The organism is Zoogloea sp. (assembly GCF_023150065.1).
Lineage (GTDB): Bacteria > Pseudomonadota > Gammaproteobacteria > Burkholderiales > Rhodocyclaceae > Zoogloea.
Genome location: NZ_JAKLLN010000007.1, coordinates 1 through 56,187, shown reverse-complemented (window position 1 = coordinate 56,187; position 56,187 = coordinate 1). Strand labels below are relative to the sequence as shown.

General features: G+C 66.2%; 50 protein-coding genes (1 of these 50 only partly in view). 29 read left to right on the top strand and 21 right to left on the bottom strand.

Annotated elements, in window-relative coordinates; translation table 11 throughout:
• Window positions 1-1,839, top strand: the 3' portion of a protein-coding gene (locus L6Q67_RS10435) for an ABC transporter substrate-binding protein (RefSeq protein ID WP_296568858.1). The gene continues 315 nt to the left of window position 1, outside the view; 1,839 of the gene's 2,154 nt are visible here — the last part of the coding sequence; its start codon lies off the left edge, out of view; its stop codon occupies window positions 1,837-1,839.
• 43 nt (window positions 1,840-1,882) lie between these two features.
• Here the strand turns inward: L6Q67_RS10435 and L6Q67_RS10430 are convergent, their stop codons facing one another.
• From L6Q67_RS10430 to L6Q67_RS10415, 4 genes are all read right to left on the bottom strand, one after another.
• A complete protein-coding gene (locus L6Q67_RS10430; RefSeq protein ID WP_296568855.1) occupies window positions 1,883-2,509 on the bottom strand; it encodes a hypothetical protein in 627 nt (208 codons plus the stop codon).
• Window positions 2,510-2,568: 59 nt separating this feature from the next.
• A complete protein-coding gene (locus tag L6Q67_RS10425) occupies window positions 2,569-5,709 on the bottom strand; it encodes an error-prone DNA polymerase (RefSeq protein ID WP_296568848.1) in 3,141 nt (1,046 codons plus the stop codon).
• A 48-nt stretch (window positions 5,710-5,757) separates the two neighbouring features.
• The gene (locus L6Q67_RS10420; RefSeq protein ID WP_296568840.1) at window positions 5,758-7,644 is read right to left on the bottom strand and encodes a S8 family serine peptidase; all 1,887 of its coding nucleotides are present in this window, start codon (window positions 7,642-7,644) and stop codon (window positions 5,758-5,760) included.
• Window positions 7,645-7,735: 91 nt separating this feature from the next.
• Window positions 7,736-7,987, bottom strand: coding sequence for a hypothetical protein (locus L6Q67_RS10415; protein WP_296568838.1), 252 nt, complete (start codon window positions 7,985-7,987; stop codon window positions 7,736-7,738).
• Between the two features lie 122 nt (window positions 7,988-8,109).
• On the opposite strand from L6Q67_RS10415, the gene L6Q67_RS10410 reads away from it, so the two are divergent.
• The 6 genes from L6Q67_RS10410 (at window position 8,110) to L6Q67_RS10385 (ending at window position 14,355) form a co-directional block, all read left to right on the top strand.
• Complete coding sequence (locus L6Q67_RS10410; RefSeq protein WP_296568835.1) at window positions 8,110-8,910, top strand: MOSC domain-containing protein; 801 nt, start codon at window positions 8,110-8,112, stop codon at window positions 8,908-8,910.
• Between the two features lie 275 nt (window positions 8,911-9,185).
• A complete protein-coding gene (locus L6Q67_RS10405; protein ID WP_296568831.1) occupies window positions 9,186-10,133 on the top strand; it encodes a cytochrome c3 family protein in 948 nt (315 codons plus the stop codon).
• Window positions 10,126-10,740 carry a cytochrome b/b6 domain-containing protein gene (locus tag L6Q67_RS10400; RefSeq protein WP_296568829.1) on the top strand — a complete coding sequence of 205 codons (615 nt, stop codon included), beginning with the start codon at window positions 10,126-10,128 and terminating at the stop codon, window positions 10,738-10,740. The genes L6Q67_RS10405 and L6Q67_RS10400 overlap by 8 nt, the downstream gene beginning before the upstream one ends.
• A 52-nt stretch (window positions 10,741-10,792) precedes the next feature.
• The gene (locus tag L6Q67_RS10395; protein ID WP_296568826.1) at window positions 10,793-11,149 is read left to right on the top strand and encodes a c-type cytochrome; all 357 of its coding nucleotides are present in this window, start codon (window positions 10,793-10,795) and stop codon (window positions 11,147-11,149) included.
• Window positions 11,150-11,217: 68 nt separating this feature from the next.
• Window positions 11,218-12,204 (top strand): DmsE family decaheme c-type cytochrome, encoded by a 987-nt coding sequence (locus L6Q67_RS10390; protein ID WP_296568824.1) that lies wholly within the window; start codon window positions 11,218-11,220, stop codon window positions 12,202-12,204.
• A gap of 15 nt (window positions 12,205-12,219) precedes the next feature.
• Window positions 12,220-14,355 carry an MtrB/PioB family decaheme-associated outer membrane protein gene (locus L6Q67_RS10385; protein WP_296568821.1) on the top strand — a complete coding sequence of 712 codons (2,136 nt, stop codon included), beginning with the start codon at window positions 12,220-12,222 and terminating at the stop codon, window positions 14,353-14,355.
• Window positions 14,356-14,471: 116 nt separating this feature from the next.
• On the opposite strand, the gene ettA is transcribed toward L6Q67_RS10385, so the two are convergent.
• From ettA to L6Q67_RS10370, 3 genes are all read right to left on the bottom strand, one after another.
• Window positions 14,472-16,136, bottom strand: coding sequence for an energy-dependent translational throttle protein EttA (gene ettA, locus L6Q67_RS10380; protein WP_296568817.1), 1,665 nt, complete (start codon window positions 16,134-16,136; stop codon window positions 14,472-14,474).
• A 118-nt stretch (window positions 16,137-16,254) separates the two neighbouring features.
• Window positions 16,255-16,998, bottom strand: a complete 744-nt coding sequence (locus L6Q67_RS10375; protein ID WP_296568815.1) for a long-chain N-acyl amino acid synthase — start codon at window positions 16,996-16,998, stop codon at window positions 16,255-16,257.
• A 131-nt stretch (window positions 16,999-17,129) separates the two neighbouring features.
• On the bottom strand, window positions 17,130-18,866 hold the full coding sequence (locus L6Q67_RS10370; protein ID WP_296568812.1) for an ABC transporter transmembrane domain-containing protein: 1,737 nt from the start codon (window positions 18,864-18,866) through the stop codon (window positions 17,130-17,132).
• Between the two features lie 77 nt (window positions 18,867-18,943).
• Here L6Q67_RS10370 and L6Q67_RS10365 point away from each other — a divergent pair, with 77 nt between their 5' ends.
• On the top strand, window positions 18,944-19,369 hold the full coding sequence (locus L6Q67_RS10365) for an MAPEG family protein (RefSeq protein WP_296568810.1): 426 nt from the start codon (window positions 18,944-18,946) through the stop codon (window positions 19,367-19,369).
• Window positions 19,366-20,418, top strand: coding sequence for a poly(3-hydroxybutyrate) depolymerase (locus L6Q67_RS10360; protein ID WP_296568804.1), 1,053 nt, complete (start codon window positions 19,366-19,368; stop codon window positions 20,416-20,418). The genes L6Q67_RS10365 and L6Q67_RS10360 overlap by 4 nt, the downstream gene beginning before the upstream one ends.
• A gap of 3 nt (window positions 20,419-20,421) precedes the next feature.
• Here L6Q67_RS10360 and L6Q67_RS10355 read toward each other — a convergent pair whose 3' ends face one another.
• Complete coding sequence (locus L6Q67_RS10355) at window positions 20,422-21,198, bottom strand: ferredoxin--NADP reductase (RefSeq protein WP_296568802.1); 777 nt, start codon at window positions 21,196-21,198, stop codon at window positions 20,422-20,424.
• 97 nt (window positions 21,199-21,295) lie between these two features.
• On the opposite strand from L6Q67_RS10355, the gene L6Q67_RS10350 reads away from it, so the two are divergent.
• Both L6Q67_RS10350 and L6Q67_RS10345 read left to right on the top strand, forming a co-directional pair.
• A complete protein-coding gene (locus L6Q67_RS10350) occupies window positions 21,296-22,222 on the top strand; it encodes a LysR family transcriptional regulator (protein WP_296568797.1) in 927 nt (308 codons plus the stop codon).
• Between the two features lie 479 nt (window positions 22,223-22,701).
• A complete protein-coding gene (locus tag L6Q67_RS10345; protein WP_296568794.1) occupies window positions 22,702-24,483 on the top strand; it encodes a M61 family metallopeptidase in 1,782 nt (593 codons plus the stop codon).
• Between the two features lie 6 nt (window positions 24,484-24,489).
• Here L6Q67_RS10345 and L6Q67_RS10340 read toward each other — a convergent pair whose 3' ends face one another.
• The 5 genes from L6Q67_RS10340 to lexA all read right to left on the bottom strand — a co-directional run bounded on the left by L6Q67_RS10340 (window position 24,490) and on the right by lexA (window position 29,515).
• On the bottom strand, window positions 24,490-25,185 hold the full coding sequence (locus L6Q67_RS10340) for a hypothetical protein (protein ID WP_296568792.1): 696 nt from the start codon (window positions 25,183-25,185) through the stop codon (window positions 24,490-24,492).
• A 24-nt stretch (window positions 25,186-25,209) separates the two neighbouring features.
• On the bottom strand, window positions 25,210-26,589 hold the full coding sequence (locus tag L6Q67_RS10335) for an MATE family efflux transporter (protein ID WP_296568790.1): 1,380 nt from the start codon (window positions 26,587-26,589) through the stop codon (window positions 25,210-25,212).
• A gap of 101 nt (window positions 26,590-26,690) precedes the next feature.
• The gene (locus L6Q67_RS10330; RefSeq protein WP_296568787.1) at window positions 26,691-28,163 is read right to left on the bottom strand and encodes a DNA polymerase Y family protein; all 1,473 of its coding nucleotides are present in this window, start codon (window positions 28,161-28,163) and stop codon (window positions 26,691-26,693) included.
• Entirely contained in the window at window positions 28,099-28,890 is a 792-nt protein-coding gene (imuA, locus tag L6Q67_RS10325; RefSeq protein ID WP_296568784.1) for a translesion DNA synthesis-associated protein ImuA, read from the bottom strand. The genes L6Q67_RS10330 and imuA overlap by 65 nt, the downstream gene beginning before the upstream one ends.
• Before the next feature lie 22 nt (window positions 28,891-28,912).
• Window positions 28,913-29,515 (bottom strand): transcriptional repressor LexA, encoded by a 603-nt coding sequence (gene lexA, locus L6Q67_RS10320; protein ID WP_296568779.1) that lies wholly within the window; start codon window positions 29,513-29,515, stop codon window positions 28,913-28,915.
• 352 nt (window positions 29,516-29,867) lie between these two features.
• Between lexA and L6Q67_RS10315 the strand changes: the two genes are divergently transcribed.
• The 3 genes from L6Q67_RS10315 (at window position 29,868) to L6Q67_RS10305 (ending at window position 33,017) form a co-directional block, all read left to right on the top strand.
• Entirely contained in the window at window positions 29,868-30,389 is a 522-nt protein-coding gene (locus L6Q67_RS10315) for a peroxiredoxin (protein ID WP_296569238.1), read from the top strand.
• Entirely contained in the window at window positions 30,355-30,834 is a 480-nt protein-coding gene (locus L6Q67_RS10310; protein WP_296414037.1) for a peptidylprolyl isomerase, read from the top strand. Before L6Q67_RS10315 ends, L6Q67_RS10310 begins: the two co-directional genes overlap by 35 nt.
• Before the next feature lie 158 nt (window positions 30,835-30,992).
• Window positions 30,993-33,017 (top strand): ABC transporter ATP-binding protein, encoded by a 2,025-nt coding sequence (locus L6Q67_RS10305; protein WP_296568776.1) that lies wholly within the window; start codon window positions 30,993-30,995, stop codon window positions 33,015-33,017.
• Between the two features lie 97 nt (window positions 33,018-33,114).
• On the opposite strand, the gene L6Q67_RS24555 is transcribed toward L6Q67_RS10305, so the two are convergent.
• From L6Q67_RS24555 to L6Q67_RS10275, 5 genes are all read right to left on the bottom strand, one after another.
• Window positions 33,115-34,425: an ATP-binding cassette domain-containing protein gene (locus L6Q67_RS24555; protein WP_367171636.1), complete on the bottom strand. Its 1,311-nt coding sequence runs from the start codon at window positions 34,423-34,425 to the stop codon at window positions 33,115-33,117.
• A gap of 18 nt (window positions 34,426-34,443) precedes the next feature.
• A complete protein-coding gene (locus L6Q67_RS10290; RefSeq protein WP_296568773.1) occupies window positions 34,444-35,205 on the bottom strand; it encodes an ABC transporter ATP-binding protein in 762 nt (253 codons plus the stop codon).
• Window positions 35,206-35,209: 4 nt separating this feature from the next.
• Window positions 35,210-36,142, bottom strand: a complete 933-nt coding sequence (locus L6Q67_RS10285; protein ID WP_296568771.1) for a branched-chain amino acid ABC transporter permease — start codon at window positions 36,140-36,142, stop codon at window positions 35,210-35,212.
• Between the two features lie 2 nt (window positions 36,143-36,144).
• A complete protein-coding gene (locus tag L6Q67_RS10280) occupies window positions 36,145-37,026 on the bottom strand; it encodes a branched-chain amino acid ABC transporter permease (protein WP_296568768.1) in 882 nt (293 codons plus the stop codon).
• Between the two features lie 263 nt (window positions 37,027-37,289).
• Window positions 37,290-38,099 carry an IclR family transcriptional regulator gene (locus L6Q67_RS10275; protein WP_296568765.1) on the bottom strand — a complete coding sequence of 270 codons (810 nt, stop codon included), beginning with the start codon at window positions 38,097-38,099 and terminating at the stop codon, window positions 37,290-37,292.
• A 95-nt stretch (window positions 38,100-38,194) separates the two neighbouring features.
• Between L6Q67_RS10275 and paaY the strand changes: the two genes are divergently transcribed.
• On the top strand, window positions 38,195-38,815 hold the full coding sequence (paaY, locus tag L6Q67_RS10270; RefSeq protein ID WP_296568763.1) for a phenylacetic acid degradation protein PaaY: 621 nt from the start codon (window positions 38,195-38,197) through the stop codon (window positions 38,813-38,815).
• A 9-nt stretch (window positions 38,816-38,824) separates the two neighbouring features.
• On the opposite strand, the gene paaX is transcribed toward paaY, so the two are convergent.
• The 3 genes from paaX to L6Q67_RS10255 form a co-directional block, all read right to left on the bottom strand.
• Window positions 38,825-39,769, bottom strand: coding sequence for a phenylacetic acid degradation operon negative regulatory protein PaaX (gene paaX / locus L6Q67_RS10265; protein ID WP_296568760.1), 945 nt, complete (start codon window positions 39,767-39,769; stop codon window positions 38,825-38,827).
• Between the two features lie 82 nt (window positions 39,770-39,851).
• The gene (locus L6Q67_RS10260) at window positions 39,852-40,901 is read right to left on the bottom strand and encodes a 2Fe-2S iron-sulfur cluster-binding protein (RefSeq protein WP_296568757.1); all 1,050 of its coding nucleotides are present in this window, start codon (window positions 40,899-40,901) and stop codon (window positions 39,852-39,854) included.
• A gap of 66 nt (window positions 40,902-40,967) precedes the next feature.
• Window positions 40,968-41,996, bottom strand: a complete 1,029-nt coding sequence (locus L6Q67_RS10255) for a hypothetical protein (protein ID WP_296568755.1) — start codon at window positions 41,994-41,996, stop codon at window positions 40,968-40,970.
• Between the two features lie 346 nt (window positions 41,997-42,342).
• Between L6Q67_RS10255 and paaN the strand changes: the two genes are divergently transcribed.
• The 14 genes from paaN (at window position 42,343) to paaE (ending at window position 56,066) form a co-directional block, all read left to right on the top strand.
• Entirely contained in the window at window positions 42,343-44,010 is a 1,668-nt protein-coding gene (paaN, locus tag L6Q67_RS10250; RefSeq protein ID WP_296568752.1) for a phenylacetic acid degradation protein PaaN, read from the top strand.
• A 130-nt stretch (window positions 44,011-44,140) separates the two neighbouring features.
• Window positions 44,141-44,938 carry a 2-(1,2-epoxy-1,2-dihydrophenyl)acetyl-CoA isomerase PaaG gene (gene paaG / locus L6Q67_RS10245; RefSeq protein WP_296568749.1) on the top strand — a complete coding sequence of 266 codons (798 nt, stop codon included), beginning with the start codon at window positions 44,141-44,143 and terminating at the stop codon, window positions 44,936-44,938.
• A 56-nt stretch (window positions 44,939-44,994) separates the two neighbouring features.
• The gene (locus L6Q67_RS10240) at window positions 44,995-46,467 is read left to right on the top strand and encodes a 3-hydroxyacyl-CoA dehydrogenase (protein ID WP_296569233.1); all 1,473 of its coding nucleotides are present in this window, start codon (window positions 44,995-44,997) and stop codon (window positions 46,465-46,467) included.
• Window positions 46,460-46,924, top strand: a complete 465-nt coding sequence (gene paaI, locus L6Q67_RS10235; RefSeq protein ID WP_296568745.1) for a hydroxyphenylacetyl-CoA thioesterase PaaI — start codon at window positions 46,460-46,462, stop codon at window positions 46,922-46,924. The genes L6Q67_RS10240 and paaI overlap by 8 nt, the downstream gene beginning before the upstream one ends.
• Window positions 46,925-46,961: 37 nt before the next feature.
• Window positions 46,962-48,287 (top strand): phenylacetate--CoA ligase PaaK, encoded by a 1,326-nt coding sequence (gene paaK / locus L6Q67_RS10230; protein ID WP_296568742.1) that lies wholly within the window; start codon window positions 46,962-46,964, stop codon window positions 48,285-48,287.
• A 22-nt stretch (window positions 48,288-48,309) separates the two neighbouring features.
• Window positions 48,310-49,515, top strand: coding sequence for a 3-oxoadipyl-CoA thiolase (gene pcaF / locus L6Q67_RS10225; protein ID WP_296568739.1), 1,206 nt, complete (start codon window positions 48,310-48,312; stop codon window positions 49,513-49,515).
• A 28-nt stretch (window positions 49,516-49,543) separates the two neighbouring features.
• A complete protein-coding gene (locus L6Q67_RS10220) occupies window positions 49,544-50,689 on the top strand; it encodes an ABC transporter substrate-binding protein (RefSeq protein ID WP_296568737.1) in 1,146 nt (381 codons plus the stop codon).
• A gap of 52 nt (window positions 50,690-50,741) precedes the next feature.
• Entirely contained in the window at window positions 50,742-51,515 is a 774-nt protein-coding gene (locus L6Q67_RS10215; RefSeq protein WP_296568734.1) for an enoyl-CoA hydratase, read from the top strand.
• Between the two features lie 7 nt (window positions 51,516-51,522).
• Window positions 51,523-52,314 (top strand): enoyl-CoA hydratase/isomerase family protein, encoded by a 792-nt coding sequence (locus L6Q67_RS10210; RefSeq protein WP_296568731.1) that lies wholly within the window; start codon window positions 51,523-51,525, stop codon window positions 52,312-52,314.
• Between the two features lie 42 nt (window positions 52,315-52,356).
• Window positions 52,357-53,367 (top strand): 1,2-phenylacetyl-CoA epoxidase subunit PaaA, encoded by a 1,011-nt coding sequence (gene paaA / locus L6Q67_RS10205; RefSeq protein ID WP_296568728.1) that lies wholly within the window; start codon window positions 52,357-52,359, stop codon window positions 53,365-53,367.
• Window positions 53,364-53,660 carry a 1,2-phenylacetyl-CoA epoxidase subunit PaaB gene (paaB, locus tag L6Q67_RS10200; RefSeq protein WP_296568727.1) on the top strand — a complete coding sequence of 99 codons (297 nt, stop codon included), beginning with the start codon at window positions 53,364-53,366 and terminating at the stop codon, window positions 53,658-53,660. Before paaA ends, paaB begins: the two co-directional genes overlap by 4 nt.
• The gene (paaC, locus tag L6Q67_RS10195) at window positions 53,660-54,442 is read left to right on the top strand and encodes a 1,2-phenylacetyl-CoA epoxidase subunit PaaC (RefSeq protein ID WP_296568724.1); all 783 of its coding nucleotides are present in this window, start codon (window positions 53,660-53,662) and stop codon (window positions 54,440-54,442) included. Before paaB ends, paaC begins: the two co-directional genes overlap by 1 nt.
• Before the next feature lie 7 nt (window positions 54,443-54,449).
• Window positions 54,450-54,950: a 1,2-phenylacetyl-CoA epoxidase subunit PaaD gene (gene paaD / locus L6Q67_RS10190; RefSeq protein WP_296568714.1), complete on the top strand. Its 501-nt coding sequence runs from the start codon at window positions 54,450-54,452 to the stop codon at window positions 54,948-54,950.
• 18 nt (window positions 54,951-54,968) lie between these two features.
• Window positions 54,969-56,066 (top strand): 1,2-phenylacetyl-CoA epoxidase subunit PaaE, encoded by a 1,098-nt coding sequence (paaE, locus tag L6Q67_RS10185; protein ID WP_296568711.1) that lies wholly within the window; start codon window positions 54,969-54,971, stop codon window positions 56,064-56,066.
• Window positions 56,067-56,187: the final 121 nt, after the last annotated feature.

Below are 56,187 nucleotides of genomic sequence, written 5' to 3'. Positions count from 1 at the left end.
CCGGCCAGGGTGGCACGCAGCGAGTACGAGATCCAGATTCAGCCGGGAATCCGCTATCAGCCACATCCGGCGTTTGCCACAGACGGTGCGGGCAAGCCGGTTTATCTGGACATGAGCGCCGCTGTGCTGGCCGACAAGCGCAGCCTGGGTGATTTTCCGCTTACCGGCACGCGGGAGCTGACCGCAGAGGACTATGTCTACCAGATCAAGCGTCTGGCTCATCCGCGTCTGCACTCCCCTGTGCTCGAATTGATGGGGGACTACATCATCGGTTTGAAGGATCTGCACGCGCTCCTGGTGGCTGGAGAGAAGGCCAGCAAGGACAGGCAGGCGTGGATCGATCTGCGCAACTACCCCATGAGCGGCGTCGAGGTGGTGGATCGCTATACCTACAGGGTGCGGATCAAAGGGGCGTATCCCCAGTTTCCCTACTGGCTGGCCATGCCCTTCTTTGCGCCAGTGCCCTACGAGGTGGACCGCTTTTTTTCCCAGCCCGGCATGGCCGAACGCAACCTGACCCTCGACTGGTGGCCCATCGGCACCGGGCCCTACATGCTCCAGGAGAACAACCCGAACGCCCGGATGGTGCTGGTGAAAAACCCCAACTATCACGGCGAGAGCTACCCCTGCGAAGGGGAGGACGAGGACAAGGCGGTAGCGTTGCTGGCGGACTGTGGCAAGCCGCTGCCTTTCATCGACAAGGTGGTGTTCACCCGGGAAAAGGAGAGCATTCCCTACTGGAACAAGTTTCTGCAGGGTTACTACGACGCCTCGGGGGTGTCGTCGGACAACTTCGACCAGGCCGTCCAGATGGGCGGGCAGGGGGATGTGACCCTCAGTGACGAGATGGTCGCCAAAGGAATCAGGCTCAACACTTCGGTTGCGCCGAGCGTGATGTACATGGGCTTCAATATGCTCGACCCGGTGGTGGGGGGCAGCAGCGAACGGGCACGCAAGCTGCGTCTGGCCATTTCCATTGCCATCGACCAGGAAGAGTTCATTGCGGTTTTTCAGAATGGCCGGGGTGTTCCGGCCATGCATCCGATTCCTCCGGGTATTTTCGGCTATCGGGCAGACAAGGCCGGGATCAACCCCCAAGTGTATGACTGGGTGGACGGCTTACCCCGGCGCAAATCGGTTGAGGAAGCCCGGCGTCTGCTGGCCGAGGCAGGCTACCCTGGCGGCCGGGACACGAAGACCGGCGAGCCGCTGGTGGTCAATCTGGATACCACGGCGGGTGGCATGGGTGACAAGTCCACCGTCGACTGGCTGTCGAAGCAGTTTCGCAAACTGGATGTGCAGCTCGTGGTCCGGGCGACGGATTACAACCGTTTTCAGGACAAGATCCGTAAAGGCAACGCGCAGCTATTCTACTGGGGCTGGAATGCCGACTACCCGGATCCGGAGAACTTCCTGTTCCTCCTTTACGGGGCCCAGGGCAAGGTCAAGGGCCAGGGTGAGAATGCGGCCAACTATGAAAACGCCGAATACGATCGTCTCTTCGAACGCATGAAGGCCATGCCCGACAGCCCGGAGCGTCAGGCCATCATCGAGCGCATGCTGTCCATCCTGCAGCACGACGCGCCCTGGGTGTGGGGGTTCTACGAGAAGGCCTACTCCCTGCAGCATGGCTGGTTGCTCAATCGCAAGCCGGGCAAGATCATCCGCAATGGTCTCAAGTATCAGCGCATCGATGTGGAGGCGCGGCAGCGTCTGCGTGCCGAATGGAACAGCCCGATGGTGTGGCCCCTGGCGCTGGTTGTTCTGGTCGGGGCGCTGGCGGTGGCACCGGCCGTCATTCACTACCGGCGCCGGGAGCGGGCGGGCGCCGGGGCCTGAGCGGCCCGGCTGGCTGAAAGGCAGGAGTGCGGCGCTCCGGCCCTCAGCGGGTGGGCAGCAGGCCTTCCGACTGGAGCTTGCTCCCTAACAGCTTGATGAGTTCTTCGACGACCTGGGCGGATGACCTGGGGTTGAGGGTTTCGCTCACGGCGGTCCACACGGGTTTGCCTTCCGGAAGGCGATACAGCAGGGTCTCCACCACAACGGTGGTGTTTTCCACGGTGTATCCCGGCGTGGTGTAAACATAGGGGTAGAAGGTGTAGAAGGAGCCGTAACGGGGCCCGAAGCGGCGGAACAATGGGTCGTTGGCAAACTGGGTCTGGGGGGGCACCACGACCTGGGATTTGTCCACCGACACCAGCCGGGACAGCAGTGCTGCATCGAAGCCCTCGCGGGCCAGTCGGGCGCGGACTTCGGCAGTTTCGAGGGTGGGGTCGAGTTCGAGTGTGTGGCCGGCGGTGGCGCTGGTGCCAGGGGGAATCGACTGGAGGGCCCGGTTTTCCGCCATCCGGCGCAGGTTCTCATCCTTCACGGCGACAAAAACCACCAGTTTGCGGGGCACGACTCCCGAATCGGTATCGTCGCGCCAAGTGGATTTGAGGGTGGAGCTGGCGCAGCCCGTGAGCAGGATGCCTGCGGCAACCAGGGCGATGATGTGCTTGAGTGACATGGATGCTCCGGTGCGGAAGTGTCGGTTGAATGCATGAGACCGCAAGATTAGCGCCGGATTCAATGAAAATCCCGGCTTCGTGGGGCCAGGTGGCCCAATTGGGCAGAGCGGTCAACGACCCGCTTGGCATGCAGGTGCACCACGCAGCCCTGGCGGGTGATCTGTCCATATACTCCGAGCAGGCGTGCGCCCAGCAAAATGCGGCGTTCGGCCTCAAGAAGTTCTGGCCGGATGATCACGTTCACCCAGCCGGTTTCGTCCTCCAGGGTGACGAACAGGGTGCCCTTGGCGGTGCCCGGGCGCTGGCGGCAGGTGACGATGCCTGCTGCCCGCGCCAGCTTGCGGTCGGGGCAGGCAGCGATTTCTGCGGCGCTCAGGAAGCGCTCCTCACGCAGCAGACCACGCAGGAAACTCAGGGGGTGACGCCCCAGGCTGAAACCCAGACGCGCGTAGTCGGCGATCACTTCCTGGCTTTCACCGGGAGGGGGCAGAGATGGCATGGGGTCGGGGATGGGGGCATCCCGCAGCAAGCCGGGTGCGACTTCACTCCCTGCAGCAGCCCAGCAGGCCTGGCGGCGGTGGCCGGCGAGGCTCCCCAGCGCGCCTGCCGTGGCGAGCACCTGCAGTTCGGTCGCGCTAAGGCCTGCGCGCCGGGCCAGATCCGCCACCGATTCAAAGCGGCGTTGCTGGCGTGCCATCTGCATGCGTGTTGCCGCCTCCGGGGTGAAGCCCCTGATCAGACGCAATCCCAGCCGGGCTGCCGGGCGGCCAGGGAGGGAGGAGGGGGCCAGGGTGCACTCCCAATCGCTGTCCGCTGCATCGGCCGGCAGGACTTCGACATGATGGCGACGGGCGTCCTGGATCAGCTGGGCGGGGCCGTAAAAGCCCATCGGCTGGCTGTTGAGCAGGCCGCACAGGAAGGCGGCGGGCTCGAAGCGCTTGATCCACGCGGATACATACACCAGCAGGGCGAAGCTGGCCGCATGGGATTCCGGAAAGCCGTAGCTCCCGAAGCCCTGAATCTGGCGGCCCAGGGCCTCGGCAAAGCTGGCCTCGTAGCCCCGGGCCAGCATGCCGGCGGCGAGCTTGTCCTGGTAGCGGGTGAGTTCCCCCTTGCGCCCCCAGGCGCCCATGGCCCGGCGCAGCTGGTCGGCCTCGCCGGCGGTGAAGCCGGCGGCCACCATGGCCAGCTGCATCACTTGCTCCTGGAAGATCGGTACGCCGTGGGTCCGGCGCAGCACCGGTTCGATTTCCGGCCGGGGATAGGTGATTTCTTCATTCCGGGCAAGCTTCTCCCGGGCGGAAAGGTAGGGATGCACCATGCCACCCTGGATCGGCCCGGGCCGCACGATGGCGACCTCCACCACCAGATCGTAATAACGGCGGGGGCGCAGACGCGGCAGCATGCTCATCTGGGCCCGGGATTCGACCTGGAAGACACCCATCGCATCGGCTTCGCAGAGCATGTCGTAGACTTCCGGCTGCTCCCGGGGGATGTCGCCCATGGCAAAAGGTGCGCCCCGCCACTGGCTGATCAGCGCCAGGCTGCGGCGAATGGCCGACAGCATGCCCAGGGCCAGCACATCCACTTTGAGCAGGCCGAGGGCTTCCAGGTCGTCCTTGTCCCACTGGATGACGGTGCGGTCTGCCATGGCGGCGTTTTCCACGGGGACCAGTTCGGCCAGGGGGCCCCGGGAGATGACGAACCCCCCCACGTGCTGGGACAGGTGGCGGGGAAAGCCGACGAGTTCGTTGGCCAGTTCGAGCAGCAGACTGATGCGGGGGTTTGCCGGGTCGAGGCCAGCTTCGCGGATCCGCTCCGGTGACACCGTCAGGCCATCCCACCAGGCCAGGCGGCGGGTGAGCTGATCCAGCTGGCCGCCATCGAAACCCAGGGCGCGGCCCACGTCGCGCAGGGCGCTCCTGGGGCGGTAGCGGATCACGGTGGCGGCCAGGGCCGCCCGGTCACGGCCGTACTTGCGGTAAATGTACTGGATGACCTCCTCGCGGCGGTCGTGCTCGAAATCCACGTCGATGTCGGGGGGCTCGTTGCGCTCCCGGGAGATGAAGCGCTCGAACAGCAGGCTGGCTTCGGCCGGGGCGACCTCGGTGACGCCCAGGGCATAGCAGACCACCGAGTTGGCCGCCGAACCACGTCCCTGGCACAGGATCTTCTGACTGCGGGCAAAGCGCACGATGTCCTCGACGGTCAGGAAGAAGGCCTCGTAACGCAGCTCGGCAATCAGGGCGAGCTCCTTGTCCACCTGTGCCTGGATGCCTTCAGGCAGGGGAGTCCTGCCGGCCGCCCAGTCGGGGTAGCGACGACGCAGCCCCTGTTCCACCAGCGTCCGCAGATGGCGCGTCGCCGTGGCCCCGGCGGGCACGATCTCCTCAGGGTATTCGTAGCGCAGGGTGTCCAGGGTGAAATCACAGCGGGCGGCCACCTGCAGGGTTTCGGCCAGCCATTCTGCCGGGTGGTGTTCGCCCAGCCGGGCCCGGGGCTGCAGGTGGGCTTCGCGGTTGGGCGCCAGCAGATAGCCGGCTTCGTCCAGGCTGCAGCGGTGGCGCAGGGCGCCCAGCACATCGGCCACGGCCTTGCGCTCCGGGGTGTGCATCAGGGGGGCACAGGAGCTGACCACCGCAATGCCGGCGCGCCGGGCTGCATCGGCGATCCAGCGGCGGCGCCAGGCATCGTCGGGCCCTAGCTGCAGGGGGGCCGCCAGCCAGCTCGCGCCCGGAAAGAGGCCGGCCAGCCAGCAGGCATCGGTAGCGAGCTCGTCGGGGCGGTCTCCCGTCGTATCAGGAGGGATCAGCAGGGCCAGGCAGCTGGGCAGCCCATCTTCCAGATCGCCGCGCCGCAGGTGGTAAGCCCCCTTGTCCGCAGCACGCCGGCCTTTGCTGATGAGGCTGGAGAGGTGTCCGTAGGCGGAGCGGTCAGTGGCGATCAGCACCAGCCGGGGGCCGTCGGCGAGCTGTAGCGAGGTGCCGATCAGCAGTTTCAGCGTGTCTGGCTGCTGGCGCCACTGGGCGTGGGCCCGGACTACGCCGGCGAGGGAGCATTCGTCGGTGATGGCCAGGGCCGCGTAGCCCAGGGCCTGGGCCTGGGCGACCAGCTCTTCCGGGTGGGATGCGCCGGTAAGGAAGCTGAAGTTGCTGCGGCAGTAGAGTTCGGCAAACGCAGGGGTGAGGAGGCTTGTCATGGGTTGACTGTATAAATAAACAGTCCTTCGGGCAAGCCTCCCCGGGGGTCAGCGTCTGAGGAGGCGTCGCCTTGCCGTCAGGATCGCCAGGCACAGAAGGACGCCCAGGCTGCCGAGGTCCATCGCGCCGCCACCTCCGCCGCCGGAGGATTTTGTCGCTGCGGCCTGGACTTCGACCGTCACCTGGCTCGTTCCCTGGCGCCCCGTGTCATCGGTGACGGTCAGGCTCAGTACATAGGTGCCGGCCACGGGGGCCGTGAAGGAAGGGCTGGCGACGTTGTCGGCGCTGAAGCTGCCGGTGCCCGGGCCGCTGAGCTGGGTCCACTTCCAGCCGACCAGGGTGGCTCCGCCGGGGGCCGTGCTGCCGGCCGAGCCCAGGGTGATGGCCGCACCTGCCGTGGGAGAGGCCGGCACGCTGATCTTTGCCACCGGATCGGTGACAGCCGCCGCCGCTGCGGCGGAAACGGCACCCGCGGTATTCAGCATGCCCGCGCCGCAGGTGGTGGTGGTGCAGTTGCACTGGCCATCTGCGGAGGTGATGGGGCAGGTGGGCAGCGTGTTTTCCAGGGGAAAGGGGGTGGCGCTGCTCTTGATGAAGCGGCTCACGTCCGTCTCGGTCAGGGCCGGGTTGGCGGCCAGCATGAGCGCGGCAGTGCCCGCCACCAGCGGTGCGGCAAAGCTGGTGCCCACGGTGCTGTCGCCCGTTCCGGTGTAGGTATTGCCCGCCGGGCTGGTGCTGCCCTGGTTGGTCAGGGTGACCAGGGGAAACAGGCAGGGCTGGCCCTCCAGGATATTGACGCAGTTGCCGGCCGGGGCGCTGATGCCCACCTCGATACCGTGGCTCGAATAGCCGACCTTGGTGCCCGCATGACGGATGCCGGCCACGGCCAGCACGCCCGGGCAGTTGGCGGGCTCATCGACGGCACCGGATTCATTGCCGGCTGCGGCGACGATCAGGGTGCCGGCGGCGCGGATTTCGGCAATCGCCGAGCGGTAGGCGGCGCTGCAGGTGCCTGCACCAGCCAAGCTGAGGTTGATCACCCGCGCCGGTGTCGGATTGCTGGGGACGCCAGGGACGGCCAGCCCGGCCGCCCAGCGCATGCCGGCGATGATGTCCGAGTCGAAGCCGCCGCATTTGCCGAGCACGCGGATGGGCTGGATGCGGGTGGAACCGCCCATGCCGGCGATACCCCGGGAATTGTTGGTTTCTGCAGACAGAATGCCGGCCACCTGGGTGCCATGCCAGCTGCTGGCCTGGGTCCTCAGGGTGCCGCACAGGGCGACCAGGGCCGGATTGCTGCGGTCGGCCAGGGACACGTAATCGCCAGGGTCCGAGGGGTCGGCGTCGCGGCCGCTCTGGCCGTCGTTGGCATTGAGGTTGTCTGTGATGAAGTCGTAACCGGCCACCAGGCGCGGGGCCAGATCCTCGTGATCGAGGCGTACGCCGGAGTCCACCACCGCCACGATGACCGCGCTGCTGCCGCGGGTCAGATCCCAGGCGGCCTGGGCGTTGGTGGCGGCGAGGCGGGTGGTGTCGGGAGCCTGCAGATACCACTGGAACCCGTACAGGGGGTCGTTGGGCAGGGCGCTGATCTTCTTGATGCGGTCGGGGACGGCGTATTCCACGTCGGCGTCCCGGGCCAGCCGGGCGGCCAGCGCTTCGGATGTCAGGCCGCTGGCGCGCATCACATGGAGATCCCGGCCGGGCTGGCTGACCATCTGGGCGGTCAGCCCGAGCCGGGTGCCCAGGGTTTCGACACGTCCCGCCGCCTGGATCTGCTTGAGGGTGGAGCTGGCCTTGAGCTTGACGATGACCCGGGCTTCACTGGGCTCGTCCGCATGGGCGCACAAGGGGAGGGCTGCCAGGGCAGTCAAGGCCAGACTGATTCGGGTGAGCACTTTCATCGGGCGTGCAGGGATATTTCGGGTGAACATGGGATTTCCGCTTGGAAAGGGCTTGCCACTTTATGCCATTAGGATTGATTGCGCATGAAAAAAACAGCCCGGCTCTTTGGCGGACTCCCGTTCAGCGGCGCTGACGCCCCTTGGTCGGGCCGCCGGACGGTGCGGCGGGCGCCGGCTTGCCGTATTCCTTGAACACCCGCTTGGCATCCTGCTCGGCCCGCAGCTGGGTGCACAGGCTCGGGTCGTCGTCGTGTTCGCTGAAATAGCCGGCCGCCTGGGCTTTCATGACAAGCTGGATGGCGGCGTGTTCGCTGAGGCCGAAACGCTCAAAGATGAGGGTGGTGACTTCGTCCAGGTGTTCTTCGTAGGTCATGGCGTGAATGATCGCAGGGCGGGAGACAAGCCTCGCATTGTACCGGCAGGCGGGCGGGCGCATTGCCCGCCTGTCCGGGCTGCGCGGATAATCGGGGCCACCATCCGCTCTTAGCCGCCACCATGTCCGACACCTCGCCCGTTCTCTCCGCCCTTTACCGTTATCCCGTCAAGTCCATGCGCGGGCAACGCCTGGATGCCAGCCCGGTCAGCCCCCTGGGCCTGCCATTCGATCGCATGTGGATGGTGGCTGATCCGTCCGGCCGCTTTGTCACGGGGCGTGACTACCCGGAGCTGGTCCTGATTGATGCCCATCCCACGGCGCTCGGGCTGACCCTCTCGGCGCCGGGCAGGGAAGCCCTCTTCGTGCCCAACAGTGCCTTCACCGAAGCCTGTGAGACCACCGTGTGGGGCGACCGCTTTGCCGCCTGGGAGGGGAGCCCGGAGGCGGCGGACTGGATCTCAGCCTACGTGGGCACGCGCCTTCGGCTCCTGTGGACCGGCACCGAGACGGCCAGGCGCGTCAGGACGGATGAATGCGTCCCCTTGTCCTTTGCCGACGGCTACCCGCTGCTCATCATTGGTCAGGCTTCCCTCGACGACCTGTCCGCGCGGGTAGGGCGCCCGCTGGCCATGGCGCGCTTCCGCCCCAACCTGGTGGTGTCCGGGGCGGAAGCCTTTGCCGAAGATGGCTGGAAGCGCATCCGCATCGGCACGGCCACCTTCCGCATTGCCAAGCCCTGCGAGCGCTGTGTATTTACGACCGTCGATCCGGAGACCGGACGCAAGGCGCTGGATCAGGAGCCCCTGCGAACCCTTGCCAAGTATCGCAAGACCCCTGATGGGGTGATCTTCGGGCAGAACGTGATTGCCGAGGGGCGCACGGAATTGCAGTGTGGGATGCCCGTGGAGGTTCTGGAGTGATGCTGCCTTGTCCCGGGGCAGGGGGAGAGCAAAGGGCAGGTAAAGGCCCAACGGAGGGTAAGTGAATCAACATTTGCTTAATTAGCTATTCCTGATGTGTCTTTTTTTCCCAAATTGGGTTCCCCGAAATCAGCTGGAAATGGGTCTCCAGCCTTGATCTCCGTCAAATCCAGGGCAATTAACTGCATCGATTTATCCTATGTAAAAAACAGAAGCCGATAATTTCCCGATCTGCCAACAGGGGAATTCAAGTGTTCGGGAATCTTGGAAAAAAAATGCGTGGAGCCGCGGCACTACTGGCTCTGCTGGCCGCGCCGCTGGCCTTTGGCGATGATCCACCCCCCACCCCCGAAGAGCTCGTGAAGATCCGGGCCGCCAATGCCGAGTGCCTCAGCTGTCACTCGGAAGCGGGGCTCAAGAAGCCTCCCAAGGAGGGGATGGATCTCAAGAAACTGCGCAGTCACCTGGTCCACCTGGATACCTTCACGGCATCGGATCACGGGCAGATGGCCTGTACCAAGTGCCACGGCGACGGCTATGCCGAACATCCCCACGCCGCCGATGCCAAGGATGAGATAGCCGAATGTCAGGATTGCCATGCCCGCAAGGCCATGCGCATCGAACGCCAGTTCGACAAGTCGGTGCACGCCGAGAACCTGAGTGACACCTTCACCTGCAAGACCTGCCACAACGCCCATACCATGGCCCTGGCCAGCAAGCTGCGCGATCCCCACAAGATCGTGGCCCAGGACAACAAGATCTGCCTCGACTGTCACGACTCCGATCTGGCCTTCGCCAAGATGGCGCCGGACAACAAGAAGCGTCCGCCCATCGACGAAATCCACGACTGGCTGCCCAACACCCGCCTGCACTGGAAGGCCGTGCGCTGCGTCGAGTGCCATACCCCCACCGAAGACAAGCTCTCCCTGTCCCACGAGATCCAGAACAAGGACAAGGCGGAGAAGAAGTGCGCCACCTGCCACAGCGCCAACTCCTCCCTCAACGCCCGTCTCTACCGTCACCTGCAGGCCGAGGAGCAGAACAAGTACGGCTTCCTCAACAGCGTCATGCTGAGCAGCGCCTACGTGGTTGGCGCCACCCGCAACCCCACCCTCGACAAGGCCCTGATTGCCCTGTTCATCGCCACCGTGCTGGGCGTCATCGGCCATGGCATCGTCCGCATCATCACGACCCGTCTGCGCAGGAGCAAGAACCATGACTAAGCGCGTTTTCATGCTGCCCTTGTGGATCCGCCTGTGGCACTGGAGCAATGCCCTGGCGATCATCGTGCTGTCGATCACCGGCATCAGCCTGCATTTCTCCGACCCTGGCCTGCCCCTGGTGGAGTTTTCCCTGGCGGCCCGCATCCACAACATTGCCGGCGTCTGTCTGGCGGTGCTCTACGCCGGCTTCGTGATCGGCAACATCGTTTCCGGCAACTGGTGGCAGTACGTGCCCAAATCGCCAGGCGTCATCCAGCGCTGCCTGCGCCAGATGCAGTTCTACGGGTCGGGCATCTTCAAGGGGGAGGCCGAGCCCTTCCCGCCGACCCCGGAGGTCAATTTCAACGCCCTGCAGGCCGTCACCTACTGGTCGATCATGTACCTGGTGATGCCGGTGGTGATCCTCAGCGGGCTCGTCTTCCTCTATCCCCAGTTCGCGCCGGCCACCCTGTTCGGCCTGGACGGCCTGTTGCCGGTGGCGCTGGTGCATTACCTCGGCGCGGCGGTGATCCTGCTGTTCATGGTCAGCCACATCTACCTCGGCACCATGGGCCCCAAGGTCAGCAGCCTGTTCAAGATGATGTTCACCGGCTGGTACGAACATTGAGCCACCCGACCCGTTTCCCCCAACCTAAAAACCATCCTCAAGGAGAGTTCAGATGAGATCCACCCTGCAGGCCCTTGTCCTTGGCGGTCTTTGCAGCACCGGCCTGTTCCTGTCGGCCCAGGTCCATGCCCAGGCCGTCGATGCGGACGCCGCCCAGGCCCTGGCCAAGAAGGAGGGCTGTCTCAAGTGCCATGCCCTCGACAAGAAGAAGGAAGCCAAGTCCCTCACGGACATTTCCAAGTCCCTGAAAGGCAAGGCCGACGCCGAAGCCAAGCTCGTCCATCACCTGACCTCCGCCGAGATGGTCAAGTTCGATGACGGCAAGGAGGAAGAGCACAAAGTACTGAAGACCAAGGACAAGGCCGCCATCAAGAATCTGACGGACTGGATCTTGTCCCTCGCCAAATAGTACCCGCAGGACAGGCCCCGACTTGCCGGGGCCTGGTGGAAACCGATAGCAGGATCAGGGAGAAAGAAATGAAAGTCTTGCGACAGTTGTTTGCCTCGTGCCTCATGCTCGGGGCCCTTGCCGGTTCGTCTGCCGCCCTCGCGGCCGATGTGCCGGCCACCAGCGCAGCCAAGCCCCCCGCAAAGGACCTGGTCCTGAAGGGCGACGCCAAGTGCACCAGTTGCCACGATGAGTCCGACGAACCCAAGATCCTGCACATCGGCAAGACCAAGCACGGCACTCTGGCCGACGGCCGCACGCCCAGTTGCACCAACTGCCACGGCGAGAGCGATCTGCACACCTACAACCCGCAGAAACTCAAGGATCGCCCGGGCACCGACCGCAACTTCGGCAAGACCTCCCGGCTGACTGCCGAAGAGAAAAGCGCTGCCTGTACCACCTGCCACCAGGATGGCAAGCACATGAACTGGAACACCAGCGCCCACGCCAACCGCGATGTGGGCTGCACCTCCTGCCACCAGGTGCACGTGGCCAAGGATAAGGTGCGTGACAAGCGTGCCCAGGCCGAGGTCTGCTACACCTGCCACAAGCAGCAGCGTGCCGAGGCCAGCAAGCCCTCGCATCACCCCATCCCCGAAGGCAAGATGACCTGTTCCGACTGCCACAACGCCCACGGCTCCGCCGGGCCGAAGATGCTGGTCAAGGACACCACCAACGCCACCTGCTACACCTGCCACGCCGAAAAGCGCGGCCCCTTCGTGCATAACCATCAGCCGGTCGTTGAGGATTGCGGCAACTGCCACAACCCCCACGGCACCACTGCCGAGGCCATGCTCAAGGCCCGCCAGCCCTTCCTCTGTCAGCAATGTCACGCTGATGCATCCCACCCGGGCAATGTGCCGGCCATCCGCGCCAACATGCCCAATGCCGTCAGCAGCAACATCGGCCCGGGTTATGCCCAGGCCCGGGGCTGTTCCAACTGCCACACCAACATCCATGGCAGCAACAGCCCGAGCAATGCGACGTCCAGCGGACCCTTCCGCTTCTTCCGCTGATCGAGGAGAGGGATCATGAGCACGCAATCCATTTTCAGGCCGACCATCCTTGCCATTGCGCTGGCGGCGGCCTTTCCGGCTGCTTCTGCCTGGGCTGAGGACGAAATCGCCGAGCTGACCTCGCCCAACACCGCTGAGGCCGCCATCAATCTGCCCTACACGGACAAGATCAACCCCCTGTACCGCCAGTACGACGGGGTGAACAACGCCGGCATCAACGCCAATGCCGATCTCGACTACGTGCGCCGCAAGGACGCCGAGTGGTTCCGCATCAACGCCCGCAACCTTGGCCTGCGCACCCAGGAGATGGGCATCTCCTACGAGAAGCAGGGCGACTGGTCGATCAGCCTCGACTACGACCAGATTCCCCGCTACAGCCCCTACCAGGTGAACACCGCGGTGACGGGCGTGGGCAGCACGGGCATCGTCCAGCCGAACATCGCCAGCACCGCCGCTGCGGCAAACAACGCCGGCCTCTACGACGTCACCCTGAAGACCGAAAGGGAGATCACCACCCTGGCGGCCAGCAAGTTCCTGATGCCGGGGCTCAAGCTCGGCTTCACCGTCAAGAACGAGGACAAGGTGGGCACCCGCCTGAGTGGCGTGCGTGGGGTGACCGGCAGCGGCGCCACGCCGGCCAATATCTACAGCGCCTTCCTGTTTGCGCCGGAGCCCATCAACCAGAACCACAAGCAGCTGGAGGCCACGGTGGAGTACGCCACCGACAAGTACCAGCTGGCCGCGGGCTATTACGGCAGCTTCCTGGGGACCAAGCAGAACGCCCTCACGGTGGCGCCCGGCACCAATACCGCGCTGGTGGCAGCCAACCTGTCGCCCATCGCCCTGGCGCCGGACAACTCCGTGCAGCAGTTCTACGTGACGGGCGCCTACAACTTCTCCAGGGACACCCGGGCCAACCTGAAGGTCGCCTGGTCCGAGGGGCGGCAGGATGACGCCTTCCTGGTGGGCCAGCCCACCCTGGCCGGCATCGGCGGCAACCTGAACGCCAAGGTGCAGACCACCGAAGTCTATTCCGCCATCACGTCCCGCCTGACCCGAGACCTGAAGCTGCTCGCCTCCTGGCGCTACGAAGACCGCCAGGACAAGACCCCGGTGCGCATCTTCGGTACCTCCACCAGCAGTGGCGTCACGACCAACTATTACAACAACCCCGAGTCCCACACGGCCAACTGGGGCAAGCTCGAGGCCAGCTACCGGCTGGGGGCGGGCTTCAACCTGACCGGCGGCTTCGACTACACCAACAAGAGCAGCAAGGAGTGGGAGCGTCACGATGTGTCCGAGCTGACCTCGCGCATCGCCGTTTCCCGCAGCATGGGCGAGTCCATCAACGGTACCCTCAGCTTCTCCCACGCCGAGCGCAAGGGCTCCGAATGGAATCAAGGCATCACGCCGCCCATCCTTCCGGTGTACCTGGCCGACCGCAACCGGGATCGTGTCCGCGGCATGCTCGATCTGGCGGCCACCGAGAATCTGAACCTGCAGTTTGCTGTTGAAGCCTACTTCGAGGACTACAACAAGAGCACCTACGGCCTCGACAAGGGGCAGGGGCAGATCTTCTCGGTGGACGGCAGCTATGCCATCAGCGATGTGTGGAAGCTCAATGCCTGGTACACCAAGCAAAACGGTGAAACCCGCCAGTACGCCCAGGGCGCGGTGTGTACCACCGGCAACAGCAGCAACTGCACGGTCAATACCTTCCGCACCGGCACCCTGGTGCAGTGGGATGCCAACCTCAAGCAGGACTCCGACCAGTTCGGCGTCGGCCTCAATGGTCGGATCAGCCGGGTGGATGTGGGCGCCCAGCTGCTGATCTACCAGGACGTGAACAAGCAGGAGGTGAGCAAGATGCCGGCCACCACCTGCACCAACGCGGCCTGCACCACCACGGCCCCGGTGGCCAGCGCCATGGGCATCCTGCCCGACACCAAGTACACCCAGAACACCCTCAAGCTGTTCGGCATGTATCCGGTGAGCAAGGCCACCCGCGTGCGTCTCGACTACATCTACGACATGCGCAAGATGGACGACTACACCTGGAGCAACTGGGTGTATGCCGACGGGACGCGGGTGTATGTGAAGCCGGAGCAGACCACCCAGGTGATCGGCCTGTCCCTGCTGCACTCCTTCTGAGCAGAGTCGCAATTAGCCCCCGGGCGGCTTTCGCTGCCCGCCATGCAAAAAGCCCCGGCCAAAACCGGGGCTTTTTGCTGGCCTGCGAGCTGCTGCAGGCCGAAGGGTTCGGCTGATCAGCGGCTGATCGGCTTGTAGCGGATGCGCTTGGGCTTGGCACCTTCCTCGCCCAGACGCTTGCGCTTGTCTTCCTCGTATTCCTGGTAGTTGCCGGCGAAGAAAGTCCATTGGGACTCGCCTTCGGCCGCCAGGATGTGGGTACAGATGCGATCCAGGAACCAGCGGTCGTGGGAGATGATCAGGGCACAGCCGGCGAATTCCAGCAGGGCGTCTTCCAGAGCACGCAGGGTTTCCACGTCAAGGTCGTTCGACGGTTCATCGAGAAGCAGCACGTTGCCGCCGCTCATCAGGGTCTTGGCCAGGTGCAGGCGGCCGCGTTCGCCACCCGACAGGTTGCCCACCAGCTTCTGCTGGTCGCCACCCTTGAAGTTGAAGCGGCCGATGTAGGCCCGGCTCGGCATCTCGAACTTGCCGATGGTCAGGATGTCGGCGCCGCCGGCCAGCTCGTCGAACACCGTCTTGCTGCCGTCCAGGCAGTCGCGGGACTGGTCCACGTAGGCGATCTTGACCGTGGGGCCGATCACCACGTCACCGGAGTCGGGCGTGTCCTGGCCGGTGATCATCTTGAACAGGGTGGATTTGCCGGCGCCGTTGGGGCCGATGATGCCGACGATGGCGCCGGCCGGGATGCTGAAGTTCACCTTGTCCATCAGCAGCTTGTCGCCAAAACCCTTGGACACGTCGGTGAACTCGATGACCTTGTCGCCCAGGCGCTCGCCCACGGGGATGAAGATCTCCTGGGTTTCGTTGCGCTTCTGGTATTCGACCGAGGACATTTCCTCGTAGCGGGCGATACGCGCCTTGCTCTTGGCCTGGCGCGCCTTGGGGTTGGAGCGCACCCACTCCAGTTCCTGCTTCATGGCCTTGATGCGGGCCCCTTCCTGCTTGGATTCCTGCTCCAGGCGGGCTTCCTTCTGCTCCAGCCAGCTGGAGTAGTTGCCCTTCCAGGGGATGCCGTGGCCGCGGTCGAGTTCGAGGATCCACTCGGCGGCGTTGTCGAGGAAGTAGCGGTCGTGGGTGACGGCCACCACGGTGCCCGGGAAGCGGCACAGGAACTGCTCCAGCCACTCGACGGATTCGGCATCGAGGTGGTTGGTGGGCTCGTCGAGCAGCAGCATGTCGGGGCGGGACAGCAGCAGCTTGCACAGGGCCACGCGGCGCTTTTCACCGCCGGACAGGGGGCCCACCTTGGCGTCCCAGGGGGGCAGGCGCAGGGCGTCGGCGGCGATCTCGAGCTGGGTTTCCAGGTCGGCGCCGCTGGTGGCGATGATGTTCTCGTACTTGGCCTGCAGCTCGGCCAGCTTGTCGAAGTCGGCGTCCGGCTCGGCGTAGGCGGCGTACACCTCTTCGAGCTTCTGCTTGGCTTCCATCACTTCACCGAGGCCGGATTCCACTTCCTCGCGGACGGTCTTCTCGGGGTCGAGTTTGGGCTCCTGGGGCAGGTAGCCGATGGACATGTTGGGCTGCCACTGGACCTCGCCGTCGTATTCCTTTTCGACGCCGGCCATGATCTTGAGCACGGTGGACTTGCCCGCGCCGTTCAGGCCGAGGAGGCCGATCTTGGCGCCGGGGAAGAAGGACAGGGAGATGTCCTTGATGATCTGCCGCTTGGGGGGGACGACCTTGCTCACGCGGAGCATGGACATGACGTATTGAGCCATGGGGGAAGGGTTCCAGTAAGGCGAAAAATCGAAGGCGTGACTTTACCCGATTGCCCCCATGATCGGCATCTGAAAACGGCTGCCGCCCCGGCTTTGGGGCGGGCGCGGGAGCCGGGCGTCAGTGGCCCTGATTCAGGGAGGCGAGAATCTCGTCCTGCTCTTCCCGGGACAGGAAGTAGGCATACAGGGAACGGCCCCGGCCGGCACCCGTGCCACCGAGCAGGGCGATCTGCTCATCCACATGGCGCATGTCCAGGTGCAGCAGCACGGCTGGCGCATCGTTGACCCGCGGGCAGGTCTTTTCGCCGCCAATCTCTGTGAAGCCCAGCATGCGCTTGTAGAAGCCGGCGTGGCGGGGATGGACTTCGATGACGACGGCCGTACTGTCGTGAATGAGGCGGGAATGGATGTAGATCAGGTGGAAGAGGGCGCCGAGCACTTCCTTGGTGTTGTGATGGGTGTCCACGGCCAGGCGGGTGAGCTCGCACAGGCGGGCATTGCCCTGGCGGTAGTAGGCCAGCTCGTCCCCGTACAGGGTGTCGGCGAGGAGACCTTCCGGGCCGTCGAGGCGCAGGGTGACGGTGCCGAACACCTCCTTGCCGCTGGAGGCGACCAGCGTGATGCAGTCGGGGCGGGTCTGATGGTGATGGGCGTCACCGGCGTGGAGACCCCGCCAGGCGTAGCGGCGCTCGATCAGCAGGCGCACGGCATGGCCGTGGCTGTGGGGGTCGGCACACTGCACCAGATAGGAAGCCGTGTCCGAAGCACTGAAAGGGCTGTCGGTGAGGGGGTAGGAGGATGCGGAGGGCGTTACTTCAGGGCGCCAGTCTCGGGCGCCGTGGGCGGATTGGCGAGTTTTCACGGGGGCTTGGCGAGGCAGAAAGATGCGCCAGATTTGAGCATTTACAGGGACTTAAGTCACGAGTTGCCTTGTAACCAATCATGTCCCTGCCATGCAGTTTATTGCGCCTCTGTCGGCCGGAGATCAAGCATTCACGCCACAAATTGCAGGCGAGCCAGGCGTGCGTAAAGGCCATCTGCAGCAATAAGATCTGCATGACTGCCTTGCTGGACAATGCGCCCTCCGTCCATCACCACGATCCGGTCGGCCTTCTGCACAGTAGCCAGCCGGTGGGCGATGACCACCGTGGTGCGCTGGCGCATCAGGCCATCGAGGGCCTGCTGGACCATGCGTTCGCTCTCCGCGTCGAGGGCTGAGGTGGCTTCGTCGAGGAGCAGCAATGGGCGGTCGGCCAGGATCGCCCGGGCGATGGCGATGCGCTGGCGCTGGCCACCGGACAGGCGTACACCGCGCTCGCCCAGATCGGTGTCGTAGCCCTGGGGCAGGCGCTCGATGAACTCGTCGGCGAAGGCGGCGCGGCAGGCCGCCCGCACCTCATCCATGGACGCATCGGGGCGGGCGTAGCGCACGTTGTCGGCCACGCTGGCGGCGAAGATCACCGCCTCCTGGGATACCAGGGCGATGTGGCGGCGCAGGGCCAGGGGGTCGGCCTCGGCCAGGGGCACGCCGTCGATGCAGAGCCGGCCGGCCTCCGGGTCGTAGAAGCGCAGCAGCAGCTGGAACACCGTGCTCTTGCCCGACCCGGAAGGCCCGACCAGGGCGACCGTCTCGCCCGGCTGTACTGCCAAGCTGAAGTCGTCGAGGGCGGGCGTGTCGGGCCGCGACGGATAGTGGAAACGCACCCCGTCGATGGCGATGGCGCCCCGCGCTGGTGTGGGGAAGGGGCGGGGGGCTGCCGGTGCCTGGATGGCCGGTGCGGTGGCCAGGATCTCCATCAAGCGCTCGGTGGCGCCGGCTGCCCGCTGCAGCTCGCCCCACACCTCCGATAGGGCGCCGATGCTGCCCGCCACGATGGCGGCGTAAAAGACGAAGGCTGAAAGCTCGCCCGCCGTCAGGCGCCCGGCCAGCACGTCATGCCCGCCCACCCACAGGATGAAGGCGATGGCGCCAAACACCAGCAGCAGCACCGCTGCCACCAGCTTGGCCCGGCTGGCAACCCGCTGGCGGGCGGTGGCAAAACTGTTCTCCACCCGCTGGCCGAAGTCCTGGCGGTCGGCGTCTTCGTGGCCATAGGCCTGGACGATGCGGATCTCGTGAATGGTCTCGTCGATGCGGTTACCCAGCTCGGCCACCCGGTCCTGGCTCTCCCGGGCCAGCTTGCGCACCTTGCGCCCGAACACCACGATGGGCGTGACCACCAGGGGCACCCCGGCCAGGGTCAGCAGGGTGAGCTTGACGCTGGTGGTGAACAGCATCACCAGCCCGCCCATCAGCAGCAGGGCGTTGCGCAGGGCGATGGAGAGGCTGGAGCCCACCACGTTCTCGATCTGGGTGGTGTCGGAGGTGAGGCGGGAGATCACCTCACCAGTGCGGCCGGCTTCGAACCAGGCCGGGGGCAAGCTCAGCAGATGGTCGAAGACCCGTCGCCGGATGTCGGCGGTGACCCGCTCCCCCAGCCAGGACACGTTGTAGAAGCGCAGATAGGTGGCCACGGCGAGCAGCACGATGACCCCGAACATGGCCGCCAGGCTGCGATCCAGCCAGGCCGGGTCGCCCGCCGAGAAGCCCCTGTCGATCACCGTGCGCAGGCCCTGGCCCACGGCCAGCATGGCACCGGCGGCCAGCACCAGGGCGATGGCGGCGATGATCACCCGCTGTCGGTAGGGGGCCAGGAGATGGAGGAGGGCGCGGGCAGGATGGGTGGGCATGGGCTGGCGATGGCTGGGGAGTGGATGGATTTTATGTGCAATGCACAATTGGCCGGTAAGCTATGGCGCTTCAAAACATGACGACGTCTGCTGACATGCTGTCTTCGACACCTCTGACCGCGGGGGCGACCCTGCTGATCGTGCTGCTGATGTTCGGCACCACCTTTGCCGTGGGCAAGGGGCGCCACAAGTATGGGGTCCAGGCCCCCGCCGTGACCGGCCATCCGGTGTTCGAGCGCTTGTACCGGGTGCAGATGAACACCCTCGAATGGGCCGTGATGACGCTGCCCTGCCTGTGGATCGCCGCTGCTTACGTAAGTGATGCTGCAGCGGCAGGCCTGGGCGTGGTGTGGTGGCTGGGCCGTATCGCCTATGCCGTGGCCTACGCCGCCGATCCGGCCAAGCGTGCCCGTGGTTTCACTGTGGGGGCATTGGCCTTTGGTGCCCTGGGGCTGATGGCGGGTGGTGGGGTGATCTGGCAGCTGATTGGAGCATGGATATGAAATACGGTTCCTGGGCAGTGCTTTTCCTGGCCGGATGGGTGCTCCCGGCCCAAGCCGCGCCAACCTTGCCGGCCATGGGCGCCCGGAGTGATGCGGTCACCGTGTCGGGGATTTCATCGGGGGGCTACATGGCGGTGCAGTTCCAGGTGGCCTTTTCCAGTCTGGTCAAGGGTGCCGGGGTGCTTGCTGCAGGGCCCTACGACTGCGCCGAGGGCAGCACCTGGCGCGCCCTCAACAACTGCATGGCGCCCAAGAGCTGGGCCCTGCCGCCGACGCCCGAGTCGATCAAGCCGCGCATGGAGTCCCGCGCCCGGCTCGACCTGATCGACCCGCCCGCCGGGCTGGCGGACGACAAGGTGTGGGTGCTGACCGGCAGTGCCGACCATACCGTGGAGCGCCCGGTGGTGGACGCGCTGGTGGCCTTCTACAAGCAGTGGATGCCGGCCGGGGCGATCCGCCTGGTGCCCCTGCCGGATGCGGGCCACGCGATGATCTCGGTGTCCGATACGCGGCCCAACGCCTGCGCCACGTCGGAGCCGCCCTTCATCAACCGCTGTGGTGACTTCGATGCCCCGGGGGAGTTGCTCGGCCATCTACTCGGCCCCCTGAGGCCCAAGTCCACGGGGCGTCCCGAGTCATTGGTGGCCTTTGACCAGCGCCCCTTCATCAAGGGCCCGCCCTCGGACATCAGCATGGCGGAGCAGGGCTTTGCCTACATCCCGGCGGCCTGCCGGTCGGGAGGCTGCCAGGTGCACGTGGCCTTCCACGGCTGCCGTCAGAGTGAAGACCAGGTGGGGCGCCGCTTTGTGGAGGGCGCCGGCTACAACGCCTGGGCGGAGAGTAACCGGCTGGTGGTGCTGTATCCCCAGACGGTGGCGCGCAGCGGCCCGGCTGCCGGATCGCTGCGCTGGGTGTACAACCCGAAGGGCTGCTGGGACTGGTGGGGCTATGCGTCGCTGGATTACGCCACCCGCAACGGGCCGCAGATGGCGGCCGTCCGCAAGATGATCACCCGTCTGGCCGAGCCCCGTAGCAACAACGGGCGCTGAGGCTTATTTCTCGACGAAGGCCCGCTCGATCACGTAGTCGCCGGGGGCGCCGATGTGCGGGGAGATCTGGAAGCCGCGGGCGTCGAGCATCTTGCAGCAGTCGTCAAGCATGGCCGGGCTGCCGCAGATCATGGCCCGGTCCAGCGCCGGATCGAGGGGCGGCAGGCCGGTGTCCTCGAAGAACTTGCCGGTGGTGATCAGGTCGGTGACGCGGCCCTGGTTGCGGAACTCCTCGCGGGTCACGGTGGGGTAGTACACCAGCTTGTCGCGGACTTCCTCGCCGAAGAACTCGTTCTGGGGCAGGTAGTCCTCGATGAACTCGCTGTAGGCCAGCTCGGACACGTAGCGCACGCCGTGGAGCAGCACCACCTTGTCGAATCGCTCGTAAGTTTCAGGGTCCTGGATCACGCTCATGAAGGGCGCCAGGCCGGTGCCGGTGGAGAACAGGTAGAGGTTGCGGCCGGGCAGCAGGTCGTGAAGCACCAGGGTGCCGGTGGGCTTCTTGCTGATCACGATGGGGTCGCCGGGCTGCAGGTGCTGCAGGCGGGAGGTCAGGGGGCCGTTGGGCACCTTGATGCTGAAGAACTCCAGGTGCTCTTCGTAGTTGGGGCTGGCGATGCTGTATGCGCGGGTCAGGGGGCGGCCTTCCACCTCCAGGCCGATCATCACGAACTGACCGTTCTCGAAACGCAGACCGGCGTCACGTGTGACCTTGAAGCTAAAGAGGGAGTCGTTCCAGTGATGGACGGACAGAACGGTCTGGGTACTCAGTTTGCTCATGACATGGCCTGCGGGTTGGCGTTGATGTGCCCATTTTAGTTAGCGTCATGAATCTGTAAAATGGATTGTATCGATATATATATTCTGTTTTTCAGATATGAAATGCACCCTGCGCCAGCTTGAGATCTTTCTTGCCGTGGCCCGCCACGAAAGCGTGTCCCGGGCCGCCGAGGAATTGTCCTTGTCCCAGTCGGCGACAAGCACTGCCCTGGGGGAGCTGGAGCGCCAGTTCGACACCCAGCTCTTCGACCGCATCGGCAAGGCCCTGCGCCTGAACGAGCTGGGGCAGGTGGTGCAGCCCCACGCCGTGCAGCTCATCGAGCACGCCCGGGAGATCGAGGCCCTGCTGGCCCGGCAGACCGACTTCGGCCCCCTGCAGGTCGGTGCCACCCTGACCGTCGGCAACTACCTGGCGACGATGATTGCCGCCGATTTTCTGCGCCAGCACCCAAGCGCCCGGGTGAGGCTGACGGTGCATAACTCGGCGACCATCGTCCAGCAGCTGACCCGTTACGAACTCGACCTGGGCTTGATCGAGGGAAGCTGCCGCCACCCGGATCTCCTCGTCGAGCCCTGGGTGGAGGATGAGCTGGTGGTGTTCTGTGCGCCAGGCCATGCCATGGCCCATGGCCGCCCGGTGGAGATGGATGAACTGGCCGGGCAGGACTGGATCCTGCGGGAGATCGGCTCGGGTACCCGCGAGACCTTCGACCAGGCCCTGCGGCATTTCTCCGGAGAGGTGAAGGTGCGCCTGGAGCTGGAGCACACCGAGGCCATCAAGCGCACCGTGGAGAGCGGGCTGGGCATTGGCTGCATCTCGCGGCTGGCCCTGCGCGATGCTTTCCGCCGGGGCAGCCTGGTGCCGGTCGAGACGCCGCAGCTCGATCTGCGCCGGCAGTTCCAGTTTGTGACCCACAAGCGCAAGTACGTGACCGCCGGCATGCGCGAGTTCATCGCCCTGTGCCGCAAGCTGACGGCCGGCGTCATGCGCAGCGACCTGATCGATCTGCCCTACGTGCCCTGAGCCTCCAAGCCCCTGTGGGAAAGTCCCCGGGAATTCACACAGAGCGTGGGCAAGCCTGTGGACAAGGTGTGGGGGGCGCTGTCATGTGTCGGACACATAAGGAGTTTTTGGTGCTGCCTAAAAATAGGGCAATCCTGTTGGTTTGGTGGCTTGAATAGTTTTTATCTATTCACAAAAATCCGGGGATAAGCTGTGGACAACCTGTGCGGCGGTGCAGCAGAGCGTTGATATAAAAGGATAAAGACGCTCTGCCACAAAATGGGGCAGGGCTTGTCCAGTTTGGTGCGGGGTCGAATTGTCCCCATGGGACGTGGGCAAGGGTGTGGACAAACTGTGGGGTTGGGCGGCAAGGCCTTCACCCGTAAGGCTTTTGTCCTGCTGCCTAAAAAGTAGGCAGTGGGGTGCTGAAGGCTTCCGGGGCCGGGTTGTGCGGCCTTTGTTAGAATCCGGGCCACTCCTGCTTTCCCTGCTTGCCTCCCATGACCACTCCCGTCCGCTACACCATCCAGGCCGTCAATCCGGCGGCGCATCTTTTCGAGGTCAGCCTGCAGCTTGACGACCCGGATCCGGCGGGGCAGGTGTTCACGCTGCCGGCGTGGATCCCGGGCAGTTACATGATCCGCGAGTTCGCCCGGAACATCGTCAGCCTGTCGGCCAGGGCCGGCAAACAAGTGCTGGATGTCACGCGACCCGACAAGCACACCTGGCAACTGCCGGCGGGCATCGAGGGCCCCGTGACCCTGCGCTACACCGTGTATGCCTGGGATCTGTCGGTGCGCACGGCCCACCTCGACCAGACCCATGGCTTTTTCAATGGCACCAGCGTCTTTCTGTGCGCCCAGGGCCATGAGGGGCGGGCGCAGTTGGTGGATATCCGCCCCCCGGCGGGTCTGGAGGAGGCGGGATGGCGGGTGGCCACCAGCCTGCCCGAGGCCGAGGGTGAGAAGGGGGCCGCCGAGCGTTACGGCTTCGGCCTGTACCGGGCCCCGGACTACGATGCCCTGATCGATCATCCGGTGGAGATGGGGCGTTTCAGCCTGGCCGAGTTTGACGCCTGCGGGGTGCCCCATGCGGTGGCCATCACCGGCCGCCACGACTGCGACCTGGGGCGCCTGGTGGAGGATCTGAAGCCCGTCTGCGAAGCGCAGATCCGCCTGTTTGGCGAGCCCGCACCGATGGATCGCTATGTCTTCCTGGTCATGGCCGTGGGGGACGGCTACGGCGGGCTGGAGCACCGGGCCTCCACCGCCCTGCTGTGCGGCCGTGCCGATCTGCCCCATGTGGGCATGGAGACGGTGGGTGAGGGCTATCGCCAGTTCCTGGGCCTGTGCAGCCACGAGTACTTCCATACCTGGAACGTCAAGCGCATCAAGCCGGCGGCCTTTGTGCCCTACGATCTGTCCCGGGAGAACTACACCCGCCTGCTGTGGGCCTTTGAGGGCTTCACCTCGTATTACGACGATCTGATGCTGGTACGCAGCGGGCGCATCAGCGTGGCCGATTACCTGGGACTGCTGGGCAAGACCATCACCCAGGTGCACAAGGGCAGCGGCCGCCACAAACAGAGCGTGGCCGAATCGTCCTTCGAGGCGTGGACCAAGTATTACCGCCAGGACGAGAACAGCCCCAACGCCATCGTCAGCTATTACACCAAGGGTTCGCTGGTGGCCTTGCTCCTTGATCTGCGCCTGCGTGTGGAGAGCAGGGGCGCCCGCAGTCTCGACGACCTGATGCGGGCCCTGTGGCAGCGCCATGGCCAGACCGGGGTGGGAGTGGCGGAAGATGGACTTTTTGCGCTGGCGGCGGAGCTGGGCGGCGTGGAGACCGGTGCCTGGCTGCAGGCCCTGGTGGAGGGTACCGACGAACTGCCCCTGGAAGCCTGGCTGAAGCGGGTGGATGTGGGCCTCGTCTGGGAGGCGGCAACAACGGCGCCGGGCCTGGGCGTGCGCACTGCGGCCGATGGCGATGCCGTGCGCCTTGCCAATGTCTTCGACGGCGGCCCGGCCCAGGTGGCGGGTCTGTCGGCGGGGGACGTGCTGGTGGCCCTGGATGGCCTGAAGGTGACTGCCGGCAATCTCGACAAGCTGCTGGCGCGCCGCCTGCCGGGCGAGGAGGTGGAGATCCACGCCTTCCGCCGGGACGAGCTGATGCGCTTCGAGGCCAGCCTGCAGGAGGCGCCTCGGGATACCGCCAGGCTGAACGTGATGGAGGAGGGCAGCCCGGCCCACCAGGCACTCAGAGAGGCCTGGCTGGGAGGCTGAGGGCGCTCAGAGGAAGCGGTCGGGGGTCAGGCGCAGACCGAAGGAAAACCAGCGGTTTTCGGTAGGGCCATGCAGTTCGCGCCCGAAGGTGGCATCCACCTGGACCCGCTCAGGCACGATGGCGAAGCGGGCGCCAGCCTGCCAGAAGGGGCCGTTGCGGTTGTCGCCGAAGGCTTCGGCGATGGCCGTGAGGCGCTGGCTTACGTGAAATTCGCCGCCCACCCCCCAGGTCAGGCGGTGGTCGCCGGTGGCCTTGTCCTTCAGCCAGCCCAGGTTGTGGTGGATCACCACCTTGTCGTCGGCGAAGGAGAAGGAGATCGGCACATACACAAAGGTGTTGCCGAGCAGGTTGGGGCCGGGGTTGATGTCCGGATGCTGCACGCTGCCGGCGGCGAGCCCCCAGCCCCAGCCATTGGTCTCCAGGGGGCGGAAGAGCGTCTTGAACTGGAACATGTAGTCCCGGGTGGCGTTCTCGCCGCTGTTCTTGGCGCGTCCGCCGCCGAAGGTGAATTCCAGGTCGCCCCACGGGTTGCAGGCCGGCAGCGCCCACACTTCACGGCTTTCGGGATAGACCCGCATCCAGCTTTCGAGCTGGCAGCTGCCGGCGGTGGTCATGCGGGCGTCGTCGGTCACGAAGGGGCGGGCGGCCAGGGCTGGCAGGGCGATGGCCTGGAGCAGGCCCAGCAGGGCGAGTTTTTTCATGGTACGAAGTGTGGGGCCGGCCTGTTATCCCGTTGTGACAGGGTGGGCTCCGTTACGCGAGACGATGTGCAGATACGCGCCGAAGAGCAGCGCAGCGGCCACGTTGCTGAGCACGCAGGCCTGCCAGAAGCCGGCCACGCCCTGGGGAGGCAGGAGGCTGCCGAGGCCGTGGTAGGCCAGCCCGTAGCCCCCTGCCAGGCCGATGCCCCAGAAGCACAGGGTATGCACGAGCATGGGGCCGAAGGTGATCTTGTAGCCGCGCAGGGCATGGGCGGCGACGGTCTGGATGGCGTCGAAGAACTGGTACAGGCAGATGTAGATCACCAGGGACACGGCCAGGCTGTTCACCGCCGGATCGGCGGTGTAGGCCGCCATCAGGGCATCCCGGAACATCCAGGCAACGATGCTGACCAGGGTCGACAGGCCGGTGGCCAGGAGGATGCCGACCCGCGCCGCCTGCCTGGCGGCATGCCTGTCCTGGGCGCCCAGGGCCTGGCCGACCAGCACCAGGGTGGCGATGGCCAGGGCCAGGGGCAGCATGTAGATGAGGGCCGACAGATTGCCGACGATGCGGTGCCCGGCCACCACCGTGGCACCGAGCCGGGCTACCAGCAGGGCGATCAGGGTGAAGGCAGTGATCTCCACGAAACTCGAAAAACCCATGGGCAGGCCGAGGCGCAGCAGCTCACCGATGGGCCCGGCCTGGGGGCGTGTCCACCGGGAAAACAGCGGATAGGCCGTATAGGCCGGGGAGCGCAGCACGTGCAGGCCGGCACAGAGCAGCGCCAGCCAGCCCATGCAGGCACTCGAGACGGCACAGCCGCTGCCCCCGAGGGCGGGGATTCCCGGCAGGTGTCCGTTGATCAGCGCCCAGGAGAGGGGGATGTGCACGCCCGTGGTGGTGAGGCTGATCACCATCAGTACCCGGGTGCGGCCGAGGGCGTTGGTGAAGGCGTAGAAGGTGCGGTAGAGCAGCACCGCCGGCAGCCCCCAGGCGATTGTGGACAGGTAGTCCCGGGCTCCGGTCTCGACCTCGGGGCTGATCTCGGAGAGCTGCATCAGCCAGTCCGGGTGGCGCAGGAACAGCACCGCCGGGATGGCCAGCCCTAGGGCCAGCCAGAAGCCCTGCTGTACCGCCGGCGCGATGGCGTCCTTGCGCCCGGCGCCCACGTGATGGGCCACGGTGGGGGAGACCGCCTGCAGGATGCCGACCATCAGCATCACGATGGAGATGTAGATGCCGCTGCCGACGGCCACGGCCGCGAGGTCGGTGGTGCCGTAGCGGCCGGTCAGGACGGTGTCGCTGACCATCTGGGTCATGGACGACAGCTGGGCGATCAGAACCGGCCAGGCGAGGTCGATGATGCGGCGGGCAAGGCCGGGGTGGGCTGTGTTGTGGCTCATGGGGGGCGTAGTGTAGCGACTCGCAGGCGCTCCAGTCAGCGTCGGAACCTCCGGAGAGCCTCTGTCGCTTCGATCGGGTGGATGGCTGTAATCACGCGTCTTCAGCTGAAATAGCCATGGACGAACCAGCCGTGGGGGGGCTGACGCTCCTGGAAGATCCATACCAGGCTGTCGTCGTGGCTGCGGGCGACGAAGTAGTCCCGATTGACTGTGGCCTCGGGCCCGTCCCACCAGCCGGCCTCGATGCGCTCGGGGCCGGCGAGCAGGTTCTCTGTTGCGGGGCGAGCGATGGGCCGTGGGGTTGCCAGCAGCCACAGGGGGCGGGGTGATGAGGGCAGGTCAGGGAGGCCGGCGGGGGTGACATTGCGCTCGGGCGGCGGGTCGATCCAGCGCCAGGCTCGCTCGGGGCGGTGGTCTGGATGGGCAGCCAGGCAGCGCACTGCATCATGGCCCAGGCGTGCGCGCAGGGTGGCGAGGAGCAGGCCCGGGTCGCCCTGCCGTCCGTCGTCGCCATCGAAAAGATCGCTGCGGGGCGGGGTGAGCAGCCTGGGGGCGTCGGCCTCCAGGCGCAGGGCATCCACGGGGGCGGGCAGGGGGCTGCGGGTGAGGTGCTCGCGGGCCAGCAGCTGGCAGCGGGCCATGTCCCGGGACAGGGCGCCCAGCACGATCTCGTGGGGTTCCTCACGGCCTTCATGGCCCTGACGGTGGCGTTCGTATTCGAGCACCAGGGTGAAGCGCTCCAGCCCGGCCTGGCGGGCGTCCAGCCAGCCGGAGAGACCGGTGAGCAGACGCCGTACGCCGAACAGCAGGGTGTCCACCTGGTCGGTGGGGGCCGGCAGGGGCAGGCGGGCGGCGTAGCGTTCGGGGGGGACGAACCAGGGGCGCGGGTCGGGGACGCGGGCGTAGGCCCGATCGAGCTGTGCGGTGACAGCCCGGGCATGGCGCCGGGCCAGGCCGCTGCGGGGCAGGCGCCGCACGTCGGCCAGCACGTGGGCGCCGATGCCGGTGAGCAGGTCCAGGCTGGCCGGTGTTGCCGCGTCGTGGCCATCGCCCAGGACGGCCACGGGCAGGGGGTCGAGGGCGACGGCCAGGCTGGCGTTCGAATCGATCAGACTGCCCGGGGCGCAGCGGGCCAGCCAGCGTGCGGCCAGCGGTGTGGGGGCGACAGCCAGTTGTCCGGCAAAGCCGAGCTCTTCCAGGTTCTCCGCGATGGCTGCGCAGAGGGGCGCGAGCCCGCCGAAGAGCCGCAGGCTGGCCTGGATTTCGAGCAGCAGGGTGTCGGGTGGATCGAGGCTGATGCTGGAGGTGAAGCGACCCGCCCAGGTGGCGATGTCGATCAGGGCGGCGTCTTCGAGGGCGGGAGTGCGTTCCTGCAGGTGCAAGCCGGGGGCTAGGGCCAGAGCACTGGCGCGGCTGATCCCCGGCGCCACGCCGCATGCCATTGCCGTCGGATCCGCAGCCACCACGCGGAGTTGCGGGCGGGGGCCGAGAATGGCCAGCGGGGCGGCGTCACTGCGCCCCCGCGTGAAGACTTGCAGGGCCAGATCGGGCAGGACGAGGGCGCACCAGAGCATGGACGGAGGCGTTGGTGTTGGGAGGAAGGCGGGAGGGGGGCACGCCCGGGGAGTGTCCTTCCGACAGGGGAGCATCAGGTCGGGGCGTGAGGCCGGGCCAGGGCAGCGGGAGATGCAGGGGGGCGGCCAGCAGGGGGCCGCGGCGCTTGAGGACGCGGACCTGGAGGCCACCCCGGTCGGCACTCAGCCCCAGACGCAGTACGGCCGGGGAGGCCTGGGCGGCGACGTGGGCAGGGCGCAGCAGGATCAGGGGAGTGCCGCTGTCTTCTGCGGCCAGCTGCAGGCGGCGCAGGGCGGCCATGTCGGCCTCGGCCAGCCACAGCAGGACGATTTCGCAGCTGCGTGAGGCCAGGGCCTGGCGGCAGGCCCAGCGGGCATGGGCCGGGCTTTCGGCGTGCACCAGCAGCAGCCGCCCGAGAGGGACGCCGGCCGCAGCGAGGGCCGGGGCGTAGGGCAGGCCGGGCGGGGCGATGCACACGCCCCAGCGCCCGGCGGGAATATTGCAGAGCTGGGGCAGCAGGAGCCCCAGTTCGCCGACGCCGAAATGGGGGATCAGCAGTTCGGTGAGGGCGCCGGCGGGCCATCCGCCACCGGGCAGCACGGCGTCGAGATCCGGGTGGCCGGTGGGCCGCCCGGGGGCCGCTTCGGTGGCCAGCCGGTCACCCCGCCAGACCAGGTGGTCGAGGGCGGCCAGGGCGCTGGCGGAGAGGGCTGCCGGGGTGGCCATGGTGCTGGGGGCGCCGAAGGACTCAGAGGGGATCGGAGCGGATCAGGCCGACGGCGAGACCTTCGATCTCCAGGGGCGAGCTGCGGGTGTCCACCACGATGGGCTCGAACTCCGGGTTGGCGGGGAGCAGCTCGACGATCGGCCCTTTGCGGGCCAGGCGCTTGACGGTGACTTCGTCTTCCACACGGGCGACGACGATCTGGCCGTTGCGGACCTCGCTGGTGCGATGGACGGCCAGCAGGTCGCCATCGAGGATGCCGGCGTCGCGCATGCTCATGCCGCGCACTTTCAGCAGGTAGTCGGCGCGGGGGGAGAACAGACCGGGGTCCACCTGGTAGCGGCCCTGGACGTGTTCGGCGGCGAGAATGGGGCTGCCGGCAGCGACCCGGCCGATCAGGGGCAGGCCGAGGGCTTCCATCAGGCGGATGCCCCGGGCACGGCCTTCTTCAAGGGTGATGGCACCCTTGGCGGCGAGGGCGCGGAGGTGGGTTTCCGCCGCGTTGGGAGAGCGGAAGCCGAAGGCAGTGCAGATCTCGGCCCGGGTGGGGGGGCGCCCTTCCTGCTCGACGGTATCGCGGATGAGTTGCAGGATCTCCTGCTGACGGGGGGTGAGCATGTCTGACATGGGGACTCCTGTAGGGTTTGTGTAATTTTATACAGGTTTGCGCCAATCGCAAGTTGTCGCATCCTTGCGCAAAGGCGCATCGGGCCGTGATAAACGTCAAACGCAAACCATAATTCCCTTGAGGCCCCGGCCCCCATGGGCTATCCCTTCAAGGACGCAGGCTAAAAAGCGTGCCGCCGCCGTGGCGGCCGAAACACAAAAAGACAAGAACAGAGAACAGCGCAAGTCGTATCGCCCAATCAGCCAGGGTTCACGCCAGAGCCCACAGCCCCCGGAGGAGATCTTCATGCATGTCAGCCCCCAACACGCTTCGGGTAGAGTTCTCAAGGCGGCTCGGTTAGAATCCCCAGCCGTGCCGGCCGAGCCCCGCGAAGGCGAGCCGGCCCCGCTCTTTTCCCTGCCCGATGCCGACATGGAAATGTTCGATCTGGCGTCGGTGCTGGGTTCCCATCATGTGGTCCTGTATTTCTACCCCCGTGACAACACACCCGGCTGCACCCGCCAGGCCATCGACTTCAGCGATCACGATGCCGATTTCGAGCAGGAAAAGTGCATCGTGGTCGGCATAAGCCCCGATGACTGCCTGACTCATGCGGATTTTCGCGATGAGCACGGCCTGTCGGTCGAGCTGCTCTCCGATGAGGAGGGCGAAGTGTGCAGGCTCTACGGGGTGTGGCAGTCGGCGCTGGTGAATGGGGTCATGAAACGCAATGTGCGCCGCTCGACCTTCATCATCTCTGCCGATGGGGTTTTGCAGCACGTACTGCACGATATCAATCCGCGCGGCCATGCCGCCGAAGTCTTCCAGCTGATCAAGCAGCTCAACTCAAGGAATGTAAATGGAAATCGCCAAGAACACGGTCGTCACGCTTAACTACACGGTCACCGATCCGGAAGGCAACATGATCGACGACGGCCAGCACCCGCTGGTGTACCTGCATGGCGGTTACGACGGCATCTTTGCGGTGATCGAGGAGGCCCTGCACGGCAAGAAGGTCGGCGACAACACCAAGGTCAAGCTGCTGCCGGAAGATGCCTTCGGCGAGTACGACGAAGAGCTGGTGCTGGTGGAAGAGGCTTCCCTGTTCCCCGACAACATCGAAGTCGGCATGTCCTTCGAGCGCGTTGGTGAAGACGGCGAAGAGGATGTGGTCTATCGCATCACCGACATCGCCGACGGCAAGGTGGTCGTGGATGGCAACCATCCCCTGGCCGGCACCGCGCTGATCTTCGACATCACCGTCAAGGAAGTCCGCACCGCCAGCGCCGAAGAGATCGGCCACGGCCATGTGCATGGCGAGGGTGGTCACCACCACTGAGGGTATGGGAGCGGTTCTGCCGGTCTGGCGCCTTGTGTGGGCCGCATGTCGGGCAGAATCCCCTTTGATCGTTCGCCTCAACGGGCCCGGGTGTCATGCAGACGTGATGCCCCGGGGCCGCACTTGAACGGGCCGCAGCGCGGTCCGTTTTCTTTGCGATGAACAGACTGGACAAGGATGGCCCGGCCCTTCTGAGTGTCGAAGGGCTGCGGATTGAGCTTGGACCCCGGAGCAGGCCGGTGCGTCCCGTGGATGGCATCAGTTTCGAGGTGCCCGCCGGAAAGACCCTGGCCCTGGTCGGCGAATCCGGCTGCGGCAAATCCATGACGGCCCTGGCCTGCATGCGCCTCTTGCCGTCCGGCGGGCGCATCGCCGAGGGCAGCGTCCGGCTGGGCGGCGAGGCCTTGCAGGATCTCCCCGAGACCCGCATGCGTGACATCCGCGGCAAGCACCTGGCGATGATCTTCCAGGAGCCGGCCACCAGCCTCAATCCGGTGATGACGGTGGGCGACCAGATCGGCGAGGTGCTGGTCCGGCATCGGGGCCTTCACGGCAAGCCGGCCTGGCACGAGGCCGAGCGCCTGCTCGACGCGGTGGGTATCCCCGACCCCCGGCGGCGTCTGTCCGAATATCCCTTCCAGCTTTCCGGTGGCATGAAGCAGCGGGTGATGATTGCCATCGCCCTGGCCGGTGACCCGCGGCTGCTGATTGCCGATGAGCCGACCACCGCCCTGGACGTGACCATCCAGGCCCAGGTGCTGGACCTGCTGGCCGAACTGCAGGCCCGCCGCGGCATGGGCATGCTGCTGATCACCCATGACCTGGGTGTCGTGTCGCGCATGGCCCACCGGGTCGGTGTGATGTATGCCGGCGAGCTGGTCGAGACCGGCGACCGGGAGGACTTCTTCAGCAAGCCGCTGCATCCCTATTCCCGCAAGCTGTTCGCGGCTTTACCCACCCCGGCCCAGCGTGGCCGGGCTCTGGAGACCATCGTCGGGCAGGTGCCCCGCCCCGGTGAGCGTCAGGAGGGCTGCCGTTTTGCCGAGCGCTGCCCGCAGGTCCAGGAGCCTTGCCGGCGTACCCCGCCGGCGCTGCATGGGGTGGGGCGGCAGATGGTGCGCTGCCATCTTTATGACCCCAACGGGCGCATGGGCTGGGTGCAGACGCCGCCGCGGCCTGCGGCACCGGAAGTCCGCCCGGCGGAAGCCGGCAAGGTGCTCGACATCGCCGCCCTGCAGGTGCACTTCCCGGTTCGCAAGGGTTTGTTCCGGCGCGTGGTGGGGCATGTGAAGGCGGTGGACGGGGTCTCCCTGCAGGTACCGGCTGGCGAAACCCTGGCCCTGGTGGGCGAATCCGGTTGCGGCAAGACCACCGCCGGCAAGGCGCTGCTCAAGCTGGTGCCGGCCAGCGGTGGGCAGGTCCATTACGGGGCCCAGGAGCTCCTGTCCCTGCCTGCGGCCCAGTGGCAGCCCCTGCGCCGCGATCTGCAGATGATCTTCCAGGATCCTTTCAGCTCCCTCGACCCGCGCATGCGGGTGGGCGAGATTCTGGAGGAGGGCATGCAGGCCCTGGGGGTGGAGCCCGACGCGGCCAGCCGGCAGACCCGGGTCGATGCGCTGCTCAGCCGGGTGGGCCTCGATCCGGCCATGCGCCACCGCTTTCCCCACGAGTTTTCCGGCGGGCAGCGTCAGCGCATCGCCATCGCCCGGGCCCTGGCCGTATCTCCGAAGCTGATCGTCTGCGACGAGCCCACCAGCGCCCTCGACGTGTCGGTGCAGGCCCAGATCCTCAACCTGCTGCGCGAGCTGCAGGCCGAGTACGGCCTGTCGTACCTGTTCATCACCCACAACCTGGCAGTGGTGGATTACCTGGCCCATCACGTGGCGGTTATGTATCTGGGGCGCATCGTCGAGCGGGGTACGGCCGAAGAAGTGTTGCGGGATCCGCGTCACCCCTATACCCGCATGCTGCTGGCCGCGGTGCCGCGCATCGAGGCCGGCGGCCGTGCGACGGCCAAAACAGGGGAGGCGACCCGGGGAGACATGCCCTCGGCCTTCAACCCGCCGGCGGGCTGTCACTTCCACCCCCGCTGCGAGCGGGCCAGCGAGGTGTGCCGCAGCAGCTACCCCGAAGAAACCCGCCTGTCCGACAGCCGGGTGGTGCGCTGCCATCTGGTGCAGTGAACCAGGGGAGCCTGACCGCGAGGTCCGAGGTCGGATTCATCCGACCTCCACACGCTGAAAGATCGGCAGGCCTTCACCTGCCATCCTTCACCCCGGCTTACATCCCCAGGTAGGCCGCCCGCACCTGTTCGTCTTCGATGAGCTCCCGGCCGCTGCCGCTGAGGGTGATGGTGCCGGTTTCCAGCACATAGCCCCGGTCGGCGATGGCGAGGGCCGAGAAGGCGTTCTGCTCGGCCAGGATGATGCTCATGCCCTGGGCCTTGAGGGCCTTCACTACGTTGAAGACTTCCTCCACCAGCAGCGGGGCCAGGCCCATGGAGGGTTCGTCCAGCAGCAGCAGTTTGGGGCGCCCCATCAGGGCGCGGCCGATGGCCAGCATCTGCTGCTGACCGCCCGAGAGGGTGCCTGCCGGCAGCTTCCGCTTCTCCTTGAGGATGGGGAACATGGCGTAGATTTTCTCCAGGTCACCCTCCACCTGCTCCTTGGGCTGGGTGTAGGCGCCCAGGCGCAGGTTGTCCTCGATGGACAGGGGGCCGAACACCTGGCGCCCCTCGGGCGACTGGCAGATGCCCCGGCGCATGCGCATGTCGGAGCGGAGCTTCGAGATGTCTTCCCCGTCAAAGCTGATCCGCCCGGCGCTCATGGGCTGCACACCCGACAGGCTGCGCAGGAAGGTGGTCTTGCCGGCGCCATTGGCGCCCACCAGGGCCACCGTCTCGCCCCGGCGCACTTCGAGGCTGATGCCCTTGAGGGCCTTGATGCGGCCGTAACAGCTCTCCAGGCCTTCCACCTTGAGCAGCACATCGGCCGGGGCGTCGGCCGGCTGCAGCTCGCCGGCCGTCGCTCCACCCAGGCCCACCGACACGGGGGCCAGGCTGGCCACCTTGTGGAAGAGTTCGCGGAATTCGGCCCGGGCTTCCTGCCCGAAGACGGGGTCGTCGTTGTCCAGAAAAGCCTTGTCGATCTCGGCCCAGTCGTCCGGGGTGAGCACGTCCCGGGCGAGGGGGTAGATGTCCTGCTCCTCGGCGCGGATGTGGGCCTTCTGCTCGTCGATGTAGCGGCGCAGGGCATCGGTGAGGTCCTGCACCGTCCCGCGGCCGGACTGCACGTCTGCCAGGCGCTGGCGCAGGGCTGCCAGGTTGTGGGGCGCGTTGCGGTGCTCGGCCTGCAGGCGATCCAGCAAGGGGGCGGCGGCATCGCTGCGCAGGCGCAGAAGACGGAAGAGGTGCTCGTCTTCCTTGCGGTGGTGGCAGCCGTCCATGAAGTGCTCGAAGTAGTCGAGCACCGAGCTGATGAAGGCCGGGTCGGCCTTGTTGGCCTGCTGCATTTCCCCGATGACCTGATCGAGGGTGATGGCGAGACGCCACAGGTTGCGGTGCTCGTCCTTGATGATGCGGAGTGCTTCCATCTTTGTTCTTCCTCGATCTCAGGCGTGGGCGCCCAGGTAGGCGGCGATCACGTCCGGGTTGCGGCGCACTTCCTCGCCGGTGCCCTCGGTCAGCTTCTTGCCGTAGTCGAGCACCAGGATGCGGTCGGACAGGTTCATGACCATCTTCATGTCGTGCTCCACCAGCACCACGGTGATGCCCGAATCCGCCACCTTGCGGACGAGGTGGTCCACCTCGATGGTTTCCTTGGGGTTGAGGCCGGCGGCCGGCTCGTCCAGAAAGATGACCCGCGGCTTCATGGCCAGGGCCCGGGCGATCTCCAGGCGCTTGAGGGCGCCGTAGGGCATGGCGTCGGCGCGGGCGTCGGCGAACTTGTCGAGCCCGACGAACCGCATCAGCTCCAGCGCCTCTTCGCGCAGCTCGGCGTCGCGCCGCCGCAGGCCCGGAAAGCGCAGGGCGGCCTTGATCAGGTTGCGGTCGAGCCGCAGGTGGGCGCCCACCATCACGTTCTCGATGGCGCTCATGTTCATGCAGATCTGCAGGTTCTGGAAGGTGCGGGCCACCCCGCGGCGGGCCAGCTCGTCCGGGGACTTGCCGCCGATGGATTCGCCGTCGAGGCGGATCTCACCGTGGGTGGGCTTGTAGACCCCGGTGATCAGGTTGAACAGCGTGGTCTTGCCGGCGCCGTTGGGGCCGATCACCGAATAGACGATGCCGGCGTCGATGCTGAAGCTCACATCCTGCACGGCCTTCACGCCGCCGAAGTGGATGGACAGGTTGGTGACATCCAGAAGTGCCATAGTGTTATTCCCCCTTGCCGAACTTCGCCGCCAGCGTGGGCACGAGGCCCTTGGGCAGGAAGATCATGCAGATCATCAGGATGGCGCCGAACACCACGGTCTCCCAGCCTTCAAAGGTGGCCAGGGCCTGAGGCAGGGCGGTGAGCAGCACGGCGCCCACGAGGGAGCCATATACCGAAGCCATGCCGCCGATCACCACCATGGTCACCAGCTCGATGGAGTGGAAGAAGTCGGCCAGATTGGGGGTCACGAAGCCCACGTAATGGGCGGTGATGCTGCCCATCAGGCTGGCAAATACCGCCGACAGCACGAAGATGGAGACCTTGTAACGCACCACATCCACGCCAACCACCCGCGACGCCACCTCGGAACCATGCAGCGCCCGCAGCGCCCGGCCGAAGGGCGAGTCGATGAGGTTGAGGGAGGCCCACACGCTCACCGACAGCAGGATCGCCACCACCCAGTACCAGTGCTTGTCGCTGGACAGCTCGAAGCCGAACACGCCGAAGGCCGGCACCGGCATGCCGTCGGGGCCGCCGGTCCATTGGGCCTCGTTGCGCAGGGCGATGCTGAGGATGATGCCCAGGCCCAGGGTGGCCATGGCCAGGTAATTGCCCTTGAGCTTGAAGATCGGCCGCGCCACCAGGGCCGCCAGCACGCCGGTGGCCACCGCGCCGGCCACCATGGCCAGCACCGGATGCCAGCCGAAGTGGGTGGGCAGCACCGCCGAGGCGTAGGCGCCGATGCCCAGGAAGCCGGCGTGCCCCAGGCTGATCTGCCCGGCAAAGCCGATCAACAGATTGAGGCCCAGCACGATGACCGCGTTGATGGCCATGCGGATGGCCAGGTCGAGATAGAAGCTGTTGGGCAGCACGAAGGGCAGCACGACGAGGATCGCGATGACGACGTAGAGCCCGTTGTAAGCACGGTTGCGCATGTTTACACCCGGTCGGTGACCCGGGCGCCAAACAGGCCGCGGGGCATGAAGAAGAGGATGAAGAGGATCAGCACGAAGGGGATGGCGTCCTTGTAGGCCGAGGACAGGTAGCCCGCGCCCATGGCCTCCAGAATGCCCACCAGCAGCCCGCCCACCACCGCGCCGAGCCCGTTGCCCAGCCCACCCAGCACCGCGGCGACGAAGCCCTTGAGGCCCATCATGATGCCGGCGTCGTAGGAAGTGAGGGTGATGGGGGTGACCAGGATGCCACCCAGGGCGCCCAGGGCGGCCGACATGGCGAAGCTCATGAACAGCACCCCGTTGGTGTTGATGCCCACCAGTTCGGCCGCCACCCGGTTGTAGGAGGTGGCCAGCATGGCCTTGCCGGTGAGGGTGCGGTTGAAGAAGTACCACAGCACCACCACCACGATGGCGGTGACGCCCAGCACCCACAGGCTCTGGGGCATCAGGGTGGCACCGAGGATCTGGATTGGCTCGTCGCCCGAGAAGGCCGGCAGGCTGTGGGTGCCCTTGCCGAAGATCACCGCGGTGAGGCCGCGGATGACCAGGGAGGCGCCAATGGTGATGATGATCAGGGTCACCGTCTCGGCCCCCTTGACCGGCTCGATGGCCAGCTTTTCGATGAGGATGCCGACGACCGCCGGTACCAGGATGGCCAGCACCAGCGCGGCCGGCAGGGGCAGGCCAGACTGTACAAAGAACACCGCCAGCATGCCGCCCAGCATGATGAACTCGCCCTGGGCGAAGTTGATCACGTTGCTGGCGTTGTAGATCAGCGTGAAGCCAAGGGCGGCCAGCGCATAGGTGGCACCCACGGTGACGCCGGAGAAGAGGAATTGCAGGAACTGGGCAAGCATGCTCATTGCCCCCCTGTCCGGCCGTTCTCGATTCGATGGTCCATGATGTCTCCTGTCGTGATTGTTGTAGGACGGATGACCGGCGCCCTTGAGGCGGGTTCTGTATTTTGTAATCGATTCTGCAGATTAGAAATGATACAAAATCCCTAGTCAAGACAAAAATATGTATCGAAATGCCCTGAAAGGAAAAACCCCGCGTCTGCCGTGGGCAGCGCGGGGTGGAGCTTCGGGCAGAAAGAGCTGTTCCGCCCGTGGGCAAGGTGGTGGGGTCAGTCGGCCGGAGGGGCGTTGCCATCCCGGGTTGAACCCAGGCGGCGCGACAGGGAGTCGGCGGCCCGCTTGAGTTCGGCGATCACGCTGCTGTCGGGGCCCATGTCCACCGATCCTTCCACCCCCACGATGATCAGGGCCATGGTGAGCTCGTTCTTGAAGTTGAACACCGGGGCAGAAAGCGCCTCGACACCCTTCACCATGTAATTGCCGGTGATGGCGGCCACACCCCGGGCCTCGACTTCGGCCAGCAGGGCGTGGGCGTCTTTCAGGGTATGGACGCCGGGGGGCGTTCTTTTTTCGCTGAGGAGTTCCTGCTCCAGCAGAGGGTCGATCTGGGTGCGGGGCAGCCAGGTGGCAAACACCCGCCCGGCGGCCGAGTTGAGCAGGCTGAGGCGGGTGCCCGTGACCACGTTCACCGTGATGGCCCGGCGCGGGCGTTCCCAGCGCACCACCACGGGGCCGTTGTCGCCCCACACGGCCAGCGCCGTGGTCTCGTTGATCTGGTCGCGGAGTTCGGCGATGGCGGCCATGCCCACCCGCACCCGGTCGAGGCGGTCGATGGCGACGAGCCCGATGTTGAGGGCGAAGGGCCCCAGGTTGTAGCGGGAGGTCAGCGGGTCCTGCTCCACGAGGCCGGCCCGGATCAGGCTGACCAGATAGCGGTGGGCCTTGGAGGGGGGCATCTCGGCAGCCGCTGCGATGTCCTTGAGCATCATGGAGCGTTTGCCGCTCACCATGGCTTTGAGGATGCCCATGCCCACTTCCAGGGACTGGACGCCGTGTTTGCCTTCCAGCTCGTCACTCATGATCGTGAATTCTCGGGTAAGGTGATGGGTGTTACGTATTGCACAATAGATTTCATCATAAGAAACCCAGTGTCAAGCCAAGGAGACAGCCAATCATGACGACAACTTTGCGTGTGTATGCCATCGACGGCATCGTTCCGGTGGTGCACCCCAGCGCCTACGTTCACCCTTCTGCTGTGCTCATCGGTGACGTGATCGTCGGCCCGGGCTGCTACGTGGGCCCCTGCGCCAGCCTGCGCGGTGACTTCGGCCGGCTGATCCTCGAGGAGGGGGCCAATGTCCAGGATACCTGCGTCATGCACGGTTTTCCCGGTACGGACACCGTGGTGGAGCAGGACGGCCACATTGGGCACGGCGCGGTGCTGCATGGCTGCCGTATCGGTCGCAACGCCCTGGTGGGCATGAACGCGGTGATCATGGACAACGCGGTGATCGGCGAATCCTCCATCGTGGCGGCATCGGCCTTCGTCAAGGCCGGCGCAGAGATTCCGCCACGGGTGCTGGTGGCCGGCATGCCTGCCAAGGTCATCCGCGAGCTCAGCGAGGAGGAGATCCGCTGGAAAGGGGAGGGGACGGCAACGTATCAGGATCTCACCCGACGCTGCCTCGCCACCCTGGTGGAGACCGACCCGCTCACCGAAATCGAACCCGACCGCAAACGCATCCACCTGCCCGACGTGGTGCCCCTGGTGGCACTGCGCAAGAAGGAGGGCTGAGCCGGGCCTTCAGGCCAGGGGGTCGGCTTCGCGGAAGCGTTCGAGGAGCAGGGGGGAGGCTTCCGGTGTCTGGCCGTTGGCGAGCTGGAAGAGGGTGTCCAGATGACCCTCGGAGGCGGGCAGCAGGCGGCGGTAGACCTCCTTGCACAGCAGGCGGGCCTTCTGGCCCGGCCACTCGGCGGGCAGCAGCACGTCGGGCAGCTCCGGGTCACGCAGCAGCAGGCGCCGGTAGTCGTGGATCAGCAGGGTGCGCAGCAGGAAGGCACTTTCCCCGTCGATGTCCTCCTGCACGTCGGCCCGCAGCTGGGCCAGCACCGGCTGGTAGCGGTCGACAAACTCGGCGTACATGTCGGCCAGGCGTTCCAGGTTCCAGGCGCCGTGCACCATGTCCACGTCGTTGGCAGCGTTGCCGAACTGGGCGTCGGCGGCGAGCAGGGGCTTGAGTTTGCCCAGCAGATCCGACAGGCCTTCGGCGATCAGGGCGTCGAAGGCCGCCGACAGGTCGGCGCTGGGGTGCACGAAGCAGTCTCCGCCGATCACCCCGAAACCCTGCCAGAACAGGGCGCGCCGCAGGGCCTCGCGCTCTTTCGGGGCGAGGTCGCCCACGGTGACGATCAGGCGCCAGCGGCGGTCCCACTGGGGGGCGCTGGAGGCGTAGATGTGCCGCGAGGCTTCCTCGAAGCGGCGCTGACCGGAGGGTGTGAGCAGGTAGTCGGTGCGCCGCCCCGAGGGCTCGGTGCGCAGCCATTCCTCCTTGGCGAGACGGAAGACCGAGGTGCGCACCAGGCGCTCGTTGAGCTCCAGGGGCTCGAGCAGGCGGATCAGGCTGCCCAGCCAGATCCGCCCGCCCCGGGGGAGCGCGGCGTCGCCGAACACCGAAATGATGAGCGAGCCGGCCTGCACGCGGCCTTGCTGTCGAAAGTCGTCGAGGCGTTTCTGAACGGGGGAAAGCACTGTAGCCGGCGTGGGGGTGGAGCACGAAAGCGGCGAGTTTAGCGACTCGCCCGCCTTATGGGTAGCGCGCTTCCGGGGCGGCTCAGAAGTTGAGGAGGTGATCCGCATCGGCCACCACCGGCTGCTGCTGGGCAAAAAAGCCTTCCGTATGCACCCGCTCCGGCAGGGCTCCCAGCGCTTTTACCGTGGCCACGCAACTATCCACGAAGGCCGGGCTGCCGGCTGCAAATACGGTGTGCTTCGACAGGTCCGGGAAGAGTCCGGGCAGTACGCTGTCGATGCGGCCGGACAGGCTGTCATCGCGGACTTCACGGGTCAGGGTGATCTTGTAGTCGAAGTTGCGGTGCTTGGTGCGCCACCAGGCCAGCATGCCGCGGCTGTACACATCGGCTTCGCTGCGGGCCGAGAAGATCACGGTGACCGGCTTGCGGAAGCCCCGGCGCAGGGCCGCTTCGGTGAGGGCGAGGATGGGCGCGAGGCCGGTGCCGGCCGCCAGGCACAGCACGGGCGTGTCTACGCCGGGGTCGCCGATGAAGGTGCCGTAGGCGCCGGAGAGTTTCACGCTGTCGCCCACCGCCAGGCTGTCATGGACCCACTGGCTGGTGAGGCCGTCGTCGGCCCGGGCCACCTGCAGCACCAGCTCGCCATCCGGGCGCGGGGCGTTGGAGATGGAGTAGGCCCGGGCGGGGATGTCGGCCCGGGGGTTGCCCAGGGTGACGTACTGGCCCGGCCAGTAGCGGATCGGCTGGCCCACCGGGCGCAGGCGCAGCTCGACCACCCGCTCGGCCACCTGGCGCTTGTCGACGAGCACGAAGAGGGCGTCCTCCCGAGGCGGAAAGAGCTTGGGCTTGGCGTCTTCGGTGCCCCACTCGATGGTCAGCTCGTCGGAGATGGGCTTGGCCATGCACATCAGGCCGTAGCCCTGGCGGCGCTCTTCCTGGGACAGGGCCATGTCCAGGACCATGCCCTGGTCGAACTGGCCCGCCGTGACCTTGACCTTGCATTCACCGCAGGCACCGGCGCGGCAGTTGTTGGGAAGGGCGTAGCCAGCCTTCTCGAGGGCCATCAGGACGGTGTCGCCATAGGCGCAGTCCACCGACTTGCCCGAGGGTTGCATGATGATGCGGGACATTGGGGTTTCCTGTTTTTATGTGGGGTCGAATGGATGCGACCCCACGGTCTGGTGTTATCGGGCCGGTCAGAACACCGGGATGATGTCTTCCATATCCAGATCGCTGACCTCCTGACCGGTGATGCCAACCTCGGGGATGGCAGGGAAGGGGATGTTGTAGCGGTCGAGCACACCCTTCAGGTTGATCATGGCGTTCTTCCAGTTCTGCAGTTTGGCCTCGTAGGTGGGAATGCCGAAGCCTGCGCCGCGGGCCACTTCCTCGGCCTCGCGCTGGTTGTCGATGAAGTCGGCGGGCAGGTCCCAGAACTCCATGGGCGGCTCGAACAGCACGGCGGACAGGAACAGGTAGCCGGCACGGATCTGCTTGGTGACGATGGACTTGGTCTCTTCCTTGAGACCCGGGTAGTCGCGCTCCATCACCGCCATGCAGATGGCCATGTGGCGGCCTTCGTCGCGGCCGATGTTGCGGAAGCCTTCCTTGAACACCGCCTCGCGGGAGTTCTCGTACATCTGCTTGAAGATGGTGGCGGCGGCGATCTCGCCCATCAGGAAGGAGCTGAACAGTACGGCCAGGTCGTACTTGGGCACGGCCTGCTTGTAGCCAGTCCAGTAGCGGCCGCCGTTGAAGTACAGCCAGGCCACGTTCTTCTGCAGGCGTTTGCCGAGCTCGGTCTTGGGCTGATAGGTCAGCGGGTCGGGGTGGCCGAGCAGCCGGGTGATGGCCAGCCCGCACATGATCTCGTGGTTCTGCTCGTCCCGGGTTACCGAGAAGAAGCACTTGCGCACGGGGTCTTCCTCATGCACTTCGTAGGTCTTGATCAGGGCCTCGGCGAAGACCGGCGGCGCGGAGGCGTCAAACACCGACAGCAGGCTCCACCAGTAAGCGATCGATTCCCGCTCTTCCCAGGTGTAGCTGTCCAGGTCCAGGGTGTCCCAGGGCAGCTTCTCCGGATCCCAGTTCTCGCGCAGGGAAGCCTCCCAGACCTCCTGCAGCTTCTTGGTCTTGCTGTTCCACGACAGGGGATAGATGTTGGGTTGCGCGGTTTCCGGCGGAAACTCCATCTTGTCGGCAAAACGTTCCTTGTGACTGGCCATGACTCCTCCTTGGTGTGCTCTGTTTGTAATCGATAGTGACCCAAACCCATGTGGTTTGTGAGGTCAATAATGATACAAAAACAAATTAAACGTCAACAAAAACGTATCGCTTTTGTTTGGAGTGGGAAAACAGCTCAGCCATAAAAAAATTCTTTAAATCCCGCTTATGGGCCTAAAAATATTGTTTAAGTTTCTGTTTTTATTTGTATTTCTTAGTTGTAAACAAGTTCTGAATTGCAGAATTTGATGGTTTTCTACCAGATAAATTCGATACCAAGCATTGACATAGATCATGTGTATTTGTAACGTTTGAGTCAGGAGAACACACCCAACCGGAGACAAGACAATGACTCACCCCCTGTTCGAGAAGCATCGCGCCACCCTGGAGGGCGCCCTGGGCGCCATCGCCACCCGCAGCTACTGGTCGGCCTATCCCGAGATGCCCAGCCCCAAGCTGTATGGCGAAACGGCTCCTGATGACGGCAAGCGTGCTTTCGAAGCCCACCTGGGCAAGCCCTTCGAGCTCGGCCAGCCGGGCCAGAGCGGCTGGCATGGTGGTGAGTCCTCGCCCTACGGCGTGGCCCTGGGGGTGAGCTACCCCGTGTGTGATCCGGAGGCCCTGATCGCCGCCGGTCTGGCCGCCATGCAGGGCTGGCAGGCGGTGGGTGCCGATGGCCGCACCGGCATCTGCGCCGAGATCCTCGACCGCCTCAACAAGCAGAGCTTCGAGCTGGCCCACGCCGTCATGATGACCACCGGGCAGGGCTGGATGATGGCCTTCCAGGCTGGCGCGCCCCACGCCCAGGACCGCGGTCTCGAGGCCGTCGCCTACGCCTGGCGCGAGCAGAGCTTCGTGCCCGCCGACGCGGTATGGGAAAAGCCCCAGGGCAAGAACCCGGCGCTGGTCATGAAGAAGCACTTCCAGATCGTCGGCCGTGGCATTGGCCTGGTGGTGGGCTGTGGCACCTTCCCCACCTGGAACACCTACCCGGGCCTGTTTGCCGCCCTGGCCACCGGCAACGCGGTGATCATCAAGCCCCACAGCAACGCCATCCTGCCGGCCGCCATCACCGTGCGCACCATCCGCGCCGTGCTTGCCGAAAACGGCATCGACCCCAACCTGGTGACGCTGTGCGTGGCCGAAAAGCGCGCCACCACCCAGGCCCTGGCCACCCACCCGGCGGTCAAGTCCGTCGATTTCACCGGCAGCAACGTGTTCGGCCAGTGGCTGATCGACAACAGCCGCCAGGCCCAGGTGTATGCCGAGCTGGCCGGGGTGAACAACATCGTCATCGACTCCACCAACGCCTACAAGGCCATGCTGGGCAATCTGGCCTTCACCCTGTCCCTGTACTCGGGCCAGATGTGCACCACCTCCCAGGCCCTGTTTGTGCCGGCCGGGGGCATCGACACCGAAGACGGCCCCAAGAGCTATGACGAGTTTTGCGCCGACCTGGGCAAGGCCATCGAGCGCTTCCTGTCCAAGCCCGAAGTGGCCCACGCCGTGCTGGGCGCCATCCAGTCCGCCGATACCGCCGAGCGCATCGAGCTGGCCAACAGTGGTGCCCTGGGCAAGGTGGTGCTGGCTTCCACCGCCCTGGAGAACCCCGAATTCCCGGCCGCCAAGGTGCGCACCCCGGTGCTGCTGGCCTGCGACGCCGCAGATGAAAAGGCGTACATGGAGGAGCGTTTCGGCCCCATCAGTTTCATCGTCAAGGTGGCCGACACTGCCGCCGCCATCGCCTTGTCCGAGCGGGTCGTCAGCACCCACGGTGCCCTCACTGCCGGCGTGTATTCCACCCAGCAGAGCGTCATCGACGCCATGACCGAGGCCACCTGGCGCAGCAAGGTGGCCCTGTCCATCAACCTCACCGGTGGTGTTTTCGTCAATCAGTCGGCGGCCTACTCCGACTACCACGGTACCGGCGGCAACCCGGCGGCCAACGCGTCCTATGCCGACTCGGCCTTCGTCGCCAACCGCTTCCGTGTCATTCAGCGCCGCTACCACGTTTGAACCCGCGCATAAATCTACTGCGCCTGCCCATCCCGGCCCTGCGATGCTCGCCGTACATGAGTACGGCTGCGCTTCTCGAACCGGCCTGAACGGGCTCGCTACGATTTCTGCACGAGTTCAGGAGATTTGAATGAAATTCAAGAACATTCTGTTTGAGATCACCGACGGCGTCGCTCGCCTGACCCTCAACCGCCCCGACAAGCTCAACAGCTTCACCGGCGAGATGCACGCCGAGCTGCGTGACGCCCTCGACACCGTCCAGGCCGACACCTCGATCCGCGTGCTGGTGCTCACCGGCGCCGGGCGCGCCTTCTGCGCCGGCCAGGATCTGGCCGACCCGGACATGGCCCGCACCCCCAGCGGCGGCATGCCGGACATCGGCAACGTGGTCGAGAAGAACTACAAGCCCCTGGTGCTGCGCCTGCAGAACCTGCGCGTGCCCACCATCGCCGCGGTCAATGGCATCGCCGCCGGTGCCGGCGCCAGCGTGGCCCTGGCCTGCGATCTGGTGATTGCCAGCCAGTCCGCCTCCTTCCTGCAGGCTTTCAGCAAGATCGGCCTGGTGCCGGATACCGGTGGCACCTGGTTCCTGCCCCAGCGCGTCGGCATGGCCCGTGCCATGGGCCTGGCCTTGCTGGCCGACAAGCTGCCGGCCGCCAAGGCCGCCGAGTGGGGTCTGATCTGGGAAGCCGTGGCCGATGACGCCTTCGCCGCCCGCATCGACGCCCTGGCCAGCCAGCTGGCGGCCATGCCCACCAAGGCCCTGGTGCGGACCCGCCAGGCCATGCACGCCGCCCCGGGCCACACCCTGGAGCAGCAGCTCTCCTTTGAAGGCGGCTTCATGCGCGAGCTGGGCTGGAGCCCGGACTACGCCGAAGGCGTGGCCGCTTTCATGGAAAAGCGCGCGCCGAAGTTCACCGGAGAATGAGCGTGAGCCAGGCGCTTTCCACCCAATCCGTCATCGCCGTGGTCGGCACCGGGGCCATGGGCGCCGGCATCGCCCAGGTGGCGGCGGCCGCCGGCCATCCGGTCAAGCTCCTCGACAACCGCCCGGGCGCTGCCGCCAAGGCGGTCGAGGGCATCCAGGCCCAGTTTGCCAGGCTCGCCGAAAAGGGCCGCATGAGCCCCGACGCCGCCCAGGCCGCCAGTGCCCGCCTGATCGCCGTGGAGCAGCTCGGTGACCTGGCCGACGCCGCCCTGGTGGTCGAGGCCATCGTCGAAAACCTCCAGGCCAAGCAGACCCTCTACAAGAATCTCGAAGCCATCGTCGGTGTCGACTGCGTGTTTGGCACCAACACCTCGTCCATCTCCGTCACCGCCATTGGCGCGGCGCTGCAGCACCCGGAGCGGCTGGCCGGCCTGCATTTCTTCAACCCGGCGCCGCTGATGGCCCTGGTGGAGATCGTTTCCGGCCTCGCCACCGACAAGGCCGTGGCCGACACCCTGTTTGCCACCGCGGCGGCCTGGGGCAAGACCCCGGTGCATGCCAAGTCCACCCCGGGCTTCATCGTCAATCGGGTGGCCCGGCCGTACTACGCCGAAGCCCTGCGCATCGTGGGGGAGGGCGGGGCCGACTGCGCCACCCTCGACGCGGTGATGCGCGAGGCCGGCGGCTTCCGCATGGGGCCCTTCGAGCTGATGGACATGATCGGCCACGACGTGAACTTTGCCGTGACCCGCTCGGTGTGGAGCGCCTTCTACAACGACCCGCGCTTCACCCCGTCGCTGATCCAGCAGGAGCTGGTGGACGCCGGCTTCCACGGCCGCAAGACCGGGCGCGGCTTCTACGACTACCGGGAAGGCGCCGAGCGCCCCGAGCCGAAAAGCGCGGTGGCCCAGAGCGTGCCGGAGAACATCGTGCTCCACGGCGATTCCGCGGTGGCCCAGGCCATCGCCGACCGCCTGTACGAGCGCAATGTGGCCTACACCTGGGGTGAGGCCACCGACGGCCGGGTGGCCGAGGTGGGGGGCGCGGTGGTTTTCATCACCGACGGCCGCACCGCCACCCGCCGCGCGGTGGAGGAGGGCATCGACAACCTGGTGCTCATCGACCTGGCCCTGGACTACGCCAAGGCCACGCGCCTTGCCGTGGGCGCGGCCATCAACTGCTACGCCCCCGCCGTGGGCGCCGCCATCGGCCTGCTGCAGGCGGCCGGCTTTGCCGTGTCGCGCCTGGGCGACATCCCCGGGCTGGCGGTGATGCGCACCGTGGCCATGCTCGCCAACGAGGCCGCCGACGCGGTCAATCAGGGCGTGTGCGATGCAGCGGCAGCCGATTCGGCCATGCGCCTGGGCGTCAATTACCCCCGTGGGCCCCTGGCCTGGGCGGATGCCGCCGGCCTGCCCCTGATCAACCGCGTGCTCGCCAACCTGGCCAGCCACTATGGTGAAGACCGCTACCGGGTCTCGCCGCTGATCCAGCAGCACGTCCTTGCCGGAAAGAACATCCATGTCTGACACCCTGATCCCCACCGAACCCCAGGCCCTGGCCGAAGCCGTCACCGAGGCCATGTGGTCCCGCGACCGGGCGGCCCAGGCCCTCGGCCTGCAGATCGAGGCCGTCGGCCCCGGCCACGCCCGCCTCACCATGAAGGTGCGCGGTGACATGGTCAATGGCCACCACATCTGCCACGGCGGCCTGATCTTCAGCCTCGCCGATACCGCTTTCGCCTACGCCTGCAACAGCTACAACAGGAATACGGTGGCCTCCGCCTGTCACATCGACTTTCTCGCTCCGGGCAAGGAAGGCGACACCCTGTCAGCCGATGCCGTCGAGATGTCCGCGTCGGGCCGGACCGGCGTCTACGACGTCACCATCCGCGACAGCGCCGGCAAGACCATTGCCCTGTTCCGGGGCAAGAGCTACCGGATCTCCGGCGAAGTGATCGCCGGCCTCCAGGCTGAAAAGGCCTGAGCAGCACGCATTCAAGAACAATGGAGAGGAGACACCCATGACCGCCAAATTCCCCCAGCCGGGCGAACTCGATCCCATCGAAACCGCCAGCCGCGACGAGATCTCGGCGCTCCAGCTGGAGCGCCTCAAGTGGTCCGTGCGCCACACCTACGACAACGTCGAGCCCTACCGCAAAAAGTGCCTCGACAAGGGTGTGCATCCGGACGACCTGAAGCAGCTCTCCGACCTGTCGAAGTTCCCCTTCATGACCAAGTCGGATCTGCGCGACAACTATCCGTTTGGCCTGTTTGCCGTGCCCCGCAGCAAGGTGGCCCGCCTGCACGCCTCGTCGGGCACCACCGGCAAGTCGGTGGTGGTGGGCTATACCAAGCGCGACATCGAGAACTGGTCCGACGTGGTGGCTCGCTCCATCCGCGCCGCGGGTGGCCGGCCCGGGGACATGGTGCATGTGGCCTACGGCTACGGCATGTTCACCGGCGGCCTCGGCGCCCACTACGGCGTCGAGCGCCTGGGCTGTACCGCGGTGCCCATGTCCGGCGGCCAGACCGAGAAGCAGGTCCAGCAGATCATGGACTTCAAGCCCGAGATCATCATGGTCACCCCGTCCTACTCCTTGGTGATCGCCGAGGAGTTCGAGCGCCTGGGCATCAAGCCCGACGAGATCTCTCTCAAGGTCGGCATCTTCGGGGCCGAGCCCTGGGGCCAGGGCATGCGTGCCGAGATCGAGCGCAAGCTGGGCATCGACGCCATCGACATCTACGGCCTGACCGAAGTCATGGGCCCCGGCGTGGCCTGCGAGTGCATCGAGACCAAGGACGGCCCGGTGATCTGGGAAGACCACTTCTACCCCGAGATCATCGACCCGGAAACCGGCGAAGTGCTGCCCGACGGCGAGGAGGGTGAGCTGGTGTTCACCTCCCTCACCAAGGAGGCCTTCCCGGTCATCCGCTACCGCACCCGCGACCTGACCCGCCTGCTCAAGCCCACATCCCGCGCCTTCCGGCGCATGGACAAGATCGTCGGCCGCTCCGACGACATGCTCATCGTGCGTGGCGTGAATGTCTTCCCGACCCAGATCGAGGAGCAGATCCTCCGCGAGCCCCGCCTCACCGGCAACTACCAGATCGTGCTGACCCGTGACGGCCACCTGGACAACGTGGAGATCCGCTGTGAGCTGCAGCGCGAGCTGTCCGGCCATGTGGGTCGCGGCACCATCGAGGAAATCAGCCGCAGCGTGGCCCAGCACATCAAGACCATCATCGGCATCAGCACCAAGGTGAACGTGATGGACTTCGACAGCATCCCCCGCACCCAGACCGGCAAGGCCCGCCGCGTTATCGATCAGCGCCCGAAGCAAATCTGAGCGCGGCAAAGGAAAGAACATCATGACTGAAGCCTTTATCTGCGACGCCATCCGCACCCCCATCGGCCGCTACGGCGGCACGCTGGCGAGCGTGCGTCCGGACGACCTGGGCGCCGTGCCCCTCAAGGCCCTGATGGCCCGCAACCCCGGGGTGGATTGGACGGCTGTCGAGGACATCATCTACGGCTGCGCCAACCAGGCCGGCGAGGACAACCGCAACGTGGCGCGCATGTCGGGCCTGCTGGCGGGGCTGCCCATCGAGGTGCCGGGCACCACGGTCAATCGCCTGTGCGGTTCGGGCATGGACGCGGTGGGTCTGGCGGCCCGCTCCATCAAGTCGGGTGAAACCGCCCTGATGATCGCCGGTGGCGTCGAGAGCATGTCCCGCGCGCCCTTCGTGATGGGCAAGGCCGAGAGCGCCTTCTCGCGCCAGGCGGCCATCTACGACACCACCATCGGCTGGCGCTTCGTCAATCCGCTGATGAAGAAGCTCCATGAAGTCCACTCCATGCCGCAGACCGCGGACAACGTGGCCGCCGACTTCGGTATCTCCCGGGCCGACCAGGACGCCTTCGCCCTGCGTTCCCAGCAGCGCTGGGCCGCCGCCCACGAGGCGGGCCGTTTTGCCGACGAGCTGGTGCCGGTGGAGATCCCGCGCAAGAAGGGTGACCCCGTGGTGTTCACCACCGACGAACACCCGCGCCCCGACACCACCCTGGAAATGCTGGCCAAGCTCAAGGGCGTCAATGGCCCGGATCTCACCGTGACCGCCGGCAACGCGTCGGGCGTCAATGACGGCGCCTGTGCGCTGCTGCTGGCTTCCGCGGCCGCGGCATCCCAATACGGCCTCACGCCCCTGGTCCGGGTGGTCGGCATGGCCACCGCCGGGGTGGCGCCGCGCATCATGGGCTTCGGCCCGGCGCCGGCCGTGAAGAAGGTGCTGGCCCAGACCGGCCTCAGCCTGGCGCAGATGGACGTCATCGAGCTCAACGAGGCCTTTGCCGCCCAGGGCCTCGCCGTGCTGCGCGACCTGGGCCTGGCCGACGACGACGCCCGGGTGAACCCCAACGGCGGCGCCATCGCCATGGGCCACCCCCTGGGCATGAGCGGCGCGCGGCTGGTGACCACCGCCGCCTACGAGCTGAAGCGACGCAATGGCCGCTACGCCCTGTGCACCATGTGCATCGGGGTGGGGCAGGGCATTGCCATGATCATCGAGCGTGTTTGAAGCAAAACCATAAAGAGGAGACAAACCCATGAAGACCATCATGAAGAAGTTTGCCGTGGGCGCCGTGCTGGCCCTGGGCAGCCTGGCCGCCATCGCCAATGAGCCGATCAAGATCGGTTCCGTGCTGTCCGTCACCGGCCCGGCCGCCTTCCTCGGCGACCCGGAGCTGAAGACGCTGCAGCTCTACGTGGAAGACATCAACAAGAAGGGCGGCGTGCTGGGCCGTCAGCTGCAGCTGGTGCACTACGACGACGGCAGCGACGCCAACAAGGCCAACGGCTTTGCCAAGCGCCTGCTCGACGATGACAAGGTGGACATCCTGGTCGGCGGCACCACCACCGGCGCCACCATGTCCATGGTGCCCCTGGCCGAAAAGTCCGGCACCCCCTTCATCTCCTTGGCCGGTGCCGTGGTGGTCGTCGAGCCGGTCAAGAAGTTCGTCTTCAAGACCCCCCACACCGACCGCATGGCCGCCGAGAAGGTCTTCGAGGACATGAAGAAGCGTGGCCTGAGCAAGGTGGCCCTGCTGTCCGAGACCTCCGGTTTCGGCCAGTCCGGCAAGAAGGAAACCGAAGCGGTGGCCGGCAAGTACGGTGTGACCCTGGTGGCCAACGAGACCTACGGGCCCAAGGACACCGACATGAGCCCGCAGCTCACCAAGATCAAGAACACCGCCGGCGTGCAGGCCGTGTTCGTGTTCGGTCTGGGCCAGGGCCCGGCCATCGTCACCAAGAACTACAAGCAGCTCGGCATCACGCTGCCCCTGTACCAGTCCCACGGTGTGGCCTCGGATGAGTTCCTGAAGCTCGCCGGCCCGGCCGCCGAAGGCGTGCGCCTGCCGTCCCCGGCCCAGCTGATCCCCGAGAAGCTGCCCGCCAACGATCCGCAGAAGCCCGTCGTGACCGCCTACGACAAGGCCTACAAGGAGCGCTACAAGCAGGACGTGTCCACCTTCGGCGGCTACGCCTACGACGGCCTGATGATCGCCGTGGATGCCATCAAGCGCGCCGGCGGCACCGACAAGGCCAAGGTCCGCGACGCCATTGAAGCCACCAAGGGCTTCGTGGGGACCAGCGGCAAGTTCAACATGTCCGCCACCGACCACATGGGCCTCGATCTGTCCTCCTTCCGCATGCTGGAAGTGAAGAACGGCGACTGGACCATCAGCCAGTAATCCCCACAAGACGAGAAGGCGTCCACCGCGAGGCGGACGCCCGGAGAACAGCATGAGCAAGCTGGTAATCACCGAAGTCCATGGCAAGGTCGGGCTGATCCGCATCAACCGGCCCGAGGCCCTCAACGCCCTCAACAACGAGGTGGTGGATGGCATCGGTGCGGCCATCGACGGCTTCGAGGCCGACGAGAACATCGGCTGCATCGTCATCACCGGCAACGAGAAGGCCTTCGCCGCGGGAGCCGACATCGGCTTCATGAAGGACTTCGACTACATGCACGCCTACAAGACCGACTTCATCACCCGCAACTGGGAGCGCATCAAGACCACCCGCAAGCCGGTGATCGCCGCGGTGGCCGGTTTTGCGCTGGGGGGCGGCTGCGAGATGGCGATGATGTGCGACATGATCTTTGCCGCCGACACGGCGAAGTTCGGCCAGCCGGAGATCCGCCTGGGCACCATGCCGGGGGCCGGCGGCACCCAGCGCCTGCCCCGCGCCGTGGGCAAGGCCAAGGCCATGGACCTGTGCCTCACGGCCCGCATGATGGACGCCCTGGAGGCCGAGAAGGCCGGGCTGGTGGCCCGGGTCATCCCCGCCGAGCAGCTGCTGGACGAGACCCTCAAGGCCGCGGCCAGCATCGCCGGCTTCTCCCTGCCGGTGGTCATGATGATCAAGGAGTCGGTCAATCGTGCCTTCGAGAGCAGCCTCAACGAGGGGCTGCTGTTCGAGCGCCGGGTCTTCCATTCGGCCTTCGCCCTCGAAGACCAGAAGGAAGGCATGGCCGCCTTCGTCGAAAAGCGCAAGCCGGCTTTCCGGAACTGCTGAGGTCGCCATGGCAAACGCCTACGAAACCCTTGCCGTCGAACGTTCAGGCCGCATCGCCACGATCTGGATGAACCGCCCTGAGGTCTTCAATGCCTTCAACGAGCAGCTCATCACCGACCTCCACCAGGCCTGTGTCGAGCTGGATGGCGATGCCTCCGTGCGGGTGGTGGTGCTGGCCGGGCGCGGCAAGCACTTCTCCGCCGGGGCCGACCTCAACTGGATGAAGCGCGCCTCCACCTACGGCGAGGACGAGAACCTGGCGGATGCCCGGCGCTTCGCCGGCATGCTGCGGGCCCTGTCCGACATGAGCAAGCCCACCATCGCCCGCGTCCAGGGCGCGGCGCTGGGGGGCGGCACCGGTCTGGCCGCCGCCTGCGACATGGCCGTCGCCACCGATGACGCCAGCTTTTCCACCTCCGAGGTCAAGTTCGGGATCATCCCGGCGGTGATCAGCCCCTTCGTGCTGCGCGCCATTGGGCCGCGCCATGCCCTGCGCCTGTTCCAGAGCGCCGAGCGGGTGGATGCCGCACGGGCGCTGGCCATGGGCCTGGTGGGCGAGGTGGTGTCGGCGGAGCAGCTCGACGCCGCCGTCGCCCGTCTGGCCGAAACCCTGGTCGCCGGTGCCCCCGACGCCCAGAAGGCCGCCAAGGACCTGATCAGCGCCGTCAATGGCCGGCCCATCGACGATACGGTGAGCGAGGAGACGGCCCGCCGCATCGCCCGCCGCCGGGCCACCGCCGAAGCCCGCGACGGCATCGCCGCCTTCCTCGAAAAGCGTCCCCCTGCCTGGCTGCAATAAGCGGCCTGCGCACCTGTCCAACCTATAAAGGAGAGACACCAGATGTATACCCAATCCTTCAGCGTGCCGGACAACGCCGGCCAGAAGTCGGCCCGGACTCCGTCCACCGAGAACCCCGAGCTGATGGCCGCCTTCGATGCCCGCATCGACGCCGACGGCCGCATCGAACCCCAGGACTGGATGCCCGAGGCCTACCGCAAGACCCTGGTGCGCCAGATCAGCCAGCACGCCCACAGCGAGATCGTCGGCATGCTGCCCGAGGGCAACTGGATCTCCCGCGCGCCGAGTCTGAAGCGCAAGGCCATCCTGATCGCCAAGGTGCAGGACGAGGGCGGCCACGGCCTCTACCTGTATTCCGCTGCCGAGACCCTGGGCACCAGCCGTGACCAGATGCTCGAAGGCCTGCACTCCGGCAAGGCCAAGTACAGCTCGATCTTCAACTACCCGACCCTCAACTGGGCCGACGTGGGCGTGATCGGCTGGCTGGTGGACGGCGCCGCGATCATGAACCAGATCCCCCTGTGCCGCTGCTCCTACGGCCCCTACGCCCGCGCCATGGTGCGGGTGTGCAAGGAAGAGTCCTTCCACCAGCGCCAGGGCTACGAGGCCCTGCTGGTGATGATGCAGGGCACCGAGGCCCAGCGCGCCATGGTGCAGGACGCGGTGAACCGCCTGTGGTGGAAGTGCCTGGCCATGTTCGGGCCGCCCGACGCCGACAGCCCCAACAGCGCCCAGGGCATGCGCTGGGGCATCAAGCGCATCAGCAACGACGACCTGCGCCAGAAGTTCATCGACGCCACCGTGCCCCAGGCCAAGGTGCTCGGCGTGACCCTGCCGGACCCGGACCTCAAGTGGAACGAAGCGCGCCAGCACCACGACTACGGCCAGATCGACTGGCAGGAGTTCTGGGACACGGTCGAAGGCAACGGCCCCTGCAACAAGGAGCGCCTGTCCACCCGGGTCAAGGCCCACAACGAAGGCCAGTGGGTGCGCGACGCCGCCCTGGCCCACGCCCGCAAACAACAACAACGCGCACACAAGGAGGCAGCATGAACACCCCCGCACTCAAGGAATGGCCCCTCTGGGAAATCTTCGTCCGCAGCAAGCAAGGCCTCGAGCACAAGCATTGCGGCAGCCTGCACGCCGCCGACGCAGCCCAGGCCCTGCACATGGCCCGCGACGTCTACACCCGCCGCCAGGAAGGCGTGAGCATCTGGGTGCTGCCGTCCGCCGCCATCACCGCCAGCAATCCGGATGACAAGGGCGAGCTGTTCGACCCCGCCGCCGACAAGATCTACCGTCACCCGACCTTCTACGAAATCCCGGAAGAAGTGGGGCACATGTGATGAGCGCGCCTGTCGAGTACATCCTGCACCTGGCCGACAACGCCGTGGTGCTGGGCCAGCGCAACGCCGAATGGTGCGGCCACGGCCCCATCCTCGAGGAAGACATCGCCATGGGCAACGTCAGCCTCGACTACATCGGCCAGGCCCGGCTGCTCTATCAGCTGGCCGCTGCCCGCCTGGGCGGCGACGCCACCGAAGACAAGCTGGCCTACTTCCGCGACGACACCCAGTTCCGCAACTACACCCTGCTGGAGCTGCCCCACAACGGCCCGCTGGTGGGCTACGCCGTGTCCAATCGCGACTACGCCACCACCATCACCCGCAACTTCCTTTACGGGGCGCTGATGGTGCTGGTGTGGGAGGCCCTGGAAACGTCGCCGGACGCCGACCTGGCCGCCATCGCAGCCAAGTCCCTCAAGGAGGCCCGCTACCACCTGCACCACGCCGCCGACTGGCTGGTGCGCTTTGGTGACGGCACCGACGAGTCCCATCAGCGTGCCCAGGCCGCCGTGGATCACCTCTTTGTCTATACCGAGGAGTTCTGGACGCCCAGCGCCGCCGAAGAGGCCGCCGTGGCCTCCGGCGCGGGGGTGGATGTGCGCAGCCTGCGCGCCGCCTGGGATGCCATCGTCAATGACACCCTGACCGAAGCCACCCTGGTGCGCCCGGAAGTGCGGGGCTACATCACCGAGGGCAAGCAGGGCCGGCATTCCGAGCACCTCAGCTACCTGCTCGGCGAGATGCAGGGCCTGGCCCGCGCCCATCCGGGCGCCACCTGGTAAGCCGGCCATGAGCAGCGTTGTGGCGCAGGTCTGGGCGACCCTCGAACCCCTCACCGATCCCGAGATCCCGGTGGTGACCCTGCGCGAGCTGGGCATCCTCCGGGACGTGACCGAGACCGCGGAGGGGGTCGAGGTGGTCATCACCCCCACCTACACCGGCTGCCCGGCGATGGGGCAGATCGAGGACGACGTGAAGGCCTGCCTTACGCAGGCCGGCATTGCCGCGCGGGTCGTGACCCGCCTGGCCCCGGCCTGGACCACCGACTGGATGAGCGACGAGGCCAAGGAGAAGCTGCGCGCCTACGGCATTGCGCCGCCGCACACCACCCGGCCGGCCGTCAGCGTCGTGAAGTTCATGCGCCATCGTCCCGCGCCGGAAGCGGTGGCCTGCCCGCGCTGCGGCTCCACCCACACCGCTGTCTCGTCCCAATTCGGGTCCACGGCCTGCAAGGCACTCTACAAGTGCCTCGACTGCCAGGAACCCTTTGACTATTTCAAACCCTATTAAAGGGTCGGAGACTCCGAAATGTCAGCACTCCGTTTTCAAGAACTTGCCGTCAAGCGGGTCAGCCCCGAGGCGGCCGGCGCGGTGGCCATCACCTTCGCCATTCCCGACGCCGACAAGGATCGCTTCGCCTTCGAGCCGGGCCAGTTCCTGACCCTGCGCGCCACCATCAATGGTCAGGACGTGCGCCGCAGCTATTCCATCAGCAGCCCGCGCAGCCGCCTGGCCAAGGTGGGCGAGCTGGAGGTGGGCATCCGCCCCGTCGAGGGCGGCGTGTTTTCCAACTGGGCGGCCCAGTCGGTCAAGGCCGGCGACACCATCCAGGTCATGCCGCCGGACGGGCGCTTCACGGTCAAAAAGCAGCGCGCCATCCACCGCGTCGGCTTTGCCGCCGGCTCGGGCATCACCCCCATCCTGTCGATCGCCGCCACCACCCTGGAAGAGCAGCCGGGCAGCAAGTTCACCCTGGTGTACGGCAACCGTCGCATGTCTTCGGTGATGTTCAATGAAGCCCTGCAGGATCTGAAGGACCGCTACCGCGACCGCCTTACGCTCATCCACATCCTGTCCCGTCAGGCCCAGGAAGTCGACCTGCTGCAGGGGCGCATCGACGGCGACAAGGTCCGCGAGATCATCCGGGCCCTGCTGCCCGTGGGGTCCATGGATGAAGTCTTCATCTGCGGCCCGGACGAGATGATCACGGCCACCGAAACCGCCCTGATGGAAGCCGGCGTGCCCGCCGATCGTGTGCGCACCGAGCGCTTCACCGCTGGTCTGCCGGCCGGTGCCAAGCCGGTGGGCGCTGCCACCGCGGCTGCCAGCGTCGCCGCTGCAGCCAAGGACATCGCGCTGACCGTGGTGCTGGACGGCAAGGAGCACGAAATCGCCATCGGTGCCGACGAGCACGTGCTGGACGCGGCCCTCAACGCCGGCCTGGATCTGCCCTTCTCTTGCAAGGCCGGGGTGTGCTGCACCTGCCGCGCCAAGGTGCTGGACGGCACGGTGGTGATGGACAAGAACTTCACCCTCGAAGGGGCCGAGGTGGATCAGGGCTTCGTGCTCAGCTGCCAGGCCCGGGCCACCAGCAAGCGCCTGCTGGTGAGTTTCGACGAACGCTGACGGAGGGAGTGCGTGGGGTCGAATTTATTGGCTATGTTCGCGCTAGGTATGTAAACACGGTCTCTGGCAGGCCCACCGAGCTTTAAACGTTTTGCCTGTCGTTGGGAAAGCGCTTTTCTGG

Bases quoted from the DNA above. Each gene is read 5' to 3' on its own strand.
- paaG (WP_296568749.1), top strand. From the start codon at position 44,141: ATGAAATTCAAGAACATTCTGTTTGAGATCACCGACGGCGTCGCTCGC.
- paaY (WP_296568763.1), top strand. From the start codon at position 38,195: ATGACGACAACTTTGCGTGTGTATGCCATCGACGGCATCGTTCCGGTG.
- imuA (WP_296568784.1), bottom strand. From the start codon at position 28,890: ATGGCCACCCCGGCAGCCCTCTCCGCCAGCGCCCTGGCCGCCCTCGAC.
- L6Q67_RS10365 (WP_296568810.1), top strand. From the start codon at position 18,944: ATGACGACGTCTGCTGACATGCTGTCTTCGACACCTCTGACCGCGGGG.
- L6Q67_RS10310 (WP_296414037.1), top strand. From the start codon at position 30,355: ATGGAAATCGCCAAGAACACGGTCGTCACGCTTAACTACACGGTCACC.
- L6Q67_RS10395 (WP_296568826.1), top strand. From the start codon at position 10,793: ATGAGATCCACCCTGCAGGCCCTTGTCCTTGGCGGTCTTTGCAGCACC.
- paaA (WP_296568728.1), top strand. From the start codon at position 52,357: ATGTATACCCAATCCTTCAGCGTGCCGGACAACGCCGGCCAGAAGTCG.
- ettA (WP_296568817.1), bottom strand. From the start codon at position 16,136: ATGGCTCAATACGTCATGTCCATGCTCCGCGTGAGCAAGGTCGTCCCC.
- paaC (WP_296568724.1), top strand. From the start codon at position 53,660: ATGAGCGCGCCTGTCGAGTACATCCTGCACCTGGCCGACAACGCCGTG.
- L6Q67_RS10275 (WP_296568765.1), bottom strand. From the start codon at position 38,099: ATGAGTGACGAGCTGGAAGGCAAACACGGCGTCCAGTCCCTGGAAGTG.
- L6Q67_RS10410 (WP_296568835.1), top strand. From the start codon at position 8,110: ATGTCCGACACCTCGCCCGTTCTCTCCGCCCTTTACCGTTATCCCGTC.
- L6Q67_RS10255 (WP_296568755.1), bottom strand. From the start codon at position 41,996: ATGGCCAGTCACAAGGAACGTTTTGCCGACAAGATGGAGTTTCCGCCG.
- L6Q67_RS10400 (WP_296568829.1), top strand. From the start codon at position 10,126: ATGACTAAGCGCGTTTTCATGCTGCCCTTGTGGATCCGCCTGTGGCAC.
- paaB (WP_296568727.1), top strand. From the start codon at position 53,364: ATGAACACCCCCGCACTCAAGGAATGGCCCCTCTGGGAAATCTTCGTC.
- L6Q67_RS24555 (WP_367171636.1), bottom strand. From the start codon at position 34,425: ATGGAAGCACTCCGCATCATCAAGGACGAGCACCGCAACCTGTGGCGT.
- L6Q67_RS10335 (WP_296568790.1), bottom strand. From the start codon at position 26,589: ATGAGCCACAACACAGCCCACCCCGGCCTTGCCCGCCGCATCATCGAC.
- L6Q67_RS10390 (WP_296568824.1), top strand. From the start codon at position 11,218: ATGAAAGTCTTGCGACAGTTGTTTGCCTCGTGCCTCATGCTCGGGGCC.
- L6Q67_RS10220 (WP_296568737.1), top strand. From the start codon at position 49,544: ATGAAGACCATCATGAAGAAGTTTGCCGTGGGCGCCGTGCTGGCCCTG.
- L6Q67_RS10340 (WP_296568792.1), bottom strand. From the start codon at position 25,185: ATGAAAAAACTCGCCCTGCTGGGCCTGCTCCAGGCCATCGCCCTGCCA.
- L6Q67_RS10285 (WP_296568771.1), bottom strand. From the start codon at position 36,142: ATGCGCAACCGTGCTTACAACGGGCTCTACGTCGTCATCGCGATCCTC.
- L6Q67_RS10355 (WP_296568802.1), bottom strand. From the start codon at position 21,198: ATGAGCAAACTGAGTACCCAGACCGTTCTGTCCGTCCATCACTGGAAC.
- L6Q67_RS10385 (WP_296568821.1), top strand. From the start codon at position 12,220: ATGAGCACGCAATCCATTTTCAGGCCGACCATCCTTGCCATTGCGCTG.
- L6Q67_RS10215 (WP_296568734.1), top strand. From the start codon at position 50,742: ATGAGCAAGCTGGTAATCACCGAAGTCCATGGCAAGGTCGGGCTGATC.
- L6Q67_RS10210 (WP_296568731.1), top strand. From the start codon at position 51,523: ATGGCAAACGCCTACGAAACCCTTGCCGTCGAACGTTCAGGCCGCATC.
- L6Q67_RS10425 (WP_296568848.1), bottom strand. From the start codon at position 5,709: ATGACAAGCCTCCTCACCCCTGCGTTTGCCGAACTCTACTGCCGCAGC.
- paaN (WP_296568752.1), top strand. From the start codon at position 42,343: ATGACTCACCCCCTGTTCGAGAAGCATCGCGCCACCCTGGAGGGCGCC.
- L6Q67_RS10430 (WP_296568855.1), bottom strand. From the start codon at position 2,509: ATGTCACTCAAGCACATCATCGCCCTGGTTGCCGCAGGCATCCTGCTC.
- L6Q67_RS10415 (WP_296568838.1), bottom strand. From the start codon at position 7,987: ATGACCTACGAAGAACACCTGGACGAAGTCACCACCCTCATCTTTGAG.
- L6Q67_RS10360 (WP_296568804.1), top strand. From the start codon at position 19,366: ATGAAATACGGTTCCTGGGCAGTGCTTTTCCTGGCCGGATGGGTGCTC.
- lexA (WP_296568779.1), bottom strand. From the start codon at position 29,515: ATGTCAGACATGCTCACCCCCCGTCAGCAGGAGATCCTGCAACTCATC.
- L6Q67_RS10305 (WP_296568776.1), top strand. From the start codon at position 30,993: ATGAACAGACTGGACAAGGATGGCCCGGCCCTTCTGAGTGTCGAAGGG.
- L6Q67_RS10370 (WP_296568812.1), bottom strand. From the start codon at position 18,866: ATGCCCACCCATCCTGCCCGCGCCCTCCTCCATCTCCTGGCCCCCTAC.
- paaE (WP_296568711.1), top strand. From the start codon at position 54,969: ATGTCAGCACTCCGTTTTCAAGAACTTGCCGTCAAGCGGGTCAGCCCC.
- pcaF (WP_296568739.1), top strand. From the start codon at position 48,310: ATGACTGAAGCCTTTATCTGCGACGCCATCCGCACCCCCATCGGCCGC.
- L6Q67_RS10280 (WP_296568768.1), bottom strand. From the start codon at position 37,026: ATGAGCATGCTTGCCCAGTTCCTGCAATTCCTCTTCTCCGGCGTCACC.
- paaI (WP_296568745.1), top strand. From the start codon at position 46,460: ATGTCTGACACCCTGATCCCCACCGAACCCCAGGCCCTGGCCGAAGCC.
- L6Q67_RS10420 (WP_296568840.1), bottom strand. From the start codon at position 7,644: ATGTTCACCCGAAATATCCCTGCACGCCCGATGAAAGTGCTCACCCGA.
- L6Q67_RS10405 (WP_296568831.1), top strand. From the start codon at position 9,186: ATGCGTGGAGCCGCGGCACTACTGGCTCTGCTGGCCGCGCCGCTGGCC.
- L6Q67_RS10240 (WP_296569233.1), top strand. From the start codon at position 44,995: ATGGGCGCCGGCATCGCCCAGGTGGCGGCGGCCGCCGGCCATCCGGTC.
- L6Q67_RS10345 (WP_296568794.1), top strand. From the start codon at position 22,702: ATGACCACTCCCGTCCGCTACACCATCCAGGCCGTCAATCCGGCGGCG.
- L6Q67_RS10260 (WP_296568757.1), bottom strand. From the start codon at position 40,901: ATGTCCCGCATCATCATGCAACCCTCGGGCAAGTCGGTGGACTGCGCC.
- paaK (WP_296568742.1), top strand. From the start codon at position 46,962: ATGACCGCCAAATTCCCCCAGCCGGGCGAACTCGATCCCATCGAAACC.
- paaD (WP_296568714.1), top strand. From the start codon at position 54,450: ATGAGCAGCGTTGTGGCGCAGGTCTGGGCGACCCTCGAACCCCTCACC.
- L6Q67_RS10290 (WP_296568773.1), bottom strand. From the start codon at position 35,205: ATGGCACTTCTGGATGTCACCAACCTGTCCATCCACTTCGGCGGCGTG.
- L6Q67_RS10350 (WP_296568797.1), top strand. From the start codon at position 21,296: ATGAAATGCACCCTGCGCCAGCTTGAGATCTTTCTTGCCGTGGCCCGC.
- L6Q67_RS10330 (WP_296568787.1), bottom strand. From the start codon at position 28,163: ATGCTCTGGTGCGCCCTCGTCCTGCCCGATCTGGCCCTGCAAGTCTTC.